At 69.0% G+C, this 57274-nt stretch carries 54 protein-coding genes and 1 tRNA gene (1 of these 55 cut by a window edge); 21 read left to right on the forward strand and 34 right to left on the reverse strand.

Going from position 1 to position 57274, the window contains the following annotated elements; all coding sequences use genetic code 11:
• The 5 genes from BM085_RS15785 to BM085_RS15805 all read right to left on the reverse strand — a co-directional run.
• On the reverse strand, positions 1–120 hold the 5' portion of the coding sequence (locus BM085_RS15785; RefSeq protein ID WP_031158397.1) for an ATP-binding protein. 996 nt of this gene lie to the left of the window's left edge; 120 of the gene's 1116 nt are visible here — the first part of the coding sequence; the start codon lies at positions 118–120; its stop codon lies off the left edge, out of view.
• A gap of 12 nt (positions 121–132) precedes the next feature.
• The gene (locus BM085_RS15790) at positions 133–1578 is read right to left on the reverse strand and encodes a VWA domain-containing protein (RefSeq protein WP_093887736.1); all 1446 of its coding nucleotides are present in this window, start codon (positions 1576–1578) and stop codon (positions 133–135) included.
• Positions 1575–2975 carry a hypothetical protein gene (locus tag BM085_RS15795; RefSeq protein ID WP_093887737.1) on the reverse strand — a complete coding sequence of 467 codons (1401 nt, stop codon included), beginning with the start codon at positions 2973–2975 and terminating at the stop codon, positions 1575–1577. The genes BM085_RS15790 and BM085_RS15795 overlap by 4 nt, the downstream gene beginning before the upstream one ends.
• Positions 2975–3466: a hypothetical protein gene (locus BM085_RS15800; protein WP_218158725.1), complete on the reverse strand. Its 492-nt coding sequence runs from the start codon at positions 3464–3466 to the stop codon at positions 2975–2977. The genes BM085_RS15795 and BM085_RS15800 overlap by 1 nt, the downstream gene beginning before the upstream one ends.
• Positions 3467–3719: 253 nt before the next feature.
• Complete coding sequence (locus BM085_RS15805; protein WP_143120941.1) at positions 3720–4139, reverse strand: hypothetical protein; 420 nt, start codon at positions 4137–4139, stop codon at positions 3720–3722.
• Between the two features lie 145 nt (positions 4140–4284).
• Here BM085_RS15805 and BM085_RS15810 point away from each other — a divergent pair, with 145 nt between their 5' ends.
• Both BM085_RS15810 and BM085_RS15815 read left to right on the forward strand, forming a co-directional pair.
• Positions 4285–4611 (forward strand): PadR family transcriptional regulator, encoded by a 327-nt coding sequence (locus tag BM085_RS15810; RefSeq protein WP_093887739.1) that lies wholly within the window; start codon positions 4285–4287, stop codon positions 4609–4611.
• The gene (locus BM085_RS15815) at positions 4611–5192 is read left to right on the forward strand and encodes a hypothetical protein (protein ID WP_143120942.1); all 582 of its coding nucleotides are present in this window, start codon (positions 4611–4613) and stop codon (positions 5190–5192) included. Before BM085_RS15810 ends, BM085_RS15815 begins: the two co-directional genes overlap by 1 nt.
• A 44-nt stretch (positions 5193–5236) precedes the next feature.
• Here the strand turns inward: BM085_RS15815 and BM085_RS15820 are convergent, their stop codons facing one another.
• Positions 5237–5881: a hypothetical protein gene (locus BM085_RS15820; RefSeq protein WP_093887741.1), complete on the reverse strand. Its 645-nt coding sequence runs from the start codon at positions 5879–5881 to the stop codon at positions 5237–5239.
• A 182-nt stretch (positions 5882–6063) separates the two neighbouring features.
• On the reverse strand, positions 6064–6360 hold the full coding sequence (locus BM085_RS43065) for a hypothetical protein (RefSeq protein ID WP_143120944.1): 297 nt from the start codon (positions 6358–6360) through the stop codon (positions 6064–6066).
• Positions 6361–7200: 840 nt separating this feature from the next.
• Here BM085_RS43065 and BM085_RS15825 point away from each other — a divergent pair.
• On the forward strand, positions 7201–7977 hold the full coding sequence (locus tag BM085_RS15825; RefSeq protein WP_177245120.1) for a helix-turn-helix domain-containing protein: 777 nt from the start codon (positions 7201–7203) through the stop codon (positions 7975–7977).
• A 216-nt stretch (positions 7978–8193) separates the two neighbouring features.
• On the opposite strand, the gene BM085_RS15830 is transcribed toward BM085_RS15825, so the two are convergent.
• The 11 genes from BM085_RS15830 to dnaA form a co-directional block, all read right to left on the reverse strand.
• Entirely contained in the window at positions 8194–8442 is a 249-nt protein-coding gene (locus BM085_RS15830; protein WP_093887743.1) for a hypothetical protein, read from the reverse strand.
• Between the two features lie 442 nt (positions 8443–8884).
• A tRNA-Ile gene (locus BM085_RS15835) sits at positions 8885–8958 on the reverse strand.
• 138 nt (positions 8959–9096) lie between these two features.
• Positions 9097–9744 carry a DUF3566 domain-containing protein gene (locus BM085_RS15840; RefSeq protein WP_093887744.1) on the reverse strand — a complete coding sequence of 216 codons (648 nt, stop codon included), beginning with the start codon at positions 9742–9744 and terminating at the stop codon, positions 9097–9099.
• 72 nt (positions 9745–9816) lie between these two features.
• A complete protein-coding gene (gyrA, locus tag BM085_RS15845; protein WP_093887745.1) occupies positions 9817–12327 on the reverse strand; it encodes a DNA gyrase subunit A in 2511 nt (836 codons plus the stop codon).
• Positions 12328–12369: 42 nt separating this feature from the next.
• Positions 12370–14313, reverse strand: coding sequence for a DNA topoisomerase (ATP-hydrolyzing) subunit B (gene gyrB, locus BM085_RS15850; protein WP_093887746.1), 1944 nt, complete (start codon positions 14311–14313; stop codon positions 12370–12372).
• A 296-nt stretch (positions 14314–14609) separates the two neighbouring features.
• A complete protein-coding gene (locus tag BM085_RS15855) occupies positions 14610–15233 on the reverse strand; it encodes a DciA family protein (RefSeq protein ID WP_093887747.1) in 624 nt (207 codons plus the stop codon).
• On the reverse strand, positions 15223–16395 hold the full coding sequence (recF, locus tag BM085_RS15860) for a DNA replication/repair protein RecF (RefSeq protein WP_093887748.1): 1173 nt from the start codon (positions 16393–16395) through the stop codon (positions 15223–15225). The genes BM085_RS15855 and recF overlap by 11 nt, the downstream gene beginning before the upstream one ends.
• A 328-nt stretch (positions 16396–16723) precedes the next feature.
• The gene (gene gnd, locus BM085_RS15865; RefSeq protein ID WP_093887749.1) at positions 16724–17665 is read right to left on the reverse strand and encodes a phosphogluconate dehydrogenase (NAD(+)-dependent, decarboxylating); all 942 of its coding nucleotides are present in this window, start codon (positions 17663–17665) and stop codon (positions 16724–16726) included.
• Positions 17666–17697: 32 nt separating this feature from the next.
• Positions 17698–18435 carry a 3-keto-5-aminohexanoate cleavage protein gene (locus BM085_RS15870; RefSeq protein WP_093887750.1) on the reverse strand — a complete coding sequence of 246 codons (738 nt, stop codon included), beginning with the start codon at positions 18433–18435 and terminating at the stop codon, positions 17698–17700.
• Between the two features lie 65 nt (positions 18436–18500).
• Positions 18501–19640, reverse strand: a complete 1140-nt coding sequence (dnaN, locus tag BM085_RS15875; protein WP_093887751.1) for a DNA polymerase III subunit beta — start codon at positions 19638–19640, stop codon at positions 18501–18503.
• Positions 19641–20213: 573 nt separating this feature from the next.
• Positions 20214–21962 (reverse strand): chromosomal replication initiator protein DnaA, encoded by a 1749-nt coding sequence (gene dnaA / locus BM085_RS15880; protein ID WP_093887752.1) that lies wholly within the window; start codon positions 21960–21962, stop codon positions 20214–20216.
• A 519-nt stretch (positions 21963–22481) separates the two neighbouring features.
• On the opposite strand from dnaA, the gene rpmH reads away from it, so the two are divergent.
• From rpmH to BM085_RS15925, 9 genes are all read left to right on the forward strand, one after another.
• Positions 22482–22619 (forward strand): 50S ribosomal protein L34, encoded by a 138-nt coding sequence (rpmH, locus tag BM085_RS15885; RefSeq protein WP_010849920.1) that lies wholly within the window; start codon positions 22482–22484, stop codon positions 22617–22619.
• 109 nt (positions 22620–22728) lie between these two features.
• Positions 22729–23103 carry a ribonuclease P protein component gene (rnpA, locus tag BM085_RS15890; protein WP_093887753.1) on the forward strand — a complete coding sequence of 125 codons (375 nt, stop codon included), beginning with the start codon at positions 22729–22731 and terminating at the stop codon, positions 23101–23103.
• Positions 23100–23381, forward strand: a complete 282-nt coding sequence (yidD, locus tag BM085_RS15895; protein ID WP_231509219.1) for a membrane protein insertion efficiency factor YidD — start codon at positions 23100–23102, stop codon at positions 23379–23381. Before rnpA ends, yidD begins: the two co-directional genes overlap by 4 nt.
• 4 nt (positions 23382–23385) lie before the next feature.
• On the forward strand, positions 23386–24336 hold the full coding sequence (gene yidC / locus BM085_RS15900) for a membrane protein insertase YidC (protein ID WP_093887754.1): 951 nt from the start codon (positions 23386–23388) through the stop codon (positions 24334–24336).
• A gap of 33 nt (positions 24337–24369) precedes the next feature.
• Positions 24370–24873: a Jag family protein gene (locus tag BM085_RS15905; RefSeq protein WP_086567205.1), complete on the forward strand. Its 504-nt coding sequence runs from the start codon at positions 24370–24372 to the stop codon at positions 24871–24873.
• A gap of 147 nt (positions 24874–25020) precedes the next feature.
• Positions 25021–25731, forward strand: coding sequence for a 16S rRNA (guanine(527)-N(7))-methyltransferase RsmG (gene rsmG / locus BM085_RS15910; protein WP_093887755.1), 711 nt, complete (start codon positions 25021–25023; stop codon positions 25729–25731).
• A gap of 341 nt (positions 25732–26072) precedes the next feature.
• Complete coding sequence (locus tag BM085_RS15915) at positions 26073–26840, forward strand: ParA family protein (RefSeq protein ID WP_143120959.1); 768 nt, start codon at positions 26073–26075, stop codon at positions 26838–26840.
• Between the two features lie 72 nt (positions 26841–26912).
• The gene (locus tag BM085_RS15920; RefSeq protein WP_093887756.1) at positions 26913–27890 is read left to right on the forward strand and encodes a ParB/RepB/Spo0J family partition protein; all 978 of its coding nucleotides are present in this window, start codon (positions 26913–26915) and stop codon (positions 27888–27890) included.
• Between the two features lie 335 nt (positions 27891–28225).
• On the forward strand, positions 28226–29005 hold the full coding sequence (locus BM085_RS15925) for an alpha/beta fold hydrolase (protein ID WP_093887757.1): 780 nt from the start codon (positions 28226–28228) through the stop codon (positions 29003–29005).
• 419 nt (positions 29006–29424) lie between these two features.
• Here the strand turns inward: BM085_RS15925 and BM085_RS15930 are convergent, their stop codons facing one another.
• The 3 genes from BM085_RS15930 to BM085_RS15940 all read right to left on the reverse strand — a co-directional run bounded on the left by BM085_RS15930 (position 29425) and on the right by BM085_RS15940 (position 33054).
• Complete coding sequence (locus BM085_RS15930) at positions 29425–30483, reverse strand: threonine aldolase family protein (protein ID WP_093887758.1); 1059 nt, start codon at positions 30481–30483, stop codon at positions 29425–29427.
• A gap of 203 nt (positions 30484–30686) precedes the next feature.
• Positions 30687–31643: a D-alanine--D-alanine ligase family protein gene (locus BM085_RS15935; protein WP_093887759.1), complete on the reverse strand. Its 957-nt coding sequence runs from the start codon at positions 31641–31643 to the stop codon at positions 30687–30689.
• Between the two features lie 178 nt (positions 31644–31821).
• A complete protein-coding gene (locus BM085_RS15940; RefSeq protein ID WP_037932659.1) occupies positions 31822–33054 on the reverse strand; it encodes an aminotransferase-like domain-containing protein in 1233 nt (410 codons plus the stop codon).
• 295 nt (positions 33055–33349) lie between these two features.
• Here BM085_RS15940 and BM085_RS15945 point away from each other — a divergent pair, with 295 nt between their 5' ends.
• Entirely contained in the window at positions 33350–33970 is a 621-nt protein-coding gene (locus tag BM085_RS15945; protein ID WP_012895722.1) for a hypothetical protein, read from the forward strand.
• A gap of 190 nt (positions 33971–34160) precedes the next feature.
• Here BM085_RS15945 and trxA read toward each other — a convergent pair whose 3' ends face one another.
• The 8 genes from trxA to BM085_RS15985 all read right to left on the reverse strand — a co-directional run bounded on the left by trxA (position 34161) and on the right by BM085_RS15985 (position 43262).
• Positions 34161–34484: a thioredoxin gene (gene trxA / locus BM085_RS15950; RefSeq protein ID WP_031158358.1), complete on the reverse strand. Its 324-nt coding sequence runs from the start codon at positions 34482–34484 to the stop codon at positions 34161–34163.
• A 36-nt stretch (positions 34485–34520) separates the two neighbouring features.
• Positions 34521–35456, reverse strand: a complete 936-nt coding sequence (gene trxB, locus BM085_RS15955; RefSeq protein ID WP_093887760.1) for a thioredoxin-disulfide reductase — start codon at positions 35454–35456, stop codon at positions 34521–34523.
• A gap of 133 nt (positions 35457–35589) precedes the next feature.
• Positions 35590–36465 carry an anti-sigma factor family protein gene (locus BM085_RS15960; RefSeq protein ID WP_093887761.1) on the reverse strand — a complete coding sequence of 292 codons (876 nt, stop codon included), beginning with the start codon at positions 36463–36465 and terminating at the stop codon, positions 35590–35592.
• On the reverse strand, positions 36455–37060 hold the full coding sequence (gene sigM, locus BM085_RS15965; protein ID WP_012895718.1) for an RNA polymerase sigma factor SigM: 606 nt from the start codon (positions 37058–37060) through the stop codon (positions 36455–36457). The genes BM085_RS15960 and sigM overlap by 11 nt, the downstream gene beginning before the upstream one ends.
• Positions 37061–37214: 154 nt before the next feature.
• The gene (locus BM085_RS15970; RefSeq protein ID WP_093887762.1) at positions 37215–38723 is read right to left on the reverse strand and encodes a protein kinase family protein; all 1509 of its coding nucleotides are present in this window, start codon (positions 38721–38723) and stop codon (positions 37215–37217) included.
• Positions 38724–38918: 195 nt separating this feature from the next.
• Positions 38919–40523 (reverse strand): murein biosynthesis integral membrane protein MurJ, encoded by a 1605-nt coding sequence (murJ, locus tag BM085_RS15975; RefSeq protein ID WP_093887763.1) that lies wholly within the window; start codon positions 40521–40523, stop codon positions 38919–38921.
• A gap of 29 nt (positions 40524–40552) precedes the next feature.
• Positions 40553–42694 (reverse strand): DUF6049 family protein, encoded by a 2142-nt coding sequence (locus BM085_RS15980; RefSeq protein WP_093887764.1) that lies wholly within the window; start codon positions 42692–42694, stop codon positions 40553–40555.
• 46 nt (positions 42695–42740) lie between these two features.
• Positions 42741–43262 carry an aminoacyl-tRNA deacylase gene (locus tag BM085_RS15985; RefSeq protein ID WP_093887765.1) on the reverse strand — a complete coding sequence of 174 codons (522 nt, stop codon included), beginning with the start codon at positions 43260–43262 and terminating at the stop codon, positions 42741–42743.
• A 160-nt stretch (positions 43263–43422) separates the two neighbouring features.
• On the opposite strand from BM085_RS15985, the gene BM085_RS15990 reads away from it, so the two are divergent.
• Positions 43423–44823, forward strand: coding sequence for a CCA tRNA nucleotidyltransferase (locus tag BM085_RS15990; protein WP_177245121.1), 1401 nt, complete (start codon positions 43423–43425; stop codon positions 44821–44823).
• A 31-nt stretch (positions 44824–44854) separates the two neighbouring features.
• On the opposite strand, the gene BM085_RS15995 is transcribed toward BM085_RS15990, so the two are convergent.
• Entirely contained in the window at positions 44855–46153 is a 1299-nt protein-coding gene (locus BM085_RS15995) for an MFS transporter (RefSeq protein WP_093887767.1), read from the reverse strand.
• A 138-nt stretch (positions 46154–46291) separates the two neighbouring features.
• On the opposite strand from BM085_RS15995, the gene idi reads away from it, so the two are divergent.
• Positions 46292–46873 (forward strand): isopentenyl-diphosphate Delta-isomerase, encoded by a 582-nt coding sequence (gene idi / locus BM085_RS16000; RefSeq protein WP_093887768.1) that lies wholly within the window; start codon positions 46292–46294, stop codon positions 46871–46873.
• Between the two features lie 139 nt (positions 46874–47012).
• Here idi and BM085_RS16005 read toward each other — a convergent pair whose 3' ends face one another.
• Together BM085_RS16005 and BM085_RS16010 are read right to left on the reverse strand one after the other, a co-directional pair.
• Positions 47013–48092, reverse strand: coding sequence for an inositol-3-phosphate synthase (locus BM085_RS16005; protein WP_093887769.1), 1080 nt, complete (start codon positions 48090–48092; stop codon positions 47013–47015).
• Positions 48093–48119: 27 nt separating this feature from the next.
• Complete coding sequence (locus BM085_RS16010) at positions 48120–48794, reverse strand: PadR family transcriptional regulator (RefSeq protein ID WP_093887770.1); 675 nt, start codon at positions 48792–48794, stop codon at positions 48120–48122.
• Positions 48795–49556: 762 nt separating this feature from the next.
• On the opposite strand from BM085_RS16010, the gene BM085_RS16015 reads away from it, so the two are divergent.
• From BM085_RS16015 to BM085_RS16025, 3 genes are all read left to right on the forward strand, one after another.
• Positions 49557–51926, forward strand: coding sequence for a transglycosylase domain-containing protein (locus BM085_RS16015; RefSeq protein ID WP_177245122.1), 2370 nt, complete (start codon positions 49557–49559; stop codon positions 51924–51926).
• Positions 51926–53233 carry a glycosyltransferase family 87 protein gene (locus BM085_RS16020; RefSeq protein WP_093887772.1) on the forward strand — a complete coding sequence of 436 codons (1308 nt, stop codon included), beginning with the start codon at positions 51926–51928 and terminating at the stop codon, positions 53231–53233. Before BM085_RS16015 ends, BM085_RS16020 begins: the two co-directional genes overlap by 1 nt.
• Before the next feature lie 202 nt (positions 53234–53435).
• Positions 53436–54557, forward strand: a complete 1122-nt coding sequence (locus BM085_RS16025; protein ID WP_093887773.1) for a glycosyltransferase family protein — start codon at positions 53436–53438, stop codon at positions 54555–54557.
• 75 nt (positions 54558–54632) lie between these two features.
• Here BM085_RS16025 and BM085_RS16030 read toward each other — a convergent pair whose 3' ends face one another.
• Positions 54633–55391 (reverse strand): deoxyribonuclease IV, encoded by a 759-nt coding sequence (locus BM085_RS16030; protein WP_093887774.1) that lies wholly within the window; start codon positions 55389–55391, stop codon positions 54633–54635.
• A gap of 97 nt (positions 55392–55488) precedes the next feature.
• Between BM085_RS16030 and BM085_RS16035 the strand changes: the two genes are divergently transcribed.
• Positions 55489–55671, forward strand: a complete 183-nt coding sequence (locus BM085_RS16035; protein WP_031158341.1) for a hypothetical protein — start codon at positions 55489–55491, stop codon at positions 55669–55671.
• 31 nt (positions 55672–55702) lie between these two features.
• On the opposite strand, the gene BM085_RS16040 is transcribed toward BM085_RS16035, so the two are convergent.
• On the reverse strand, positions 55703–56014 hold the full coding sequence (locus BM085_RS16040) for a hypothetical protein (protein ID WP_012895702.1): 312 nt from the start codon (positions 56012–56014) through the stop codon (positions 55703–55705).
• Between the two features lie 222 nt (positions 56015–56236).
• Between BM085_RS16040 and rpsF the strand changes: the two genes are divergently transcribed.
• Complete coding sequence (gene rpsF, locus BM085_RS16045) at positions 56237–56527, forward strand: 30S ribosomal protein S6 (RefSeq protein WP_012895701.1); 291 nt, start codon at positions 56237–56239, stop codon at positions 56525–56527.
• A 77-nt stretch (positions 56528–56604) separates the two neighbouring features.
• On the forward strand, positions 56605–57180 hold the full coding sequence (locus BM085_RS16050) for a single-stranded DNA-binding protein (protein ID WP_012895700.1): 576 nt from the start codon (positions 56605–56607) through the stop codon (positions 57178–57180).
• Positions 57181–57274: the final 94 nt, after the last annotated feature.

A 57274-nucleotide genomic window follows, 5' to 3' on the forward strand; every position in this document is an offset into this window, starting at 1 on the left:
CACCATCCGGGGGCTGAGCCGCCACGAGAACGGTTTGGGGCCGTCGTCGACCGACTCCAGCCAGTCGAGCTCCTCGGCGTACTTCACCTCGGCGGGGGCACGCAGCATCTCGTCGGTCATTCGCGGGGTCTCCTAGGCGAGGAAGTTCTTGAGCTCGAACACGAGTTTGCGGATGTGACCCGAGATCACGGGGGTGCCCAGGTCCTTGAGCTTCTGGCGGAACCACGGGTCCACGCTCTGGTGTCCCGAGCTGTTCACCGAGCCGACCGGGATGAACTTCACGCCCGAACGGTGCAGCGCCTCGAAGTCGGTGATCAGCGCCCGGTTGTCGTAGAAATCGGAGATCCACACCATCACGGTGTTACGCGGGTCGGCGATCTTCGGCCGGGCGAGGGCCATCGCGACGGTCCCGTTGGTGCCGCCCCCGAGAGTGGTCCGCAGCAGCACCTCGAACGGGTCGTGCACCCACGGGGTCAGGTCGAGCGCCCGGGTGTCGTAGGCGACCAGATGCACGTCCACCTTGGGCAGGCCCGCGAAGATCGAGGCGAGGATCGTGCAGTTCACCATCGCGTCGACCATCGAGCCCGACTGGTCGACGACCACGATCAGCCGTGCCGGCGTGGTCCGCCGGGCGGTCTGCCGGTAGTACAGCCGGTCCACGTACAGCCGCTGGTCCTCCGGGCTCCAGTTGGTGAGGTTCTTCCAGATCGTGCGTTCGACGTCGAGGTTGCGGAACACCCGCTTCGGCGGCACCGACCTGTCGATGACGCCCACGCTGGTCTTCTCGACCTGCGTGCGCAGCACCTCGGCGACCTCCTCGACGAACCTGCGGATCAACGCCTTGGCGTTGGCCAGCGCGACTCCCGACAGGTTGGCCTTGTCCCGCAGCAGCTGCTCGATGAGCGACATACTCGGCGTCAGCCGGGCGGCCAGAGCCGAGTCGGCCAGCACCTCGCGCAGGCGCATGCGGCGGACCAGGTCGCCTTCCAGGCCGGCCAGCACGCCGGCCAGTTCGCCCCCTCCGGGGTGGGAGCGCAGCTGTCCCGGCTCGGCCCCGAGCGCCTGCTCGAACCAGCCGGCGTTCTGCTGCCAGCGGGCCAGATCGGTGGCGCTGACATCCCCCGTCCCCGTCGAGAACACATTGAGCAGGAGCTTCGACACCAGGGCCGCCCGGCGCACCTCGGCCTCACCGGCCCGCCCCGGCGGGCGCCCGTCAGCGGAAGCGGCATCGTCCTCAGCCTCACCCGACGGGCGCCCGTCGACGGGAGCGGGCGCGCCGCCGTCCTCAGCCTCGCCCGGCAGCTCCGGCGAGTGCCCGTCGACGGGAGCGGGCGCGACGCCGTCCTGCTGCGCCAGCAGGCCCCGCAGCTCGACGCCCAGGTCGGGGAAGCGCTGCACGATGTTGTCCACCGACACCGCCGGGTCGAGCAGCGCCGGCGGCAGCCCGAGGTCGCCGACGATGGCCATGCTGGCCGCCTCCAGCGACGGCTGTTCGTCGTTGTCGAACAGCCGGGCCAGGAGCCGCCAGTAGAGCACCTGGCGCCGGTTCTCGTCCGCGCTGATCCGGGAGTCGCTCATCGCCTCAGCAACCGCCCGGCCCGCTCGCGCAGTACGGCCACCGCGTCACCGGCCCTGGCCTCGGCCTTCACGACCTTGGGGTCCGTGGGGCCCAGCGCCCAGTCTCCGGTGTGCACCTCGACCGTCTGGCGCTTGACCGTCGTCTGGACCGCGAGGGGCTGCAGCAGCCAGCGGCCGCCGTCCCAGCGGACCAGGCCGATGCACGCCGAGGAGGAGGCCACCAGCTTGGGAGTGAGCGGCCCGCAGGCCGGCAGGCGGTCGACGTCGACGGTGAGGGTGCCGCCCCCCAGGTCCAGCGTGCCGTCGGCGGTCGCGCGGTAGCCCTCCACCAGCACGGGCTCGGCGATGCGCACGGGATGACGGTCCAGGGGCGGCACCGCCGCGGCGAGCGCGCCGGCGAGCTGGAGCCTGGCGGTGGCGAACGGGTCGACGGGCTCGCCCACGCGGGCCCGGTCATCGTGCCACACCAGGTCACCGCTGCCCAGCAGGGGCAGGTCCGTGACGTCCAGGCCGCGGTGTCCGGCCAGCGCGCCCAGCAGCGCGGGGTAGCCGTCCAGCAGCCGCCACAGGGCCGGGCCGACGATCGTGTCCACCTTCGCGGCGGCGACGCTCGTGCGCACCAGCCGGGACGGCGTGCCGTCGGCGGGTTCCAGGATGCCGTGCACCTGCATCTGTACGGCGGTGCCGTGCTCGTGCACGTCGACGCCGAGGATCAGCAGCCGTCCCGACACCACGCCCGCGGACTCGGAGGCACCGGGCAGGCCACCGGCCTGCGACAGCAGCAGAGCGCGCGTCCACAGGTCGGCCCACCGCCGGGCGGGCAGGCGCTCCACCGTCGCGACGGGGCACGACGCCCGCAGCTCGGCCGCCAGGCCGTCGAGCAGCACCGCGAGCCGGCGCAGGCCGGGTTCGGGCAGCAGGGCCTCGATCGTCTGGCTTGAGGCGGAGACGAGGTCGTGGTCGACGCCCCGCCATCCGGTGATGGCCAGCTCACCGAGCCAGGATCGGCACCCGCTGAGCAGATTGTCCGCCGCGGGCGCCGGCGTGGCCGGCGGTTCCTCCCACGACACCCGGACCCTTCCCAGCACGGCGTCCAGGCGGGCGAGCAGGGCGTCGTGCACCGCGCCGAACAGTGCGGCGCGCCCGCCGGCCAGGGCCGTCAGATGCTCCTCCGCGACCGAACCGGCGGCGAGCTTTCCGGCCGCCTCGCCCACCCGCCCGCCGAGCGGCGTGGCCGAGAGAGCACCGGCCAGGGAGGTCAGCGCCGTCGCGCGCTCCTCGCTCAGCCGGGCGAATCCGTGCACGAGCGCGTCGTCGAAGCCCGTGACCAGATCGAGGGCCTCCCCGACTCCCGGCGGAACGCCGTCGAGTAGTTCGGCGAGCTGTACGCCAAGCATCAGCGGATCGCCCCCGTGGCCGGGAACCAGTGCATCTCAGCGATGGGCCCGGTGGTGCCCGGCAGCTCCAGGTAGGACAGATGGCGCAGGAAGCGGCTGAACACCATGGCGCCCGGTGTGGGCTCGTGCCGGCCGTTCAGGCAGCTCATCAGGTCCGCGCCGTCACCTACCTCGACGTGCAGGTAGCGGGCGACCTGGTCGAGGCCGTACTGGAGCACGGCCTCCCCGGCGAGGGCCTGCAGGTGCTTGCACGGCGAACCGTACAGCCCACCGCACGGCCGGTTGTTGTTGGTGCTGCAGTTGAAAGCGTGAGTTCCAGCGGTGATCGACGAGACGTACACCCGAGCGATGTCCGAACCACTCGACACGACTCCCTGCAGGCGGCCGTCCGCCAGCTCGACGAAGGGGACCTTCGCCAGTTTGCGGGGCTGAACGGGGGACACCACCCGTGCCACGCTGCGCTGTTCCCACGCGGCTCCGTCCGCGTTCACGATCCCCGACCTCCAGCCCAAACGGCTCGCGGATGCCTGCCGACACGGCGGCATCTACGCGAACGGCCGATCATGAACCGGCAATTTACCGCATCACGGACTCGGCCGCGCCAAGCGCGGGCAGGGGCTACGCGAGGGTCTGACAGCGGTCGGCGCCAAGCGCGGGCACGGGACGGGTACGGGATACGTGAGGGTCTGACAGTGGCCGGCGCCAAGCGCGGGCAGGGAATACGCGAGGGGCGGGTCGGGCGGTTCAGGCCTGGCTCCGGCTCGGGCCGGCGATCAGGACGAGCACGGCGACAGCACCGTAGAGCGGGAGCACGAGCCAGGGCCCCTGCGAACCCTCGGGGCAGTAGGGGGAGAAGAACGCGATGACCGACAGCGCGTAGTAAGCGGCTGTGGCGAGCGCTCCGCCTGCTCCCACCTGGGCCAGGAGACGGCGCCTGCGGGGCGGCGCTCGCCAGGCGGCCACGGCCAGAGCCACCAAGACGAGCGGAAGAAGGGCGGCCAGCGCGCCGAAGCCCAGGCCGAGCACGTCGAGACCGGTGTATCCGCCTTCGGTGTTCAGCCGGGCGCAGATGTCGATCCCCACATCCACCTGTAACGACGCCAGGTGCGGGAGGGCGGCCAGGAAGACGGCGCTCATCCAGCACAACGGGGCACGGTACGTCATCGCCTTCCCTCCCTGGGCTCCGCCTGGAGCGCCTTCCCGCGCCGGACTTGCCCCCATGGCTGAAGCCGGAGGTCCGCGCCCGGCATCTCCGATCGGCGGATGGTTGATCTTGAATTAATAGTACGGATAGCGATATATATCGAACATGGCGCTACGCGAGCAGAGCTACCTGATACTGCTGGGCCTCTCCCAAGGCCCACTCCACGGATACGGAGTGATCAAAGCAGTGCGGGAGCTGTCCGAAGAGCGCGTACGACTCGGCGCCGGCACCCTCTACGGCGCTCTGGACCGGCTGACGGGCGACGGACTGGTGATCGTGGTCAAGGAGGAGGTCGTCTCCGGCCGTTACCGCCGTTACTACGACCTCACCGGCCATGGACGTCAGGTGCTGGCCGAAGAGACCGCCCGCCTGGCCCGTCTGGCCGCCACCGCTCAGCACCGCTTGCGTCTCCAGCCCGGAATGGGAATGTGATGGCCTCCAACGCCGCCTCCGCCTACGAGCGCCGCTGCCGGTTACTGATGCGCCTGGCTTATCCGCCCCGCTTCCGGGAGTTCCGCGGCACCGAGCTTCTGGGTACCCTGATGGATCTGGCCGAGCCGGGACAGAGCGCTCCGAACGTGCGCGACTGCCTGGACATCCTTCGCGGTGGGCTCATGCTGCGCCTGCGCGAACACCCGCCGCTGCGGCACTGGCTGCTCTACCGGCTGGTAGCGGTCCGGTTACCCTGGCAGTATCGCTGGTGGGCCAGAGACGACATCCAAGGCCGGTTCTCCCTTGAGCGACAGCTCAGCCTTGGCCTCCTCCTCTACGGCCCACCGATCCTGGCGATCAGCCAGTCGCCTCCGTCATACGGGCACATGGCGGGAGTGCTGATCACCTACCTGCTCCTCCTGACATCCAGGCGCTCGATGAGACGCCAGATGCTCGCCAAACACGAGTTCCATCCTGACGGCACCTCCTACGTTCCGCGTCCACCCGAGTTCCGCCCTGACGGCGGGGTCTACGAGCTCCAGCCGGACCACGTCCGGGGGATGCAACGGCCAGGCCGGTAACACGCTCAACACCGCCTTCCACGACCACACCCGATGTCACGCGATCACGACCTGCCGCGCCGCCGAAAAAGCCACCGGCCCGCGGAGGCGAGACCGAGCGCCCCCACGGCCGCGCCCGCATAGATCCAGAGCGAGACCGCCCCGTCCTGCGACGCGTGGGGTGGAGAAGGAACAGCGGTCGCCGCCGGACGAGTGGCTGTGCCCAGGGCGGCGAGCAGTCCGGAGGTGAGGGTGGACACGTCGGGGATCGCGTCCTGCGGCCGCAGCGGCTCCTTACCCGGGCGGACCGTCCGGTTTCCACTGCAGAGCGTGGTGTGCAGGGGCACACCCGGATCGGTGTCGAACATGCCGGTCTGCCCGGTGGAGGCGAACACCAGATAGCGAGCCCCGATGTCGAAGCTGTACCCGCAGGAGGCGCCGTCGGAGTTGGTGGCCACCTGGAAGGCGGCGTCCGCCCTCCCCTTGTAGACCTGGTCGGCGTGGAAGGTGTAGACGATCGGCGGCCGGGGGCCGAGAGGGTCGCCCTCGACCTGACGGACGGCCGTCACCGTCCCGGTGAAGACGGCGGCCGACTGTTCCATCTGGGCCTTCGGCTCGAACGGGACGCAGGAGCAGGCGCACGCCGTACCCGGAGCGATCGCGAGGGTGGCGGCGACGAGCAGGAGAACGGCCAGAACCCGGTGTCTCATGCCTCCATCACGTATCGCTTCGGACAACGGTTCGATGGCGGACGACGGAGAGCGGGGTCGCGGCATGAACGCCAAGACGGCAGTCCCGCTCTTCGGCGTGGGCGGACTGAGCATGGCGCGGAAACAGGCTGATCCGGGAACGGCTCGCCCCGAGAGCTTCGGGGCGAGCCGTTCCCGTTCACCTACGCTGATTCTTGGAGGGGGTCGCCATCGGCCTCCGGAGGAACCGGTTGATCCGCCGTCTCCCGGAGGTGGAGCAGTCGTCTCCACTCCAGGGAGTTTCGGGTTGTGCCGGCTCCTTCTACCGGAGGCTCGACGAGCAGCGAGAAGTCACCGGACTCGACGAGCGGCGGAGAGTCACCGGATGTGCAGAACACCGCTTCCTCGTCGTCGTACTCGTCATACGAGAGACCACATCTGAGGCAGGCCGCCGCCTCAAGCTCGGGCGGCCAGTCATGCTGTGCCAAGGTCATGATCATCCTGGGGGAGATGGTCCCCGCGCCAACGGAGTCGGCGCAGAACCGAGTGCCCTGCTGATGACCGAGCCGAGGAACCGTACGGGCCTTCGGCTCGGTGAGGGATCATGAGCCGGTCACGGGCATGCCAGATGCCGACGTGACCTCGTGAGCTCACGACATATGGTGGTTCTGACCAGGAACACGGTCGGCGAGACGTCGATGCGATGCGCTCACTCGCGCCATCCGGTGGGGCTCCGGCAAGGAAGAAGGCCCACAACGGATCGATATCGACGCACACTTTGTCGTCGATCCGACGGACGGGCCGCTAAGGGCCACAGATATAGTTCACGACAGTCCCCTCTCGTCAGATGTGGAAGTCGGCCCGCGATTGCGGGCAGGGCGGGGCGTCGGCCTGGCAGGGTCCGAGAGCTGCAATCTCTCGGGTGTCCCCCGCTGGGCCGTCCCCGTATTAGAACAGAACCCGTCCGGCCGTAGGGCTCTCAGGCCCGTGCTCGGCTGGGATATCGACAAGGGTACACCCACCAGGATGGGCGTGTTCGCCCCAATACGTTCCGCCCACGCAACGGAGATCTTGAAGACCAATGCGTGGATGAAGCACGTCCCTCCCAACGCCGAAAACCAGCGCCACGCCCTACATCCATGCACGCCGGACGGTATCCCGACCCGAATGTCACTCTAGGCACCCCTGGGAAGATCGAGCGCTCGAAGTCATGGATGATGGAGAGAGGTGTGGCTACTCGCCCGAAAAGTGGCATTGATCGGCATGATCCCTCATTGCGCATGTGCAACGCGATGGCTATGGTGCGATTGCGCGTTTGGAAAGGGTGCAGGAGTATACAAGTGAGGTCCGACAACGAAGCTGGCGACACCTCTTTCTCGGTCTGGCTGACGCAGATGGCCAAGGCCCGGGGCTACCCCACCGACGCATCACTTGCGGATGCGCTGAACATCAGCCCATCCACGATCTTAAGGTGGCGACGTGGCAGCAAACCCTCTGTCACGCACCTGCTGAGTCTGAGCAGCACACTCGGTGTCCACTTGGAAGGACTGCTGGTTTTAGCCGGCCATGCCGACGCGAAGGCCCTCAGCTCGCAGGCCGACCTGCCATCACCACCGTCGGCGATCACCGAGACCGTCCGACGCATCATGGACTCCTCGCTCAGCGAGCACTCCAAAGAGGCACTGGACCGATACTGGCAGGCTCGACTCAACGAGGAACGCGTCCGGCTGTACGAGCTCATCCGCATGTTGGAGGACGCCGAGCAGGGCAAGATCGATGTTGTCGACGACCTTTCCAAGGTTCTAGCCCTTGCCTCTCAACCAGGGCTGCCCAGACATTTGGTGGATCTGGTCAGGGAGGTTACCGACATCCTGGAAGCCAACAGACCCAGAAGACGACGGCGCCGATCGTCGCCCGGAGAGCTTCACTTCGCCCTGAGAGCCACACAGTCTGGCCGAGTCCTTCTTGAACTGCTGACTCCCGATGGAGCCGTGACAAGCACCGCAGGTGAGTATGAGAGTCCCGACGAGGCTCTACAGCAGCTTGAGCGCAAAATCACCGCCGGACCAGACACCATCGGCCTGGTGGATGAGCGTCAAGCCCCCGACGAGCCCTGAGTCACTGTTGTCCTTCGGCCCCGGATGCGCGAAGCGCTCCAGGGCCGGCGCATGTTCGGCGCGCCTTGGAGAAGAACGCGGCCGGACATCGTCTGCTATGGGCTATCCCCGCTCCCACCTGCGCACACGGTCCACGGCGATCCACCGTCGTCCGGCCCCGTCCAGGACGGTTGGCACTCAGTCCGTCACCCGGCGATCCCTACCCGATGGGCTTGATCAAAAGCCTGTCTCCGACCGTTCGGGGTAGTCCATTTCGAACAGGGTCTTCTCGATGTGGTATATGGTCGAGCCCTGTCCCGACGGCACCACCCCCTGCTCGACGTAGCTGTCGTCTTTCCACTTATCCAGTTGAAACAGTTCCGACAGCGCTCCCGCAGGAGAGTCCGCGTGCTCTTCCGCCTCCTGCTCGTCGTAGCCGTTCTCGACCAGGCGTCTCCGGCCTCGGCGTGGGCCCTGGCCAGACATGAGCCGTACCAGGCGCGATCGCGCTTGTAGCTCTCCGGCAGGCCGGACAGCCCTTCCATCAGCAGGTCGACCGCCTTGGGCCAGTTGGCGAGGTGCGGCTCGGTCATGCCGCGCTGGAGGCGGAACCACGTCTCGTCGTAGAAGTACATCCACACCGGCTCGTCGTCGGCATGCTCGGCGGCCTGGCGGATCAGCGCCTCGGCCTCGTCCAGCAGCGGGCGGCCCGTACGTCGCCGGCGAGCGCGTGCCTTCGGGCGGCCGTCTGCGCGCGCCTGGCGTGATCTGGCCGTCGTGGAAGGCCTACCGGAAGCAGCCCACCCGGTGCTGCTCAAAGGGACCGAAGCAATGGATCCGAACTTTCCCGGCGAGGCCAAAAAGGCTCAGCCACCCGGAAGATCAAAAAAGGCCACTTCCCGGTTCGGGAAATGGCCTCTGAACTGTGTGGGGCTACCAGGACTTGAACCTGGGACCTCTTCCTTATCAGGGAAGCGCTCTAACCGTCTGAGCTATAGCCCCTCGTTACGAGAGAGAACGGTATCGCATCCGCCTGCTGGAGGCGAATCCGTCCGCTCGAACAGGGAAAAGCTTACCCTGTTTCGGCACCCGCTTGCGCCATGTCCCCGGCCCTCGGACCGGGGACACAACGGCGGTTGCCTACTCGGCCTCGCTGAAGGTGACTTCCACGCCGCCGACCAGGTCAGAGGCGATGTTGTAGATCACCGAGCCGAGGGTGGACAGGGCGGTGATCAGCACCACGTTCACCGCGCCGATCAGCGCGGTGTAGCCCAGGATGCGGACCGGCTCGAACCAGGAGGCGACGTCCACCCCGCTGGTGGACTTGCCGTCGGCCGTCGTGAGCTGGTTCACCGTCTGGATGATGTTGTCGAACACCCCCAGGCCGGACAGCACCATGTAGAGCACCGCGACCGCGACGAACAGCACGACGAAGCAGACCAGGGAGACCACGAAGCTGAACTTCATGGCCGACCACGGCTCGATCCGGCGCAGCACCAGGTGGGCCTTGCGCGGCGCCCGGGGAGAGGGGTCGGCCGCCTTCCTGCCCGGCGCCTCAGGCGCGGGGGACGACAGGCCCCCCGGAGCCCAGGAGGAGCTGTCGGTCTCCGTGGACCGCGGGCGGATGCGCACCGTGGAGTCGCTTGGCTTGCCGTCCTCGATCGCTGTCACGTTCTGCCTGCCCTTGAAGTCGTCGGTTACCGATTTATCGGTCTCCGGCGTGGGCTTGCTACCGTCGGCCGGGGACTCGGCCACATCGACGGCGTCCGCTTCAGTGGCCTTGTCCATCTTCTCCGTCACCTGGTCGCGTGTCGATGAGGAGGCCGGACGTGGACCTGGTCTGGCCTGAGCGCACACAGGCTACTCCCCTTCCCCGTTTTGCTCGGTCTCCAACGCATCGTTGTGCTCGGTCTCCAACGCCTCGGCATTACGGGCGAGAGCCACGACGCTGTCCCCCTCCGCGAGATTCATCAGACGTACCCCCATGGTCTGGCGACCGGACTGCTTGATCTCCCCTGCGCTGGTCCGAATAACCCCGCCGGCGGACGTGATCGCGAAAACCTCGTCCTCCGGCCTGACCATGGCAGCACCAACCAGCTTGCCACGAGCGCTGACGATCTTGGCAGTCAGGACGCCCTTGCCACCTCGACCCTGAACAGGGTACTGATCGGCCGGGGTGCGCTTGGCATACCCGCCCTCGGTCGCGATCAACACGTCGTCGCCGTCACCGATGCGGTTCATCGCCAGCAGCTCGTCCCCGCCGAGGAAACGCATGCCGATCACACCGCTGGTCGCCCGGCCCATCGGGCGCAGGGCCTCGTCGGAGGCCGTGAAGCGGATGGACTGGGCGCCGCGGGAGACCAGCAGGAGGTCGTCCTCCTCCGACACCAGCCTGGCAGCGATCACCTCGTCATCTTCTCGCAGGTTGATGGCGATCAGGCCACCCGAGCGCGGCGAGTCGTATTCGGACAGTCGCGTCTTCTTCACCAGGCCGCTGCGGGTGGCCAGCACGAGGTACGGCGCGACCTCGTAGTCACGCAGGTCCAGCACCTCCATGACGACCTCGTCGGGCTGCATGGCCAGCAGGTTCGCCAGGTGCTGGCCACGCGCGTCCCGGCCGGAGTCGGGCAGCTCGTAGGCCTTGACCCGGTAGACCCTGCCCTTGTTGGTGAAGAACAGCAGCCAGTGGTGGGTCGTCGTGACGAAGAAGTGGTCGACGATGTCGTCCTGCCGGAGCTGCGCGCCGCGCACCCCCTTGCCGCCGCGCTTCTGCGCCCGGTAGAGGTCGGTGTTGGTGCGCTTGGCGTAGCCGCCGCGGGTGATCGTGACGACCATGTCCTCCTCGGCGAGGAGGTCCTCGATCGACATGTCGCCCTCGTAGGCGATGATCTCCGTCTTCCGCTCGTCCCCGTACTTCGAGACGATCTCCGAGAGCTCGTCGAAGACGATCGTGCGCTGGCGCTCCGGCGAGGCCAGGATCGCCTGGTAGTCGGTGATGTGCGCCATCAGCGTGTCGTACTCGTCGGTGATCTGCTGGCGCTCCAGGGCGGCCAGCTTGCGCAGCTGCATGTCGAGGATGGCCTGCGCCTGGATCTCGTCGATCTCCAGCAGCGCCATCAGGCCGCCCTGCGCGGCCGACGCCGACGGCGAGCGCCGGATGAGGGCGATGACCTCGTCCATCCGCTCAAGCGCCTTGAGCAGCGCGCGCAGGATGTGGGCGCGCTCCTCGGCCTTGCGCAGCAGGTAGCGCGTCCGGCGGACCACGACCTCGATCTGGTGTGCCACGTAGTGGCGGACGAACTGGTCCAGCCGCAGGGTCCGGGGCACGCCGTCGACCAGGGCCAGCATGTTGGCGCCGAAGGTGGTCTGGAGCTGGGTGTGCTTGTAGAGGTTGTTCAGGACGACCTTGGCGACGGCGTCGCGCTTGAGCACGATCACCAGGCGCTGGCCGACGCGGGAGGAGCTCTCGTCGCGGACGTCGGCGATGCCGGTGATCCGGCCCTCCTTCACCGACTCGGCGATCGACAGCGCCAGGTTGTCCGGGTTGACCTGGTAGGGAAGCTCGGTGACGACCAGGCACTGGCGCCCCTTGGCGTCCTCCTCGACCTCCACGATCGCCCGCATCGTGATCGAGCCGCGGCCGGTCCGGTAGGCGTCGTCGATGCCGCGGCGGCCGACGATCAGCGCGCCGGTCGGGAAGTCGGGGCCCTTGACCCGGGCGATCAGCGCTTCGAGCAGCTCGTCGTCGCTCGCCTCGGGGTTCTGCAGGGCCCACCTGACGCCGTCGGCCACCTCGCGCAGGTTGTGCGGCGGGATGTTCGTGGCCATGCCGACCGCGATCCCGGCCGACCCGTTGACCAGCAGGTTCGGGAACCTCGACGGGAGGACCAGCGGCTCCTGGGAACGCCCGTCGTAGTTGGGCTGGAAGTCGACGGTGTCCTTGTCGATGTCACGGATCATCTCCATGGCGATCGGCGCGAGCTTGCACTCGGTGTATCGCATGGCGGCCGGCATGTCGTTGCCCGGCGATCCGAAGTTGCCCTGGCCGTCGATCAGCGTGTAGCGCAACGCCCAGGGCTGTGCCAGCCGTACGACGGTGCCGTAGATCGACGAGTCGCCGTGCGGGTGGTAGGAGCCCATGACGTCACCGACGACGCGTGAGCACTTGAAATACCCCCGGTCGGGGCGGTAGCCGCCGTCGTACATGGCGTAGAGCACGCGGCGGTGCACCGGCTTGAGTCCGTCGCGGACGTCGGGCAGCGCACGGGACACGATGACGGACATCGCGTAGTCCATGTAGCTGCGCTGCATCTCCGACTGGATGTCGACCGGCTCGATGCGCTCTACGAGCGGAGTGTTCACATCCGTCACGGGTGGTGGATCCCTTTCAGAGAAGAGTCTGTACGGCTACCGCTACACATCGAGGAATCGGACGTCTCGCGCGTTCCTGATGATGAAGGAGCGGCGGGCCTCGACGTCCTCACCCATGAGAACGCTGAACAGCTCGTCGGCCTGGGCGGCGTCGTCGAGGGTGACCAGGCGCAGGACGCGGGTCTCGGGGTTCATCGTGGTCTCCCAGAGCTGGGAGGCGTTCATCTCGCCCAGACCCTTGAACCGCTGGATGCCGTCGTGCATGCGCGGGTCGCGCTTGCCGCGGGCGATGCCGTCCGTGATGATCGCGTCGCGCTCCGGGTCGGAGTAGGCGTAGGAGGCGTCCTCGCCCCGGCGGTCCCACTTGATCTTGTAGAGGGGGGGCTGGGAGAGGTAGACGTGCCCGGCCTCGATCAGCGGCCGCATGAAGCGGAACAGCAGCGTCAGCAGCAGCGTGTTGATGTGCTGGCCGTCGACGTCGGCGTCGGCCATCAGGATGAGCTTGTGGTAGCGGAGCTTGGTGATGTCGAACTCGTCGTGGACGCCGGTGCCCATCGCGGTGATCAGCGCCTGGACCTCGGTGTTCCGCAGCACCTTGTCGATGCGCGCCTTCTCCACGTTCAGGATCTTGCCTCGGATGGGCAGGATCGCCTGGAACTTGGAGTCGCGGCCGCCCTTGGCCGAGCCGCCCGCCGAGTCACCCTCGACGATGAACAGCTCGCACTTCTCGGGGTCGCTCCACTGGCAGTCGGCCAGCTTTCCGGGCAGGCCGGAACCGGACTCCAGCAGCGACTTGCGCCGGGTCAGGTCGCGGGCCTGGCGGGCGGCCAGCCGGGCGCGGGAGGCCTGCAGGGACTTGTTGATGATGTCCTTGGCCTCGCCGGGGTTGCGCTCGAACCAGTCGCGCAGGTGGTCGTTGCAGGCCTTCTGGACGAACGACTTGGCCTCGGTGTTGCCCAGCTTGGTCTTGGTCTGGCCCTCGAACTGCGGGTCGGCCAGCTTCACCGAGATGATCGCGGTGAGGCCCTCACGGATGTCCTCACCGGCCAGGTTGTCGTCCTTGCCCTCCTTGAGGAACTTCTGCTCGCGCGCGTAGCGGTTGACGATCGACGTCAGCGCCGCGCGGAAGCCCTCCTCGTGGGTGCCGCCCTCGGCCGTGTTGATCGTGTTGGCGAAGGTGTAGACCGACTCGCTGTAGGAGTTGTTCCACTGCATGGCGATCTCGACCGAGATCCCCTCGCCGCTCTCCTCGAAGTCGATCACGGAGACGTGAGCGGACTCCTTCTTGGAGTTGAGGTGCTTGACGAAGTCGGACAGGCCGCCCTCGTAGTGGTAGATCGCCTCTTTGGGCTCGCCGTTGATGTGGTCGGGCCGCTCGTCGCGCAGGGAGATCGTCAGGCCCTTGTTGAGGAAGGCCATCTCCTGGAAGCGGCGCGAGAGCGTCTCGAAGTTCCACGTGGTGGTCTCGAAGATCGTCGAGTCGGCCCAGAAGGTGATCGAGGTCCCGGTCTCCTCGGTCGGCTCCCCCTTGACCAGGGGGTGGACCGGCCGGGTCTCGGCATAGCTCTGCTGCCAGTGGTGCCCGTCGGTGCGAATCTCCACCTCCAGCTTGCTGGAGAGGGCGTTCACCACCGAGACGCCCACGCCGTGCAGGCCGCCGGAGACCGCGTAGGACTTGCTGTCGAACTTGCCGCCCGCGTGCAGCACGGTGAGGACGACCTCGACGGCCGGGCGGCCCTCCGCCTCGACGATGCCGACCGGGATGCCCCGGCCGTTGTCCACGACCCGCACGCCGTTGTCGGCGAGCAGGGTGACCTCGATCCGGTCTGCGTGACCGGCCAGCGCCTCGTCGACGGAGTTGTCCACGACCTCGTAGACGAGGTGGTGGAGACCGCGCTCGCCGGTCGAGCCGATGTACATACCTGGGCGCTTACGGACCGCCTCGAGACCTTCGAGAACAGTGATTGAGCTAGCGTCGTAGGACAAGTGCGGAATCCTCCTGCCGCGGACATGCGGCGGGAGCGAACTTCAGCCCCGCCGTGCCCGTCACCGTCGTGAATGCCCCGATGCGCTCACCCAGGGGAGTCGGCTTACGTGCCGGGGGTGACACGCAAACGGACGTGTCCGGAATTCAGTTTCATTCTAGCGGCTCAGAGCGCATGATGTGGCATTGACGGGCTCCAGAACGCTCTGTCGCGCGTCGACCCTCCGCTCAAGCATCCCCCTACACGGAGGGGGGTCGTCGCGCCAGAAGGGCCGCTGATCCGTTTCTGGCCAGTCGATCAGCCGTAGGTGTCGCCCGGGCCGCGGCTGCCGGTGACCCGCAGACCGCCGCTGGGACGCGGGCCGTTCTGCGGGCCGCGCACCTTCACCCGCTGCACCGTTCCGTCCCCGAGCTCCTCGTTCAGGCGTCTGACCAGGGTTCTTGCCAGCAGCCGCACCTGGGTCGCCCAGGCGGTGGAGTCGGCGACCACCAGGACCTCGCCGTCGGCGAAGGTCTCCGGCTTGGTGTGCGCGGCCAGATCGGGACCGACGATCTCGTGCCATCTGCCGAAAACCCCGCCCACGGCCACCGGCTGTTCCCAGCCGCGGTCGGCCAGCAGATCGGTGATGGCCCGGCCGAAAAGCTGGGGATCGCCGAAATCCCTGCGCGGCCCGGTCGCCCTGCGCCGGGGCTCCCGGCGGGGAAGCTGCCCTCTTCTGGCGGCGTCGGCCTTGGCCTGGGCCAGCTTCTCCCTTGCCAGCGCGGCGCCCTTGGCCGCCGAGTTCTTCGCCGATCCGGGCTCCGGCGGCGTGCCGCCGGAGGCGGGGCGGGCGTCCCCGGCGGATCCCGGCGTGCCGCCCGGGGCGGGGCGGGCGTCTCCGGAGGGCGCCGGGCCGGATTCCGGCCGCCTCTCATCGGACACGCTGCACGCTCCCCTCGGCGACGTCGAACCGGGCCCCGACCAGCTCCGCGGGGACGTCGGCGGCGACCGCGGCGGTGATCAGCACCTGCTCGGCCGGGGCGACGATCTCGGCCAGCCGGCCGCGGCGCTGGTTGTCCAGCTCGGCGAAGACGTCGTCGAGGATCAGCACCGGATCGCCGCCGTCGGCCCTGAGCAGGTCGTAGGCGGCCAGCCGGAGGGCCAGCGCGAACGACCACGACTCGCCGTGGCTGGCGTAACCGCGGGCGGGCAGCTCCCCCAGGCCGAGGAACAGGTCGTCGCGGTGCGGGCCGACGAGGGTGACCCCGCGTTCGATCTCGGAGGTGCGGACCTCCAGCAGGCCGGCGCGGAGCCGCTCCTCCAGGGTCGCGCGGTCGGTCTCCGCCTCGATGGACAGCGAGCCGCGGTATTCCAGGGCGGCGGGGGCGGAGTTGGGCGCCAGGGCCGCGTAGGAGGCGGCGACCAGCGGCCGCAGCGCCTCGACGAGCTCCAGCCGGGCCGCCAGCAGCTCGGCGCCGTGCCTGGCCAGGTGGGCGTCCCAGACCTCCAGGGTGCTCAGGGGGTCTCCCGCGCCGGCCGCGGCGAACGCCGCGTCGTTGTCGGCCCGCCGTCCGCTCCGGCCGCCCCGCCGCGCCTGAGCCGCCGTGCGCAGCAGCGCGCCGCGCTGCTTGAGCACCCGGTCGTAGTCGGCGCGGACCCCGGCGAAACGGGGCGTCCTGGCCACCAGCAGGTCGTCGAGGTAGCGGCGCCGCTCCGAGGGGTCGCCCTTGACCATGGCCAGGTCCTCGGGGGCGAACAGGACCGTGCGCAGCAGCCCGACGACGTCGCGCGGGCGAGACACCGGTGAGCGGTTCAGCCTGGCCCGGTTGGCCTTGCCCGGGTTGATCTCCAGCTCGATCAGCGCCCGCCGGTCCTCCCGCACGACCACGGCGCGAACGATCGCCCGCGCCGCCCCCTGCCGCACCAGCGGCCCGTCGTTGGCGACCCGGTGGCTCGACTGCGTCGCCACGTAACCCAGCGCCTCGACCAGATTGGTCTTGCCCTGCCCGTTGGGGCCCACGAAGGCCGTGACACCGGGCTCCAGGCCGAGGTCGACGGTGTCGTAGGACCGGAAGTCGGTCAGGGAGAGGTTGGCGACATGCACCCCAGGAAGATTAGTCGGCCACGCCCGCATCTGGGGCCTCGCCGCGTCCGCCCGGCTCGCGCCGGTGGACGAGCCCGCCCCGTGCGGGAGCGGGCGGGCGTACGGCTCGCGCTCGCGGGAGCACGCGTCGGCGTCGGGCTGGCGGCGCAGGCGCGTACGGCTCGCGCCCGCGTAAGCATGCCGGTCCCGACTCCGAAGTGTCCGTCGCCGTACGGCTCGCGCCCCGTGGGAGGGGCCCCTGGCCGACGGGCGGAACCGGCCCGCGCCGGCTACGGCCCGCGCTCGCGGGAAGGGTGCGGGCCGTACGGGGAGACGGTCCGGCCGTCGCCTACTTGTCGGCCTCCACCGGCGGGACGACGTCGGCGCCGGGGGCGTCCGCGCCCTTGGCGAACTCGCCCTCCTTGGCGGTGACGGCGTGCCCGCCGAACTGGTTGCGCAGGGCCGCGACGACCTTCATGGCCGGGGAGTCCTCCTGCCGGGAGGCGAACCTGGCGTACAGCGCGGCGGTGATGACCGGCAGCGGCACCGCGTGGTCCACGGCCGCCTGCACCGTCCACCGGCCCTCGCCGGAGTCCTGCGCGTAGCCCTTCAGCTCGGCCAGGGCCGGGTCCTCGTCGAGCGCGCGGACCATCAGGTCCAGCAGCCACGAACGGATGACCGTGCCGTGCCGCCAGCTCTTGAAGGCGCCGGGCACGTCGGTCACGACGTCGGAGGCCTCAAGCAGCTCCCAGCCCTCGGCGAAGGCCTGCATCATGCCGTACTCGATGCCGTTGTGGACCATCTTGGCGAAGTGGCCGGCGCCCACCTCGCCCGCGTGGACGAAGCCGCCTTCCTCGGGCTTGAGGGTCTCGAAGATCGGCATCAGCCGCTCGACGCCGGGCTCGGAGCCGCCGACCATCAGCGCGTAGCCGTTCTCCAGGCCCCAGATCCCGCCGCTGACGCCGCAGTCGACAAAGCCGATCTCCTTGGCTCCCAGCTCGGCGGCGTGCTTCTGGTCGTCCAGATAGTGCGAGTTGCCGCCGTCGATCACGATGTCGCCGGCCGACAGCAGGTTGCCGAGCTCCTCGACCGTCGCCTGGGTCGGCGCTCCCGCGGGCACCATGACCCACACCGCGCGCGGCGCCTGGAGCCGATCCACCAGGTCCTTCAGGCTCGAGACGTCACTGACCGCCGGATCGCGGTCGTAGCCGACGACGTCGTGACCGCCGCGGCGCAGCCGCTCGGCCATGTTGCCGCCCATCTTGCCCAGTCCGACCATGCCGATCTGCATACGAGCACCCCCTTCAGGGTTCCATCATCCACCTACACCCGGCGTGCCAGCGCAAGCCGTACCAGATCGGCGTTTCCGTCAACAGGATCACCCACAGGGCTGTGGAGGACGTCCTCCAGACCGATGCGCGTGGCCAGGCCCAACTGCCCCGCCTCGTCCACAAGTATCCAAGCCGGTCCTTCCTCCCCGTGGAGGAGCCGCGGGCCGGGGACGGAGAGCTCGTCCAGACGGCCGAGCACGGCGTGCGCGCGCGACACGGCGGTGTCGGCGGAGCCTCCGATGATCTCGACGAGAACCCGCACGCACTCCAGCCCCGTCGAGGCGAGCGCGTCGGCGTCGTCCACGGACCAGACCCCGGCCTCGACCCCCACGCCGAGCCGTCGGAGATCATGCCACAGGTCGGAGAAGCCGGGTTCGGAGAGGTTCACCGAAGCGAAGTCCGGCCGGTCCTCCGCGGGAAGCGCGGCCCAGCCGCGCACGGCCTCGCGCCTCGCCTCCACGTCCCCGCCCGATATCCACAGCCCTGTGCTCACCCCGACGGGGAGCCCGGGGCAGACTCGCCGTACCGCGCGGACGGCCGCACCGACGTGGACGGCGCTGAGCGACTCGCTGCCCGCCTCGTCACGCGGATGCATGTGCACGGCCGCCGCACCCGCCTCACGGGCCTCACGGGCCGCCTCAGCGAGCTCCAGGGGGGTCAGGGGAAGGGCCGGGTGGTCCCCGGCCCTCCTGCTCCCGTTGAGACACGCCTTGATCATGGTCACACCCATCCACGGCTCCCGGTGACGTCCGGCGTCCGCGGCCGGGGCTCTCCCGGCCGCTCCGGGACAGGGTGTCAGCTCGACAGGCGGATGGGCATGATCAGGTAGCGGTAGTCGGGGACGCCCTCGCCGTCCACGTGCTTGCCGCCGGTGAGGATCGCGGGCTTGGTGGAGGTGGTCATCTGCAGGCGGGCCACGTCGGAGTCGATCGCGCCGAGCCCCTCAAGCAGGAACTGGTGGTTGAAGGCGATGTTGATGTCGTCGCCCTCGAAGTCGACCGGGAGCACCTCGACCGCCTGGGCCTCGTCGCCGCTGCCCGCCTCCAGGACGACCTCGTCGCCGCGGAAGGCCAGCCGGACCGGGGTGTTGCGCTCGGCGACCAGGGCCACGCGCTTGACGGCCTCGACGAACGCGCTTGTGGACAGCTCGGCCCGGGCGGAGAACTCGGTCGGCAGCAGCGAGCGGTACTTGGGGAACTCCGGGTCGAGCAGGCGGGTGGTGGTGCGGCGACCGGCGCTGGAGAAGCCGATCATGCCCTCCCCGGTGCCGCCGACGGAGCTCATCGCGATCTCGACCTCGGCGCCGGTGCTCCCGAGGGCCTTGGCCGCGTCGGCGAGGGTCTTGCCGGGGATCATGGCGATCGCCGAGAAGTCGGGCTGGCCCGGCTGCCACTTCAGCTCCCGTACGGCGAGGCGGTAGCGGTCGGTGGCGGCGAGGGTGACGGTGTCGCCCTCGATCTCCACGCGTACGCCGGTCAGCATCGGCAGGGTGTCGTCCTTGCCCGCGGCCACGGCGACCTGTCCGACGGCCGAGGCGAACACGTCGCTGCCCACCCGCCCGGCGGCCGGGGGCATCGTCGGCAGGGAGGGGTAGTCCTCCACAGGCATGGTGAGAAGTGTGAACCGGGCGCTGCCACAGGTGACGACCGCCTTCGCGCCCTCCACGACGAAGTCCACCGGCTGTGCGGGGAGCGCCCTGGTGATCTCGGCGAGGAGCCGGCCCGAGACGAGCACCACGCCCGCCTCGCCGCTCTGCGGTTCGAGGGTCACCTCGGCGGAGACCTCGTAGTCGAAGCCGGAGAGCTTGAGCTGCCCCTTCTCCGTGACCTCGAGGCGCATGCCGGCCAGCACCGGCACGGAGGGACGCGCCGGAAGACTGCGTGCCGTCCATGCGACCGCCTCAGCGAGCACGTCTCGCTCGATCCGGAACATCACGTGGATCTGCCTCCTGTGTGTTGAGCGCTCTTCGCTCGGTGCCTTGGGTTCGGGTGTTCACTGTCCCGCACATGCGCTCCCCGGAACCCCTCTATGGCTCTTGGGTTTTCTAGTTAGAGATACAAGGGGTCATCGCATTAGGGGCTGTGGAAACTGTGGAAGATCGTTGTTTTCGCAGGTCAAGTATAGTTTTTCCATCCACCGGGCCTGTGGGTGGAAGGTGTGGAGAACTCAAGGGCCTGGGGAGAACCGAGCTCTGCACACAGGCCATCCCCAGATCTTGGTGCCTTCATCCACCGGTTATCCACGAGGTTTCCCCAGGTTCTCCACGGGGTAGAGAGTCGTTTTGTCCCTGTGGAAAACTCTCTTCACAGGGCGTCCACAAGTTGTCCACGAGTTCTCCCCAGGTTGTCCCCAGGTTGTCCCCAGATTCATCCCCAGGCCGTGGAGACGCCCGGAACCCCCCGGACCAGCGTTGATCATGGTCGGACGCGCCGATCGCCTCCGGATGACACGTCCGTATCACTGATCCACAAGGTTTTCCACAGCCTGTGCATCACGGTGGAGGGAATCTCATCCATTGCGCGACTGCTGCTTGATCCTCGTGGTGAGTTCGTTGACCTGGTTGTAGATCGAACGACGCTCCGCCATGAGCGAGCGGATCTTCCGGTCGGCGTGCATGACCGTGGTGTGGTCGCGCCCGCCGAACTGCTGGCCGATCTTCGGCAGCGACATGTCGGTGAGCTCCCTGCACAGATACATGGCGATCTGCCGGGCGGTGACCAGGACGCGCGAGCGCGACCCGCCGCACAGGTCGTCGATCGACAGGCCGAAGTAGGCGGCGGTGGAGGCCATGATCGTGGCGACCGTTATCTCGGAGCCGGCGTCCTCGGTGATCAGGTCCTTGAGCACGACCTCGGTGAGCTGCAGATCGACCGACTGCCTGTTGAGGCTGGCGAACGCGGTGACCCTGATCAGGGCCCCCTCCAGCTCTCGGATGTTGGTGGAGATGCGGCTGGCGATGTACTCCAGCACCTCGGGCGGCGCGGCCAGGCCCTCCTGGATCGCCTTCTTGCGCAGGATCGCGATGCGGGTCTCCAGCTCGGGCGGCTGGACGTCGGTGATCAGGCCCCACTCGAACCGGTTGCGGAGCCGGTCCTCCAGGGTGACCAGCTGCTTGGGCGCCCGGTCACTGGAGATGACGATCTGCTTGTTGGCGTTGTGCAGGGTGTTGAAGGTGTGGAAGAACTCCTCCTGCGTCTGCTCCTTGCCCTCCAGGAACTGGATGTCGTCCACGAGCAGGATGTCGACCGCGCGGTAGCGGCTGCGGAAGCCGTCGGCCTTGTGGTCGCGGATGGAGTTGATGAAGTCGTTGGTGAACTCCTCCGAGCTGACGTATCTCACCCGCGCGCCGTCGTAGAGGCTCTGCGCGTAGTGGCCGATCGCGTGCAGCAGGTGGGTCTTGCCCAGGCCCGAGTCGCCGTAGATGAACAGCGGGTTGTACGCCTTGGCCGGCGCCTCGGCCACCGCGACGGCGGCCGCGTGGGCGAAGCGGTTGCTGGAGCCGATGACGAAGGTCTCGAAGGTGTACTTGGGGTTCAGCCGGGCGGGTTCCCCCTGGGTACGGCTGCCGCGGCTGTCCCACCGGTTGTGCACACCGCCGGTGCCCGGGGCCTGCGCGGGCCGCTCGAAGGTGTCCGGTTCCGAGCGCGAGGGAGGAGAGGGCCGCGGGGTGTATCCGCCCCGGCCGTACCCGCCGCCGCCCTGCTCCGCCGGGGGCGGGGCCGGAGAGGGCTCCGCCGGGAGGTACGGCTGCCCCTGCTCCTCCCTGTGTTGATAGGGGTAGGAGAACGGCTGGGCCTGTGGCTGATGCTGTGGATATTCGGTGGACGGCGGCGCCGCGGTCCCGGCGGCCGGATAGGGGTGCTGGGACCCGGAAGCGCTGTGGTGCTGGGAGGTTACCGGCTGTGCATAATTCTGCTGCGGCCCGCCACTCTGTGGATAACCCGTCGGCGGCGCCTGTGGATAGGACTCCGGGCGGGAGGCGCCGGAGTCGGAGCCCGTGGCGCTGGGGTCCACCATGACCGCGACCCGCATCGGGCGGCCGAACTCCTGGGAGAGCGCGTGGCTGATCAGGGGACGGAGCTTGTCCTCCAGGACATCCCTGGCGAAATCATTGGGGGCCGCGAGCACCACGGTGTCGTTCATGAGGCCGAAGGGCCGGGTCATGCTGAGCCAGACACGCTGCTGAGACGGGACGCTCTCGTTGAGGGAGTTCTCCAACGCCCGTGCCCATACCGCGCTGAGATCCATTCCATCCATGCCCGGCTCACCTCCTCCGACGCGGCCCCCGTGAGCTCACCGCGATCTGTTTATCCACACCGATGATCGCCGGGCGCATCGGATTTCCCCGTTGTCCACATGCCGGCCTGCCCGTGGCTCCGCGGAGGCACTGCCTGGAATCCACATCGAATCCACACGGTGTGCACAGCCCCGCACTTGCCGCCTGGCGCGTTCCGGCAGCGGAGAGAAGGTCTGGGAGGGCCGACAGTAGCCCTGTCCACAGCTGTGTACAAGACGTTGTCCACAGCCTAGTGGCAGTGCGGGGGAGGCTGAGTGCACATCCTGTGGACGGCGGGGCGGCGGTGGATAAAGGGGCTGTGGATTCGTGGATAACCTATATCCGCGTGTCTCCGGTTTGACCTGGGACACGCGTTCCCCGTAACGTACGACGGTCGGCTTGCCACGCGACGGCTATTTCGCATGCCCCGCTTCCGGCAAGCCAGCCATCGTCGAGCGTCCCCATGTGCTGGGGATGCGCCTCAAGCCTGGAGCCCACTCGTGAGCAAGCGTACTTTCCAGCCGAACAACCGCCGTCGCGCCAAGACCCACGGCTTCCGGCTGCGCATGCGCACCCGCGCCGGCCGCGCCATCCTGGCTGCCCGCCGCCGCAAGGGCCGCGCCGAGCTCTCCGCCTGACGCATCCGTTGCGCCCGGTCCGCCGGGCCAAGGCAGCGTTCCGTCGCCCGTCGGCCGTGATGTCGGCGGGCGATAGCCGTACCTGCCCAGGGTCAGACAAGGTCCTCTCGTGTTGCCGTCCGGGTCCCGCATGCGCCGGGGCGAGGAGTTCGCCAACGCGGTCAGAAAGGGAAGCCGTGCAGGCCGCCCCACCCTGGTCGCGCATTTAAGCGTGCGCGCGGATAGGGACGAGCCGCCCTTGGTGGGATTCGTGGTGAGCCGCGCCGTGGGAGGCGCGGTTATCCGAAATAGAGTCAAACGTCAGCTGAGACACCTCATCCGGGACCGTCTGCATCGTCTTCCGAGAGGTAGCCTGCTGGTTGTACGCGCCAATCCACCGGCCGCGTCCGCGCGAAGCGAGCGCCTTGCCGCCGAACTCGACGTCGCGCTGGATCGTTTACTCAGGCGGCGAGAGCCTTCCAAGGCTCACATGGATGGGCGATGATGACGGCGCAGCAGATCGCCGGAGTTTCTCCGGCTGCCAGGATCCTGATGGCTCCTATCCGGTTCTACCGGGCCTTTGTGAGCCCTCTGCTGGGTCCTCGTTGCCGTTTCCATCCTTCGTGCAGTGCCTACGGCCTTGAGGCGATGGCCGTCCACGGTGCGCTGCGCGGCACATGGTTGACGATCCGGAGAATCGGGCGTTGCCACCCATTCCATCCCGGAGGTTTTGACCCGGTGCCCCCACGCCCGGGCCGGTCCGACGAAACGCAAGGGAGCTAGCTCGGTGGAGCTGTCCTGGCTGAACTGGCTTTACACAGCCGTCGCCCAAGTCATCACCTGGATTCACCAGGGTTATAGCAGCTTCCTCGCCCCTGACAGCGGGCTGACCTGGGCGCTGACCATCATCACCCTGACGGTGCTGATGCGGCTGCTGATCTTCCCTCTCTTCCTCAAGCAGATGCGCTCGTCGAAGAAGATGCAGGAGCTGGCCCCCAAGGTCCAGGAAATACGTAAGCGTTACAAGAACGACAAGCAGCGCATGAACCAGGAGGTCATGGCGCTGTACCAGGGACAGGGGGCCAACCCGCTCGGCGGCTGTCTGCCGATCGTGGCCCAGTTCCCGATCTTCATCTCGATGTTCACCGTGCTGAACGCGATGGCCCACGGCCAGCTCAAGTTCGGCATGACGCAGCATCTCGTCGACAGCGCCCGCGCGGCGCACATCTTCGGCGCACCCCTGCCGGCGACGTTCTGGACCGACTCGGCCGACATCATCAAGCTGGGCGCCGACCCGGTCGTCACCAAGGTCGTTCTCGCGGTCTTCGTCGCGATCAGCTCGCTGACGACCTTCCTCACCGTCCGGCAGAGCGTGACCCGCTCGATGGCCCAGATGCCGGACAACCCGATGGCCCAGCAGCAGAAGATCCTGATGTACATCTCGCCGCTGTTCGCCGTCTTCTCGCTGAACTTCCCCCTCGGCCTGATCCTCTACTGGGTCACCACCAACCTCTGGACCCTCGGGCAGCAGCACTGGTTCTACAGCCGCAACCCCTCTCCGGTGGCCGACGCCAAGGGCAACATGGTCATGCCCGAGCCCAAGCCGAGCCTGCTGAGCAAGGTCAGGAAGACCGCTCCCGAGCCCGAGGCGCCCCCCGCGGCACCCGAGCCCAAACCGATCCGCCAGCAGCCGACCCGCCAGCCCCGCAGCAAGCGGACGGGCAGCAAGAAGTCCTGACGACATCCCGACAGTACGAAGGAGTGGCCGGACGTGACCGAGGCCGAGGCCGAAAAGGAGACCGTGAAAGCGGCTCCTGATCTCGCTGCGCTGGAGCAGGAAGGCGAGATCGCGGCGGACTACGTCGAGGGTCTGCTCGACATCGCCGACATCGACGGTGACATCGACATGGACGTCGAAGGCGATCGCGCCGTGGTGTCGGTCGTGGACATCAAGGGCGGCGACCTCGTGGGCCCCAACGGCGAGGTGCTGGAGGCGATCCAGGAGCTGACCCGGCTCGCCGTCCACCGCCAGACCGGAGAGCGCTCGCGGCTGATGCTGGACATCGGCGGTTACCGCGACCGCCGCCGGACGGAGCTGCGCGAGCTCGGCACCAAGATCGCCGCGGACGTCAAGCGCGACGGCGAGCCCAAGTCGTTGCAGCCGATGACCCCGTTCGAGCGCAAGATCGTGCACGACGCGGTCGCGGCGGCGGGCCTGCGGAGCGAGTCCGAGGGCGAGGAGCCCCGCCGCTTCGTGGTGGTCCTGCCCGTATAGCGGCATAAAGGACGGAGACTGGCCGTCGTCCCCGGTTTCTCGGGGGCGGCGGCCTTTTCGCGGCCCGCCCTTGTGCGCCACCACGGAACGGGCCGTTAGCCTTAGAAAATCCTGATCCAGACAGTTCCGAGGAAGAGTGAGCGTCGAGTGAGCGAGCAGATCCCCGAGCCGCCCGAGGTTGCGCGCGAGGTGTTCACCGGCGACGCCTGGTCCAGAGCGGAGACGTTCGCGGAGTTGCTGGCCGGGCCGGGCGTGGTGCGCGGACTGCTCGGCCCCCGTGAGGTGCCCCGCATCTGGGACCGTCACCTGCTCAACTGCGCCGTGGTCGCCGAGGCCGTCCCCGCCGGCGTGCGGCTGGTGGACATCGGCTCGGGAGCCGGCCTGCCCGGCCTGGTGCTGGCGATCGTACGGCCGGACATCACGGTCACCCTTCTGGAGCCGCTCCTGCGCCGGACGGTGTTCCTGGAGGAGTGCGTGGAGGCCCTGAAGCTCGGCAACGTCGAGGTGCTGCGCGGCCGGGCTGAGGAGTTCGCGGGCAGGCGCGAGTTCGACGTGGCCTCCGCACGCGCGGTGGCGCCGCTCGAACGGTTGCTGAAGTGGTCGCTGCCGCTGCTGCGTGAGGGGGGCGAGCTCCTGGCGATGAAGGGAGAGCGGGCAGCGGAGGAGCTGGCGGACGCCGAGGGGCAATTGCGGTCCAGTGGGGTGCTGACCGCCGAGCTTGTATCGGTCGGGCACGGTAAGGTCGAGCCGCCTGCAACTCTCATCCGAGTGGTCGCCGGTCGGGCCTCCGAAGGAGCGCGGCAGGACTCTCGCCGGAAGGATCGTGAATCGCGATCGAAGCGACCACGACGCCAGTAGACAGACCGAGCAAAGCGAGTACGAGGCCAGTGAATGACCGTGGAAGTGCGATCGTCGGCGCAGCGGGCGGTCTCGGCTGGCCGGAGAATCCCGTCGCCTCGCCCCATGGACGCTCCTCTGGCCTGGGCTGGCCGGCATCGGCTCCCGCCCCCGTAGTCAGGCCGGCTGAAAGGACGACGACCGTGACCCAGACCCCCCTTAATCCCGGCGACTCGCCGCTGGTACGAGAGGCACTCAGCTCAGTGGTTTCACGTGAAACATCGGCCCAGACGACTACGGCCTCCCCTGGAGGCTCCACGGGGACTCGGGATGGGGACTGGCCCCGCCCTCCCAAGACACGCATCTTCACCGTCGCCAACCAGAAGGGCGGTGTGGGCAAGACCACCACCTCGGTGAACCTGGCGGCGGCCCTGTCGATGCACGGCCAGCGGGTGCTCGTGGTCGATCTCGACCCGCAGGGCAACGCCTCGACGGCGCTGTCCATCGAGCACCGCGGCGACGTGCCCGACATGTACAAGGTCCTGGTGGAGGACATGCCGCTGGGGGAGGTCGTCAAGGAGGTCCCGGACATGCCCGGCCTCTACTGCGCTCCCGCCACGATCGACCTGGCCGGCGCCGAGATCGAGCTGGTCTCCATGGTCGCGCGTGAGGCCCGCCTGCAGCGCGCGCTGGGCGCGTACAAGGCGATCGAGTTCGACTACGTCTTCATCGACTGCCCTCCCTCACTCGGCCTGCTGACCGTCAACGCGCTGATGGCCGCGACCGAGCTGCTGGTCCCCATCCAGTGCGAGTACTACGCGCTGGAAGGCCTCGGACAGTTGCTCAGGAACGTGGATCTCGTCCGCGCCCATCTGAATCCGACGCTCGACATGTCCACCATCCTGCTGACGATGTACGACGGGCGGACCCGGCTGGCCTCCCAGGTCGCCGAGGAGGTCCGGTCCCACTTCGGCGACACGGTGCTGACCACCCTGATCCCCCGTAGCGTGCGCGTCTCCGAGGCGCCGAGCTACGGCCAGTCGGTCATGACCTACGACCCGGGCTCCAGCGGTGCGATGGCCTACATGGACGCCGCCCGTGAGATGGCCTACCGAGGCGCGGCCGTGTGAGCGTTGAAAGATTCGCGGCCGTCACCGCCGCGGAGATCACTGAGGGTGGAACCTTGAGCCGCGGGAGGGGCAGTGAGTAAGCAGCCGAGAGGGATGGGCGGCAGAGGGCTGGCGGCGCTCATCCCGGGCCCGCCCGTGGTGCAGAGCGCGGCACCGTCGGCGACCGTGACGATGGTCGCGCCGGAGCCCGCGGCGCAGCAGCACCAGCCGTCCCCGCAGCCGGTGGCGGGTGCGTATTTCCTTGAGATCCCGATCGAGAGGATCGAGCGCAATCCGCGCCAGCCCAGAACCGTCTTCGACGGTGACGCCCTGAAGGAACTCGCCGATTCGATCACCGAGGTCGGCCTGCTCCAGCCCGTCGTCGTCCGTGCCATGGGCAAGGACAGCTACGAGCTCATCATGGGAGAGCGCCGCTGGCGTGCCTCCAAACTCGCGGGACTCAAGGAGATCCCCGCGATCGTCCGGAGCACCCAGGAGGACAAGCTCCTCCTGGACGCGCTCATCGAGAACCTCCAGCGCGAGCAGCTCAACCCGCTGGAGGAGGCGGCGGCCTACCGGCAGCTGCTCGACGACTTCGGCGCCACCCATGAGCAGCTCGCCGTCCGCGTCGGCCGCTCTCGCACCCACGTGACCAACACCCTGCGCCTGCTCAAACTGCCGCCCCGAGTCCAGCTCCGCGTCTCGGCCGGCACGATCACCGCCGGGCACGCACGGGCTCTGCTGGCCCTGGACGACCCAGCGGCGCAGGAACGCCTCGCCGATCGGATCGTGGCCGAGCTGCTGTCGGTCCGCGCGGTCGAGGAGATCGTGGCGGTGGGCGACGTGAAGGCGGCACCGGCGCCTGCCCCGAAGGCTCCCCGGGCGAAGCCGGACGAGGAGCCCGCTCTCCGCCATCTGGCCGATCGTCTCTCCGACCGTTTCGAAACCCGGGTGAAGGTGGACTTCGGACGTCGTAAGGGCCGCATCGTGGTGGAGTTCGCGACCATTGACGACCTGGAGCGCATCATCGGGACCATGGCCCCGGGATCCATGCAGTCGGCGGAGGAGTAGTCGCCTCGCATATGCGGCACACCCACGGGCGGTCTCCTTGTTTCACGTGAAACAAGGAGACCGCTTCCGTTTTACGCCGGGGTTGAACCGGAAGCCGAGTTGAACCGGAAACGGGGGCGGACCGGAAGCCAGGGGCGGACCGGAAGCGGTGCGGAGCCATACCGCTCACGTACGCGGGGAGGCGCCTGCCTGTCCGTCGCCGGCCGGGTGGGTGTCTCTTCGGGCAGGCAGCTCACCGGCCACCGTGTCGGTTGCGGGTGATAGTACGGGGGTGATCGATAGTTTGACGGGTCGCTCCAGTTCAGCTCCGTGATGATCGTGAGAAAGGTGATGCGATGAGCTACGCAGAGATCAACGGGCTGTCCCTGTACTTCGAGGAGCACGGCTCCGGCGAGCCCCTGGTGCTGCTGCACGGCGGATTCGGTTCGGGAGAGATGTTCGCGCCCATCCTGCCGGCGCTGGCCGAGGGGCGGAGGGTCATCCTGGTCGATCTGCAGGGCCACGGGCGCACGGCGGATGTCGACCGTCCGCTGCGCCCGGAGCTGATGGCGGACGACATCGCCGCTCTGCTCAAGCACCTCGGCCTGGCGCGGGCCGACATGATGGGCTACTCCCTGGGAGCGGATGTCGCCCTGCGCGTCACGGTCCAGCACCCCCAAGCCGTTCGTCGGCTTGTGCTCGTCTCCACCCCGTTCAGGCGGGACGGGTGGCACCCGGAGGTCGTGGCGGCGATGGACCGGATGAGCACCGAGGCCGCCGAGACGATGAAGCAGTCCCCGATCTACGAGCCCTACGCCCGGCTTGCGCCGAGGCCGCAGGACTGGCCGGTGCTGATCGGCAAGATGGCCGAGATGAAGCGGCAGCACTACGACTGGACCACCGAGATACCGCCCATCACCGCCCCCACCCTGCTGGTCTTCGGAGACGCTGACGCGGTACGCCCCGCGCACATGGTGGAGTTCTACGGCCTGCTGGGCGGAGGTCTGCGGGACGCGGGATGGGACGGGGCAGGCCGTTCGATCGCGCGGCTGGCGATCCTGCCCGGCGCCACGCACTACGACATCCCGACGGCACCCGGGCTGGCCGCCACAGTCCTGCCGTTCTTGGATTCATGACCGAGCCGGTGGGGGAGCGTCGCGGCGGCGCCGAGGCGGACACGCCCACGTCTGCCGGAAGGGCCCGACGGAAACTGGGCCGCCTGTCCTCATAGAGCGCGGACTGCCCGGAAGTCGAGCCTGCTGATTGAGGAGCGCGGCCCGCCTGGGAGCTGAGCCTCTGTATGGAACGTGGACCGGCTGGCAGCCGGGCACTCTCGTTCACGTGGAGAGTAGACCGCCCGGCAGCTGTAGCTCCCATGCACGCGGGGAGCGGGCCGCCTGGAAGGTTGGAACTTCCGCTCGCGTGGAGCGCGGGCCGTCCGCAAGCTTGGCTCTCTGTTTCACGTGAAACATGGATTCGCTGTGCGGTGATCGCTGTCCCGCCCGCTCCGGCGCCGGCGACCTTCCTGCCGGTGTTCTTTCCCGGGGAGCTCCGGCTAGCCGTCGACCGCCGCGCGGACGGTGCGGCGGATGTCGGAGACGAACGTGTCGATGTGCTCCGGCGTGGTGTCGAAGGACGTCACCCACCGCACCACGTTCTCGTTCGCGTCCCAGACGTGGAAGAGGTAACGCTGCTGGAGCTCCGTGATCGCTTTCTCGGGGAGGGCCGGGAAGACGGCGTTGGACTGGACGGGATAGCGGAGCGAGAGGCCGGGGAGGTCGGCGACACCGTCGGCCAGTCGGTGGGCCATCGCGTTGGCATGGGCGGCGTTCTCACGCCAGAGATCGCCGGTGAGGAGCGCGGTCAGCTGGGCGGAGACGAAGCGCATCTTGGAGGCGAGCTGCATGCCCTGCTTGCGTAGGAACAGTGCGGGAGCGTCCAGTTCGGGGTTGAGGATGACGAGTGCCTCCGCACCCATGGCGCCGTTCTTGGTACCGCCGAAGCTGAACAGGTCCACCCCCACGTCGGTGGTGAGCGCACGCATCGAGCAGTTGAGCTCCGCCGCCGCGTTGGCCAGGCGGGCACCGTCCATGTGGAGGAAGAGACCACGTGCGTGAGTGAACTCCGCCAGCTCGGCGATCTCGTCGGCGGTGTAGCAGGTGCCGCACTCGGTCACCTGGGAGATGGAGACGACGCGAGGCTGGGAACGCTGCGTGTTGCCCAGCGCGGAGAGCTGGCCGTGGATGTCGTCCACAGTGATCTTGCCGTTGTCCGTGGGAAGAGGGATCAGCTTGGTGCCGAGCAGGCGTTCCGCGGCGCCGCATTCGTTGCTGTTGATGTGGGCGGTGTCAGGGCAGAGCACCGCGTCGTAGGGGCGGAGCACGAGACCCAGCCCCACCACGTTGGCGCCGGTGCCGTTGAACATGGGGTAGACGGTCGCCTGGGCGCCGAACTCGGCGCGGAAGGCATCCTCTGCCGCTCGGGTCCAGACGTCATCACCGTAGGCAGGGGCGTCTCCGGTATTGGCTTCGACGACGGCGGCGAGCACCGCGGGGTGCACGCCCGCGTGGTTGTCGCTGGCGAAGCTCTTGGGGAAGGGTGTGGGAGTCAGCACAGGACCAGCCTAGGCGAGCGGCTCTCGCGGCTGATCTACGCGCTGGGTGCACCTGTCGCAGCCGCCGGGTGTGTCCGCCGTACGTGCAGTCCGTCATGTGTGCCGTCCGCCGTACCGACGGGTGCGGCCGCCGTACGGATTCGGCGTGCCCCTCGGGGCGACGCGGCGCCTCCGCCGATCACGGGCGGTCCGGGGATGTGGGGTCAGGCGGCGCCGCGGGCGGCGGCCTGTTCCAGCAGGACACGGCAGAGGGTGCCGAGGTCGTCGCCGGCGGCCTCGACGGCCATCGGGAAGAGGGAGGTCTCGGTCATGCCGGGGGCGACGTTGACCTCAAGGAAGTGGGGGAGGCCGTCCCCGTCGACGATGAGGTCGGTGCGGGAGATGTCACGGAGACCGAGGGCGGTGTGCGCGGTCACGGCCATCTCGGCGCAGGCGGCGGCGGCCTCGGGGGACAGGCGGGCGGGGGCGAAGAACTCGGTGTGGCCGGCGGTGTAGCGGGCCGCGTAGTCGTAGACGCCCTTGTCGGGAACGATCTCCACGGCGGGCAGAGCCGTCGGACCCCCGCCGAGGTCGACCACGGAGACGGCCACCTCGACGCCCTCGACGCAGCGCTCGATCAGCGCGGTGTCGCCGTAGGCGAAGCAGCCGACCATGGCGGCCGGAAGGTCCTCGGCGGCGCGCACGATCGACGCGCCGAGCGCGGAGCCGCCGCGGGAGGGCTTGACGAACAGGGGGAGACCGAGGCGTTCCACGATGCGGGTCAGCACCGTGGCGGCGCCGAGGTCGTGGAAGGTCTCCTTGGGAAGGGTCACCGAGTCGGGGGTGCGCAGGCCGACGGAGCGGACGACCGTCTTGGCGGTGGGCTTGTCGAAGGCCACCCGGCATGCGTCGGGGCCGGCGCCGACGTAGGGGACGGAGAGGAGTTCGAGCACCGAGCGGATGGCGCCGTCCTCACCGGCTCCGCCGTGGAGGGTGACGAAGACCGCGTCCGGCGGGTCGGCGAGTATGGAGGGCACCAGCGAGGCGTCGGTGTCACGGGTCTCCACGACGATCCCCGCCCCGCGCAGCACCTCGCTCACCCGGCGGCCGGAGCGGAGCGACACCTCCCGCTCATAGGACAGTCCGCCTGCCAGGACGAGCACGTAGCCCAGATCACTCACCCGAAATACCTCTCTTCGCTGCCCGCGCCGAGCCGATGAGGGGCTCTCACCACGACCGGGGTGTTCGCCGCACAACGACGCCGGAAATCACCGTACGGCAACTCGCCGCATCGGTGTGCACCCGAGGGATCCCATGTCGGCAGGCGCCTCCGCCGGGAGGCGCCTGCCGAGGAAGGTGTCAGGCGAGATCAGGCCCCGGGGTGTCCACTCCGATGTGGTCGGGAGAGGAGCCGGTGCCGAACGTGTCGCGCAGCCGCAGCTCCTGCTCGATCACTCCGGCCAGGCGGCGGACGCCTTCACGGATGCGGTCGGGCTCCGGATAGCAGTAGGACAGCCGCATGTGCCGCGCACCGCCGCCGTCGGCGTAGAAGCCGGTGCCCGGGACGAAGGCCACCCGTTCGGAGACCGCGCGTGGCAGGAGCGCCTTGGAATCGAGCCCCTCGGGCAGGGTGGCCCAGACGAAGAAGCCGCCGCTGGGACGGGTCCAGGTGAAGCCGGCGGGCATGAGGGCCTCGAGCGAGCTGAGCATGGCGTCGCGGCGCTCGCGGTAGAGCTCCCGGAAGGTCTTGATCTGCTCACGCCACGGCTGGGTGGCGAGGTACTGCCCGACGGCGAGCTGGGTGAAGGAGGAGTGGGACAGGACCGCCGACTCCATCGCCAGCACCAGCTTGTCGCGGATGGCGTGCGGGGCCAGCGCCCAGCCGACCCGGAAACCGGGGGCCAGGGTCTTGGAGAACGAGCCGAGGTAGACCACGCCGTCGGCGTTGTCGGCGCGCAGCGCCCGCATGGGCTCGCCGTCGAAGCCGAGCAGGCCGTACGGATTGTCCTCGACGATCAGCACGTCGGCTCGCTGGCAGATGTCCAGCACCTGCTGCCTGCGCGCCGCGTTGAGCGTCACTCCGGCGGGGTTCTGGAAGGTGGGGATGGTGTAAAAGAACTTGATCGGGCTGCCCGCGGTCTTGAGGGCGTAGATGGTCTGGGCGAGCGACTCGGGGATGACCCCCTCGTCGTCCATGGCGATGTGGACGACCTTGGCCTGGTAGGCGGAGAAGGTGCCCAGCGCGCCCACGTAGGAGGGCCCCTCGGCGAGGATGACGTCGCCGGGGTCGATGAAGATGCGGGTGATCAGGTCGAGGGCCTGCTGCGAGCCGACGGTCACCACGACGTCGTCGGAGTTGGCCTCGATCCCCTCCATGCGCATGACGTCGCAGATCTGCTCGCGCAGGTGCGGGTCGCCCTGGCCGGATCCGTACTGCAGGGCGACCGGGCCCCGGCGGGCCACCAGGTCGGCGACGAGCTCTCCCACGGTGTCGAGGGGGAGCGCTGTGACGTACGGCATGCCACCGGCGAGCGAGACCACCTCGGGCCTCGACGCGACGGCGAAAAGAGCTCGAACCTCGGAGGCGACCATCCCGGTAGCTCGTGCGGCGTACCGGTCGACGTAGGCGTCGATGCGGGAGCCTTGGGCCGCGACGGTCTGACCGTGATCTGACTCTTGGGGCACGGTCCACCTCCTAGGTTATGTGGAGCACAGGGTGCTCATGCTAGAGAAACCAGGGTACGTCAGTGGTTGTTGTCGTCTGCGTGGGGGGACGGGACACCCTGAAACCGGGACCCTCACTGAGCTACGATGCCAGCTGGGGACGCCGTTTTCGCGCGTTTTTCGCCATGGCTTGCACTCGTCTCGCCAGGATTGGGGCCAACAGGTGTCGCGTCGGCTGGCAAACGTCACACTCGACAATCTCGACGACCTGCCGCGCCGTTGCCGCCGGTGCGTCTTCTGGGAGCTGGATCCCGTCAACGGGAACCGGGCTGTCGAGGTGGGTGATCCGGGGCTGGAGAAAGAGGCCTGGATCTCGTCCACCCTGCTGGAATGGGGGAGCTGCGGCAAGATCGTCTATGTGGACGGCGTGGCGGCCGGCTTCGTGCTCTACGCGCCGCCGCACTACGTGCCGCGCTCGGTGGCCTTCCCGACCTCGCCGGTCAGCGCCGACGCCGTGCTGCTGATGACCGCGCACATCGTCCCCGAGTTCTCCGGCGGCGGCCTGGGCCGGATGCTGGTCCAGGGCGTGGCCAAGGACCTGACCCGGCGCGGGGTGCGGGCGATCGAGGCGTTCGGCGACCTGAAGTGGGAGCAGCCGGGGGCGTGCCTGATGCCCGCCGACTACCTGCTCTCCGTGGGGTTCAAGACGGTCCGGCCGCATCTGCGCTTCCCCCGGCTCCGCCTTGAGCTCAAGACCGCCGTGTCGTGGCGGGAGGACGTCGAGGTGGCGCTGGAGCGGCTGCTGGGCTCCATGAGCCCTGAGAGGGCGCTACGGCCCGTCTGACGGTCCTCGGGCTTGGCGCCCGCACCTCTGCCCCGGAGCGGCGCTATGGCCCATCTGGGCCGGGTATGGACCCTCTGGAGGACGCGCGAAAGCCCCCTGCCATCGGGCGAGGGGGCTTTCACTGGGTGGGTGTGCCGCTCGGAAGCGGGTGGTACGGCGTGCGCCGTGGGGTGCGCGGGCCGCAGGGGGCCTAGATGATGCCCTCGAGCTCGCGGAGCAGCATGGCCTTCGGCTTGGCGCCGATGATCTGCTTCACGACCTCTCCGTTCTTATAGACGTTCAGGGTCGGAATCTGGAGTACGCCGTAATTGCCGGCAGTCGCCGGATTCTCGTCGACGTTCAGCTTGACGACGGTCAGCTTCTCGGCCTGCTCGTTCGCGATCTCCTCCAGGATCGGCGCGACCTGGCGGCAGGGGCCGCACCACTCGGCCCAGAAGTCGACGATGACGGGCTTGTCGCTCTTGAGGACGTCGGCGTCGAAGCTGGCGTCGGTCACGTTCTTGATGGCGCCCAAGGTTCCTGCTCTCCCTATCCGGTGGTGCTGTCGGTGTCAGTTGTCGTCGTGGTCGCTCAGCCAGCGCTCGGCGTCGAGCGAGGCGGCGGTGCCGGTGCCGGCGGCGGTGATCGCCTGGCGGTAGATGTGGTCGACGACGTCGCCGGCGGCGAAGACACCGTCAAGGTTGGTCCGCGTGAAGGGGGAGTCGACCTTGATGTAGCCCTCGTCGTCGAGCTCCACCTGGCCCTTGACGAGCTCGGAGCGGGGGTCGTGGCCGATCGCGATGAACAGGCCGGTGGCCGGGAGCTCGCTCTCCTCGCCGGTCTTGAGGTTGCGCAGGCGGACACCGGAGACCTTGGACTCGCCCAGGACGTCGACGACCTCGCTGTCCCAGACGAAACGGATCTTCTCGTTCGCGAACGCGCGGTCCTGCATGATCTTGCTGGCGCGCAGCTCGTCGCGGCGGTGCACGACGGTCACCGACGCGGCGAACCGGGTGAGGAAGATGGCCTCCTCCATGGCGGTGTCGCCGCCGCCGACGACCACGATGTCCTGGCCGCGGAAGAAGAAGCCGTCACAGGTGGCACACCAGGAGACGCCGTGGCCGGACAGGCGCTTCTCGTTGGGCACGCCCAGCTCGCGGTAGCCGGAGCCCATGGCCAGGATGACGGCCTTGGCGTGGTAGGTGTCGGTGGCGGTCCTGACGACCTTGGGGGTGACGGTCAGGTCGACCTCGACCACGTCGTCGGCGAGCAGCTCGGCGCCGAACCGCTCGGCCTGCTTGCGCAGGTTGTCCATGAGGTCGGGGCCCATGATCCCGTCGGGGAAGCCGGGAAAGTTCTCCACCTCGGTGGTGTTCATCAGCGCGCCGCCGGCGGTGACCGAACCCTCGAAGATCAGGGGCTTGAGGTCGGCACGCGCAGAGTACACAGCCGACGTGTAACCGGCGGGACCCGATCCGATGATGATCACATTCCGGACGTCCATCACTGCTGCGCCTCTCCTTTTGTCATTGCCAGTGGCGTCAACAGATCCTAGGCGGCGGTGATTCCCGGGTGAGACGAGAAGGCCCGGCATGGACGAATCCATGCCGGGCCTCTTCTTGGATGGGGGCTCTTGGTGATCAGTTCCAGCTTGCGAGAGCGGGCTTGCGCAGGTTCTCGCACTGCAGGCCCACGACGTGGACGCGCACCGAGTTCTTCTTCTGGTTCTGCCAGAAGACCATGATGTTGGCGTCCTGACCGTTGTAGAGGCCCTGGTCCACCGCGAACGGCGACTTCCCGACCTTGGCGGAGACCTGCTGGACACACTGTTCGAGCTTGGCGCCCGCGCTCATGTCCTTGGCGTCCACGATCTGCGCCGGGCCGATGTAGTCGAGCAGCGAGCCGCTGAGCTCCTGCTCGGTGTAGTTCCAGTTGCTGTCGGTCAGCTTGTAGCCCTGACCGGTGGCGGTCGCGGGCTGGGCGATCGTCGCCGGGCGCTCCGCACCCGGTGCGGAGAGCACGTTGCTCGTCACCACGGTCCCGCCGACCACGGCGGCCAGCACTCCCGCCGCCGCGACGGGCATGGCCCACCGGGGCCGTCGCGTGGCCTTGCGCCGCTTGGCCGGAATGACCGGAGTGACGGTGCCGTCGTCGCCGACGACTCCGAGCCGTGTCACCGGCTCCGGCTCCGGCTCGGGAAGAGAGGTCCTCTCCCACGGCGCGTCGCGCATTATGTCGTCCCAGGCCGGTGCTTCCACCAGGCCTACTCCACCTCCACGGAAGCTTTCGGCCTCTGCGGCCAGCGCGCGGTCGATCCTGAGTGCGACTCCCATCGGCATGGCCGGGGTAGGCGTCGCTGACAGCACCTCACGGACCGCTGCGAGGTCGGCAAGGCTCTCGCCACAGGGATCGCAGATCGCGAGATGCTCGCGTACCTGCAGGGCCGTGGCGGCGTCAAGAAGACCTTCGGCCAGCTCGGCCAAGATCTCCAGGTCGTAGTGCGTATCACCCGTCACGAAGTTCTGCTCCCTTCGCGGATGAGACGCGAGACAGGTCTGATCGGTTCCGTAAGTGCGAAAGAATTGGCGCGAGTTTCGCGCGTCCACGCGCGCATCGGCTCTTCACGGTGCCGCTCGGCACCTCCAGGACCTGGGCGGCGTCCTCGACGGAGTAGCCCATCATGTCCACGAGCACCAGCGCGGCCCGCTGGTCGGCGGGGAGCAGCTTGAGCGCGGCCGAGACCTCCATGGAGACCTCGCGCTCGGCTGTCTGGTCGAGCACCGGGGTGTCGCGTTCGGCGGCCTCGACGAGCTCGTCGTCGGCGACCGGGCGTACGGACTTCCTGCGCATGCGGTCCAGGCAGGCGTTGACCACGATGCGGTGCAGCCACGTGGTGACGGCCGCCTCGCCGCGGAAGCTGTCGGCCTTGCGATAGGCCGAGACGAAGGCGTCCTGTACGGCGTCGGCCGCCTCGTCGGGGTCGCCCAGCGTGCGCAGGGCGACCGCCCACATGCGGTCGCGATGTCGCTTGACTATTTCACTGAAAGCGTGCGGATCCCCGGCGATATGCCGGGTCAGCAGATCGGCGTCGGACACTGCTGCCCGCGCCATCTGCTGTTCCGCCGCTGGCGGGGTCTCGGGTGGGGAATTCACAAGGAGAGTCCTGCTGCCGGTCCGGGGAGAACACCACTACGTGATAGATGGTGCCACGAAATCTCCCATGATCGTCAAGGAGACGGATAAAACCGAGCAAATCGCACCGACGTCACTTCGTGGCGAGGATCTTGACGTCGATCACGGTGCCACGGTATTTGCCCTGGAAGGTGGGCATCTTGGTGAACCAGATCAGGACGTGTCTGCCCTTCTTCGGGGACTCGGCGGTGAAGACCTTCTTGCCGGAGGCCTCGGCGGACTTGCCGATCACGGTCATGTTCTTCAGGTCCTGGGAGTCGCCGACCCTGACCTCCGCGGAGCCGCCGGAACCGCTGCCGAAGTCGACCGACACCTGCTTCACCGGCATGCTCTGGTCCAGGGTGAGCATCAGGCCGACGCCGTCCTTCAACCGGCCGAAGTCCTCGGAGTTGTAGGACTCGGAGTGCCAGTCGGTGGAGGGCTTGCCGTCCACCGCGTAGAGGGCGAGCTCGCCCCGCTCGTCGCCGCCGCCCAGCGGGTCGAAGCCGGTGGCGGAGGCGGGCTTCACCTCGCGGGTGGCGGTGGCCGCGGTCGGCGTGGGCGTGGCGGTCCCCTCCGCGACCGGGGTCCCGGCGTTGCCGATGCTGCGGCCGAGCGTCCAGGCGCCCAGGCCGACGGCCACCATCACCAGCAGCACGACCATGGTCATGGCCACCTTGTTGAGCATCCCGCCACCGCCCGCCGGCCGGGGCTGCGGCTGGTAGTGGTGCTGTGGCGGGGTGGGGGCGCTGGGGCGCTGGGGCGCCGCGGTGTCGAGGCCCTCCGAGCGGGAGGACGCCACCGGGAGCGGGGGCGGGGGCGCGACGTGCATGGGGGTGGGCCGGGGCACCGAGGCGAGGGCTTCGGCGATCTCCTCGGGCGTCGTCAGCGGTTCGAGCCCGCGCCGGCTCTCCGGCAGCAGCACCCGGCAGGCGATGGTGTCGAGGTAGCCGGGGACGCCCGCGGTGACCTGGCGCGGTGAGCAGAAGCGGCCGTCGTCCATGGGGGCGGCGGGCAGCTCGCTCTCCTGCTCGTCGCCCGGCCAGTGGCCCGTCAGCCCGGCGTACAGTAGGCGGCCGAGGCCCTCGGCGTCGGTCCGGGCCGGGTCGTCGCTCGTCACGTCGGCCAGGACGGCGTCGACCCCCACGCCGAGCAGCTTGACCGTGCTGCCCGCGGTCCACACCAGGTGGTCGGGGGTCAGGCACAGGTGGGCCTGGTCCGCCTCGTGCGCGTGGGCCAGCGCCTCGGCGGCCTCCGCGACCAGCGCGGCGGCCCGCTCGGGGTCCAGCGGCCCAGAGGTGATCATGTCGGTGAGGGTCTCACCGCTCACCCACTCGCTGACGACGTAGGAGTGGCCGTCGTCCTCGGTGGCGTCGAAGACCTGGGTCAGCCGCGGGTCGGTCAGCCGGCTGGCCGCCCGGGCGGCCGTGACGACCTCGTTGAGGCGGGGGAAGTCGGGGTCGAAGGTGTGCACGGCGACGGGCCGGGCGAGCACCTCGTCGATGGCCTTCCAGAGCGTGGCGCCGCCGGACTCGTGGACGCGGTCCTCAAGCCGGAAACGCTCGGCAAGCTTGGTGCCGGGCTCGACGGCGGAGGAACTCATGAGCTCTCCGTAACTGAGAACACGCCAGCGTCTTGCCGGGTTGACACTTCAGGACACATCACGCGATGCCGGGTGGATCCGCCCACGCCCTCCTGCTTCCATTAGCCGCATGTCGTCACACGCGTCGCACCATGGTAGTCCCGCGCCGGTTCCGCCCGTGTTCTGCTTGTCAGACGCTTGGGACAAGTCTTGGGGTTACCGGCCTACCCGGCCTGCAACCATTCCAACGACCGAACTGACTTCCGGGATACGCATCCGATGCGCGATGACCAGGTAGAGCACCATACCGAGACCGCCGCCCGCGGCCAGCATGATGGCCGCGCTGAGCGCGTTCAGGTCGGTCAGCTCCTGGGTGAGCCACAACACACCCAGCGCGGCCGCCGCGGCCGGAAGCGCGGCCATGTACATCCGTGACAGCCCGGCGGCCACCACGCGCCCCTGCAGGCCGTGCACGCGCCGGCTGGCGAGCGCCCAGGCCACCCCGGTGCCCGCGATATAGGAGACGGTGAGCGCGAAGGCCAGGCCCATGACGACGTACCGGGCGGGCAGGACGGCCGAGGCGAGGAAGCTGAGCGCGATGCTCACCGCCGTGTTGCCCGCCCCGATGAAGACGGGGGTCCGGGTGTCGCCGAAGGCGTAGAAGACACGCAGCAGGAGCTGGAAGATCGAGAACGGCACCAGCGCCAGGCCGAAGACCTGGAGCACGTTGCCTATGTAGACGGCGTCGTCGGGGTTGTTGTTGCCCCAGGAGTAGATCATCACGGTCACGGCCGGACCCAGCACCATCAACAGCAGCCCGGCGGGCACGAGCAGCGACGCCACCAGACGCACGCCTGAGGAGAACTCCTCGCGGATGGAGTCCAGATCGCCCTCGGCGGCCGACCGGCTCATCCGGGGCAGCATCGCGGTGATCACCGAGACCGCGATGATCCCGTAGGGGAGTTGGAACAGCTGGAAGGCCTGCGCGTACGCCGTGTTGCCGGCCCCCGGGGCCTTGGCGCCCGCCCCGGAGGCGATGTTGGTGGTGACCAGGAAGCCGAGCTGGGTGACGCTCACGTAGACGAGGGTCCAGGAGCCGGTGCGGACCATCTCGCCCAGTCCGGCCTCACGCAGGTCGAACCGGGGCCGGAAACGGAAGCCCACCTTGTGCAGCGAGACCATCAGCACCAGGCACTGAGCCACGATCCCGGCGGTGGTGCCGAGCCCCAGGAGGGCGAGGTCGGCTTCGCTCACCGTGCCGACGTCCGCGCCCGCGCTGCCCGCCTTCAGGTAGTAAAGGACCAGGACGGCGATCATCACGACGTTGTTCAGCACCGGTGCCCACATCGGAGCGGCGAACCGGTCGCGGGTGTTGAGGATCGCCCCGGCAAGCGCCCCGATGCCGAAGAAGGCGATCTGGGGAAGGACGAACTGGGCCAGGGTGACCGCGACCTCGATCCGCCCGGCGCTCCAGTCCGAGGTGTAGAGGCCGATCAGCGGCCGGGCGAGCAGCACCGCGACCACGGTCAGCAGCGTCAGTGTGATCGTGCCCACGGTCATCAGCCGCTGCTCGTAGGCCCGCCCGCCGTCGAGGTCGCTCTTCTGCCGCCGCACGATCATCGGCACGACGACGCTGCTCAGGATCCCGCCGATGAGGAAGTCGAACAGGATGAACGGGATCGCGTTGGCGACGGTGTAGGCGTCGCCCATCTGCGCGCTGCCGAGCGCGGCCACGAGCACCGCCGAGCGGATGAAACCCGTGACGCGGGAGACCATCGTCCCCGCCGCCATGATCGCGCTCGCACGCAGGACCCTGCTCATGCGTATTCCTCCGCTAGGTCGCTAGGTGCTCAGGACTCGGTGCCGGCCGGCGCGCTCGCGCGTCTCGGCGGTACGGTCGCCGCCGCGGCGCGGCGGGTCCCCCGGCGGCGCAGGACGCGCATGATCACGGCCGCCAGCATCACCAGCAGCGCCGCTCCGACGATCACCAGCGCGATCCCGGTGTAGCCGGTGGTCCGCACGGTCAGCTCGACGGGCTTGCCGTAGTCGCGGCCGTCGGCCGTGGTGAGCTGGACCGTCACGGTGGTCTGCCCGCTGGCCGTCGACGTGGCGGTCATCGGGACCCGGATGGTCCGGTTCTGACCGCCGCGGAGCACGATCGGGTCGTCCTTGGCCTCGTACGGCTCGATCTTCAGCAGCCTGGGCTGGTCGGAGGTCACCTTGAGCCGGACCGTGACCTGGTTGGCGTCGACGTCCTGGCCCAGCCCGTTGTGGACCGTGATCGGCACGTCCCCGTTCTTGCCGGCCAGCGTGCGGATCTGGGTCTGCTCGGTGCCGGTGATGGAGATCTTCCCGATCCGGGCGTCGACCGCGGTCCCGACCTGCTTGACGTACGGCGTCGCGGTCTCGGCCCTGTCCCGCCAGGCGGAGGAGGCGAGCCGGAGCACCGCCAGGTCGAACACGTCGAGGTCCTGCTCCGTGGTCACCGCGGCCGTCAGGTCGGCGCGCGCGGCGACGCGCTTGACGCTGCCCACATATGGCTTGGCGAGCTCCTTGCGCCGGTCCTGGTCGGTGTAGGTCAGGCCGGTGCGCGGCGTGGGGACGCCCTTGCCCCGTTTGATCGCGTCGAGCGTGGCCGGGGCGAGCCACGGCAGGGTGGCGGCCGTCTTCGCCAGGCCGGTCACGTAGGCCGGGTCCGGGTCCCAGCGCCGGGGCGGGACGCCGATCACGGTCCTGGCGGTGGTGACGGGCTCGGAGCTGATCATCGCGGTCTCCGCGATGAACCGCTGGCGGTTCATCAGGGCCGCGCCGGGTGCCGAGGTATCGGCCCCGATGATCTCGCCCAGCGCCGTGTCGGTGACCAGCGCGGTGATCGGGCCGTTCACGCTCTCCACGGTCGCCGAGGCGTCCGGGGTGGTGGCCGGCGGGATCGCCGGCGGCAGGTTCAGCGGGTTCAGCAGGACGGTGGCGACGTCGCCGGTGGACAGCAGGTCCAGGCCGTCGTAGTCGATCAGGCCGTTCACCGGCCAGTTCACGTCGGTCAGGACGTCACGGCCGAGGGTGTCCCTGGCGACGATCCTGGCCGCGTCGATCCCGGTCCCGGTGACGTCGTCGACGCCGTTGTGGGCCAGGGCGGCCACGTCGGGGTCGCCGTAGGGGGTCGCCACGACCGGAGGCTTGGCGAGAGCCGTACGGAGGTCGCCGAGCCACTTGGCGGCCGCGGCGTTCGCCGGGCGGTTCTCGCTCTTGTCCTTGGTCCTGAGGGTGTAGGCCTTGCCCAGCGCCCGCACGTCGTCGAGGAGGGCGGGGTCGACCACCCAGGTGAGCCCCTTGGCCGAGGAGGTGTCCCGGGCGATCTCCAGCAGGTTGCCGAGGCGCTTGCCGTCGGCGAGGGAGGCGGGCAGGCCGTCGCTGACGAAGGTGCGGTCGTCGGCCCGGCGGGGCTGGTCGATGAGCGGCAGGACCATGGCGAGCCTGGTGCGCGGCACTCTGACGTCCTTGGGCATGTAGGCCACGAAGGTGCGCTGGACGGCGAGCTGCTGGCCGATGGGGTCGAGCACCTCGACCATGACCGGGTAGACGCCGAACCGGGTCAGGCCCAGCCGCTGCGGCGTGGAGACGAACTCCCACGGCGCCTTGGCGGAGGGGGCGACCTGCGGGACGTTGAGCTGGTTCCAGGTGGTCGGCTGGAGCCCCTGGCCGCTCTGGTAGGCCGCCATGTCGGCGCGCCGGGCGAACGGCTGGGAGGAGTAGCGCATCCGGATCCGCAGGTTGGCGAGCGCCTCGGTGCCGGTGTTGGTGAAGGACCCGGAGATCTTGATCTCGGTGGTCGGCTCACGGGGCACGTCGGGGCTGATCGCCTCCACCACGAGCTGGGGGCTCTGGCGGCTCGCCGTGGTCGTCTGGGCGTTCGCCGTAGCCGCAGGCACCACGGCCGCGGGAAGAAGCAGCGTGGTGGCGAGCACGGCGAGCAGCGCGGCCTTGTTGATCACATGCCGGCCATGGGTCGAGTACGGCGCACGCCCGTAATGCTATGGCCTATCCAGCGAGGGGAAAGGTCGCAGGCTCCCTCCGTGACCGGGAATGGACTAGGTCAATGGTCTTCCCTGAGACAAGTGTGAGCAGGTGGTCGGCGCGTATCCGCAGTGCCGTATGGCGCTCTCCGGTCGGTGTGTGGACAACCTGCCCGGTTCCGGCGAGCCGCTCGTCGACCAGCACGGGCAGCCCGTCGGGGAGCAGCAGCGGGCAGATCAGCCCGGCGGCGTAGTCGGTGACGGAGTTCACCGTGAAGGCCGAGGCGGGACGGACCCGGCGGGCGCCCAGGGTGCCGCCGATCACGCCCGGCCGGGGAGGGGAGGCGACGGAGGTGACGACCGCCACGGGCTCGCGGCCGATCCGGGTCGTGACCTCGAAGACTGTGACCTGCACGCAGGACGCCGGGCTCGCGGACAGCAGCTCCGGCAGTTCGTCGACGCATGTCATCGCGCGCGGAAGGCGTACGATCTCATGGTGGACCTGGTGTGCGAGGAGCCAGCGGTGGATCGCGAGGGCGTCCTTCATGTATGTGCTCCTTGCCTCGACGCACGGCCCCCGACGGTCTCCTGACTGACCGTAACCTGGTGATCGCGTCAGGTGTATCCCCAGAGGGGAACATGTTCCGTAACCGAAGGACCTACCCGGCTTGTCCCTTTCAAATCTGTCTGAGAGCCAGCGGCACGGCATGAGCGAGCTGTTCCGGAAGATCGCCCCCGTGGCCGACGAACTCGGCGAACTGTTCTCCGCCCGGGGATACCAGATCGCCCTGGTGGGCGGCTCCGTCCGCGACGTCCTCCTTGGCAGGATCGGCAACGACCTCGACCTGACGACCGACGCGCGCCCGGAGACGGTCCTGGAGCTGATCCGCGACTGGGCCGACTCCGTCTGGACGATCGGCATCGACTTCGGCACGGTCGGCGTGCGCAAGGGCAACTGGCTGCTGGAGATCACCACCTACCGCAGCGAGTCCTACGATCCCAAGTCGCGCAAGCCCGAAGTGGTCTACGGCGACACGCTGGAGGGCGACCTCGCCCGGCGTGACTTCGTGGTCAACGCGATGGCGCTGCGCCTGCCGTCCCGCGAGTTCGTGGACCCGCACGGCGGCCTCGACGACCTGCGCGCCAAGGTGCTGCGCACCCCCGCCCTCCCCGAACGGTCCTTCGACGACGACCCGCTGCGGATGCTCCGCGCCGCCCGGTTCGCCAGCCAGTTCGGTTTCACCGTGGACTCGGCCGCGTTCGCCGCGATGACCGCGATGGCCGAGCGGATCGAGATCGTCTCCGCCGAGCGGATCCGCGACGAGCTGAACAAGCTGATCTGCGGCGATCACCCCCGCGAGGGGCTCAAGATCCTCGTCGACTCCGGACTCGCCGCCCACGTCCTGCCCGAACTGCCCAAGCTCCGCCTGGAGATCGACGAGCACCACCGGCACAAGGACGTCTACGATCACACGCTGATCGTGCTGGAGCAGGCGATCGACCTGGAGGAGAACGGCCCCGACCGCATCCTGCGCTGGGCCGCGCTCCTGCACGACGTGGGCAAGCCCAAGACCCGCCGCCACGAGCCCGGCGGCCGGGTCTCCTTCCACCACCACGAGGTGGTCGGCGCGCAGCTCGCCAAGAAGCGGATGTCGGAGCTGAAGTTCCCCAAGGACGTGGTGGCCGACGTGTCCCGCCTGGTGGAGCTGCATCTGCGCTTCCACGGGTACGGCACCGGAGAGTGGACCGACTCGGCCGTCCGCCGCTACGTCCGCGACGGCGGGCCCCTGCTCGAACGCCTGCACAAGCTGACCCGCGCCGACTGCACCACGCGCAACAAGCGCAAGGCCCAGGCGCTGTCGCGGACCTACGACCAGCTTGAGGAGCGCATCGCCCGGCTGGCCGACGAGGAGGAGCTGGGGAAGATCCGTCCCGAGCTCGACGGCAACGAGATCCAGGCGCTCCTCGGCGTCCCCCCGGGCCCGGTCATCGGCCGCGCCTACAAGTTCCTTCTGGACATGCGCCTGGACAAGGGCGTCATCGGCAAGGAGGCGGCGGCCGACGCCCTGCGCCAGTGGGCCCACGAGAACGGCCTCTCCGCCGAGTGACGTCGCGGACGCGGCGACGACCTGGAGAGGGTCACGACGGCGATGACGACAGCGGCTCGGGCGCTCTGACCGGGGTGACCACCCGGTAGAGCGCCGCGCCGCCCAGGTATCCGGCGGTGATGATCCCCAGCACCGGCAGTGACCGGCCGTCGGCCGGCAGCAGGGCCGCGGCCAGGGCCGCGGCCAGCACGTAGGTGCCGTTGAAGAGCATGTCGTAGATCGAGAAGGCCCGGCCGAGGTAGGCGTCCTCGACGTCCCGCTGGACGCTGGTGTCCGCGCAGATCTTGATGCTCTGCCCGGCGATGCCGAGCACGAAGCCGCCGGCCGCGAAGCCCCACTGCTGGAACGGCGCGCAGAGCGCGAACGTCAGCACCCCGGCGCCGGCGAGCATGGCCTGCACCCACCGCTCGATGCCGAAGCGCTCGGTGGCCCACGGCGTGACCAGGATGGCCAGGGCGTAGCCGACCCCCGAGGTGGCGACCACGATGGAGACCGCGTTCAGCGCGTCCTCGGCGTTCTCGGCGAAGTAGTAGCGCGACAGCAGCACCAGCATCGCCGTGCACATGCCGTACACGAACCGGTGGGTGGCCATCGCCCCCATCGCGGCGGCGGCGGCCCGGTGGCGGGCGAGGTGCCGCGCGCCGTCGGTCAGGCCGCTCAGCACGTGGCGTACGGCGGCGCGGGCCTGCGGCCGGTCCGGGTCGTAGGCCGGGCCGAGCAGCTCCCTGCCCATGGTCCTGGCGATCAGCGCGCTGAGCCCGAAGACGAGGCCGGAGGCGACCAGCAGCACCGCCGTGCCCCGGTGGTCCGAGCCGAAGATCATCCGCAGCAGGTAGCCCGCGCCCACGCCCACGAAGGTCAGCACGGTGCCGGAGGTGGGGGTGACCGCGTTGGCCACCATCAGCCGGTCGGCCGGGACGACGTGCGGGAGCGAGGCGCCCAGCGCGGCGAGGAAGAAGCGGTTGACCCCGAGGACGGCGAGCGCGGCGGTGTAGAAGAGCGCGTCGGGAGCGCCGGCGGCGACGAGGGCGGCGGCCAGCAGCAGCAGCGCCCCGCGGACCAGCGGCGCGATCACCAGGATCTGCCGCCGGGACCAGCGGTCGATGAACACCCCCACGAAGGGGCCCAGGATCGAGTACGGCAGCAGCAGCACCGCCAGTCCGGCGGCGATCCCGACGGCGCTGGTGCTCTTCTCCGGGCTGAAGAAGGCGAATCCGGCCACGGCGAACTGGAAGATCCCGTCGGAGAACTGTGAGACCAGGCGGGTGCCGAACAGCCGCCGGAAGTCCCGACCTTCCAGGACCACGCGTAGATCGGATACGAATGACACGGGGTCAGCCTACGCTCGGCGGCCCCCGTGGAGACATCGGGAACATCCCTGAGATACGCGGGTGGACACTTCCACACCTTTCATGATCTAACGCTGATCAGACATGACGGGCCGACATGGTCACGTACCCTCGGTCGGGTGACGCCTCAAGAACACGTCGTGCTCGTCGACGCCGAGGGAAACGCGATCGGCACGGCCCCCAAGGCCGTGGTGCACGGTCCGGACACCCCCCTCCATCTCGCCTTCTCCAGCTACGTGTTCGACGGACAGGGCCGGGTGCTCCTCACCCGCAGGGCGTCGCACAAGCTCACCTGGCCCGGCGTGTGGACCAACAGCTGCTGCGGCCACCCGCTGCCCGGTGAGCCGATGGTGGAGGCGGTGACCCGCCGGCTCTCCCACGAGCTGGGGCTGAGCGCCGGCGGCGTCGACCTGCTGCTGCCGCGCTTCTCCTACCGGGCGGTCATGGACAGCGGGATCGTCGAGCACGAGCTCTGCCCGGTCTACCGGGTGGTCGCCGGGTCCGACGCCGCGCCCAACCCCGACGAGGTCGACGACGTGCGCTGGATGCCGTGGAAGGAGTTCGTCGACGGGGTGCTCGCCCACCGCCTGGCCGTCTCCCCGTGGTGCCGCGAGCAGCTCCCGCAACTGGTCGAGCTCGGCGCCGACCCCCTCGGCTGGCCGGTCGCCGACCCCGCCGGGCTCCCCGCCGCCGCCCGCTGACCACGGACCGGCCGACCACGGACCGGCCGGCCACGGATCATCCGAGAACAGGCCGTCGGACGCGGGCCTTCGACCACCGGCCCTCGAACGCGGAGAGCCCCCCGCCGATGGGCGGGGGGCTCTTCTCACGGTCGGGCGCTCAGCGCTCGACCTCGCCGCGGATGTACTTCTCCACGTATTCGCGAGCCTCGTCGTCGGAGTACTGCTCCGGCGGGGACTTCATGAAGTAGGAGGAGGCCGACAGGATCGGCCCGGCGATGCCCCGGTCGAGGGCGATCTTCGCGGCCCGGACCGCGTCGATGATGATGCCGGCGGAGTTGGGGGAGTCCCAGACCTCCAGCTTGTACTCCAGGTTCAGCGGGGTGTCGCCGAAGGACCTGCCCTCCAGGCGGACGTAGGCCCACTTGCGGTCGTCGAGCCACGGCACGTGGTCCGACGGGCCGATGTGCACGTCGGCCTTGCCCATCTCGTGCGGGATCTGGGAGGTGACGGACTGGGTCTTGGAGATCTTCTTGGACTGCAGGCGCTTGCGCTCCAGCATGTTCATGAAGTCCATGTTGCCGCCGAAGTTCAGCTGGTAGGTGCGGAGCAGCTCGACCCCGCGGTCCTCGAACAGCTTGGCCATCACACGGTGCGTGATCGTCGCGCCGACCTGGGACTTGATGTCGTCGCCGATGATCGGGACGCCGGCGTCGGTGAACTTCTGGGCCCACACCGGGTCGGAGGCGATGAACACCGGCAGCGCGTTGACGAACGCGACCTTGGCGTCGAGGGCGCACTGGGCGTAGAAGCGGTCGGCCTCCTCCGACCCGACGGGCAGGTAGGAGACCAGGACGTCGACCTTGTTGTCCTTGAGGACCTGCACGACGTCGGCCGGGGCCTCGTCCGACTCCTCGATCATGTCCCGGTAGAACTCGCCGAGGCCGTCGAAGGTGTGGCCGCGCTGCACGGTCACACCCAGCGGCGGCACGTCGCAGATCTTGATGGTGTTGTTCTCCGAGGCCACGATCGCCTCGGACAGGTCACGCCCGACCTTCTTGGCGTCGACGTCGAAAGCCGCGACGAACTCGACGTCACCGACGTGGTAGTCGCCGAACTTGACGTGCATCAGGCCCGGCACCCGGGTGCCGGGGTCGGCGTCCCGGTAGTAGTGCACGCCCTGCACGAGCGACGTGGCACAGTTGCCTACACCGACAATGGCTACGCGCACCGAACCCATGGCACTCGCTCCCCTTGTTCTGAGTGGTCATTTGTCTTCCGGGACGGCATGCCGTCCCGTGTTATCTGCTCCGGGCGCGGTCGCCCGGGATGTTCCTTCTTGCGTGGACTGCCGCTCTTCGTCGGCTGAGGAGCTCCGTCGCTCGGTGGCGATCAGCTCATTCAACCAGCGCACTTCGCGTTCGACCGACTCCAGACCGTGACGCTGCAGTTCGAGGGTGTAGCTGTCGAGCCGTTCCCGCGTGCGGGCGAGAGCCGTCCGGACGCCGTCGAGGCGTTCTTCCAGCCGGCTGCGGCGTCCTTCGAGGATGCGCAGGCGCACCTCGGCCTCGGTATGCCTGAAGAAGGCGAAATGGACGCCGAAGCTCTCGTCCTCCCAGGCGGACGGACCTGCCTGGGTGAGCAACTCCTGGAGCCGCTCCTTACCCTCCGCGGTCAGCTTGTAGACGATCTTCGACCGGCGGCCGGTGAGCGTTATGGGGCTCTCGGCCGGGGCAGAGGCCGTGTCGGACGCGCTGTCCTCCACGATGAGCCCGTCGGTCAGCAGCTGGCGGAGGCAGGGGTAGAGCGAACCGTAGGAGAACGCCCGGAACATGCCGAGCAGAGCGTTGAGCCGTTTGCGCAGCTCATAGCCGTGTAGCGGGGTCTCGTGCAGCGACCCGAGCACGGCGAGCTCCAGCACGCCACCGCGTCCACTGGCCACTGGAAACCACCACCTCTCGCGTCGATGTATCGAGCCGATACATCTTGAGGATACGTCGAACCAACATATCTCTGCAATTAACGACTTTCCCAAGAGGTTGGGCGCAAACAGTAAAAAGCCGTAGTGTGACGCCTATGTGGTCGCAGCGGGCGGTAGTGGGCGGTGGCCCCCGCATGCTCGGGACCGCCTTCCAATACGGGGAATCCCGCGCTCGCGCGGGAGAGGTCTGCCAAGGTTGTTCTCGGAACCACCCGCCGGTCTCGTACGTCCTCGGGATTGGAGATCCACCCGAAGAAGTCGGCTACCAGTCAGCCAAGGCGACGAGATCTTCCGTGATCTGGAGGTAATCTCCCCGCCAGCACGCCGCCGTAGACCCCGATGACCGAACGAGGACGCGTGAGTAACAGCTACAGCCATGACCCGGAGCCGGACGGACGCCAGCAGCGCCCGGACGCATCGGCTCCCCAGGGACGGCGCCGTCGCTCAAGCCCAGGCGCCGCTCCCCGTGCAGTTCCCCCGTCCCAGCCCTCCCAAACCGGTGACGCGGCCTGGAGTACGCCCCAGGCACAGGGACGGTCGCAGGGCGTAGGACCCGATCCTCGGGACTTCGGACGGGCGCCGCAGGGCGCGGGGCGTGACCCCCGGGAGACCGGACGGGCGCCGCAGGGCGCCGGGTACGGTCCCGGGGAGAGCGGGACGCGCCAGCCCGCCCCCGCCGCCGCCGGCCGCCGTCCCGAGGCCGCCTTCGAGGACACCCAGGCCATGCTCGCCGCCCAGGCGAGGAGCGAGCGCTCCCCGGACTCCGGTCCCGGTGGGCGGAGCAGGCGTGGCCGGGCCGGGCGCGCCGTCGCGGCGGAGGACACCGTGATCTCCGGCGGACCCGGCGGTCCCGGAGGACGCGGCGGACGCGGACCGGGCGGACCCGGCGACGGGGACGGGGACGACGAGCCCGGCAGCCGGGGATGGAAGCGTTTCGTCCCGGGCTGGAAGATCGTGCTGGCGAGCTTCACGGTCATCACCGCGGGCGTCTTCGGCATGATCGCGGTCGGCTACGCCAACACGCCCGACCCCTCGGCCATGGACCGGCAGGCCAGCGTGGACGACCAGGGCAGCGTCATCTACTACAGCGACAAGACCCCGCTCGCCCGCCTCGGCGTCAAACGGACGATAGTGACGATCGACAAGATCCCGCGGCACGTCCAGGACGCGGTGATCGCCGCGGAGAACCGCAGCTTCCGCGAGGACAACGGCATCGACTTCAAGGGCATGGCCAGGTCGCTGTGGAGCACCGTGAGCGGCGAGCAGGTCCAGGGCGCCTCGACCATCACCCAGCAGATGGCCCGTAACTACTACGACGGCCTCAGCCAGGAGCGGTCGATCCAGCGGAAGGTCAAGGAGATCTTCGTCGCGATCAAGCTGGACAAGGAGCTCGGCAAAGAGGACATCCTGACCCAGTATCTCAACACCATCTACTTCGGACGGGGCGCCCACGGCATCCAGGCCGCGGCGCAGGCGTTCTTCAACAAGGACGTCGACGAGCTGACCCCGGAGATGGCCGCCTACCTCGCCGGCCGCATCCAGAACCCCGACGCGTTCGACCGCGCCGAGAACGCCAAGAATCTGGCCCCCACCCAGGGGCGCTACGACTACGTGATCAAGGGCATGGCCCTGATCGACCCGGCCAAGTACGGCTCGCTGCCCGCCAAGTCCCCCACGGCCCCCAAGCGGATCGCCGTCCGCAACAAGGACTACTACGCGGGCATCAAGGGATACATGATCACCGAGGTGCTCCGGGAGCTCAAGCGCAAGGGCATCAGCCAGGAGGACGTCGAGCGGGGCGGCTACAAGATCTACTCCACGTTCGACAAGCGCCTGATGCTCGCGGCCAAGAAGGCCGTCCAGGAGAACACCTCCGGCCTCTCCAAGGAGATCCACACCAGCCTCGCGGCCGTGGACCCCCGCAACGGGCGGGTCATCGCCTTCTACGGGGGGCCCAACTTCCTCAAGCGCGAGTGGAACGACGCGTTCATGTCCGAGAAGCAGGCGGCGTCGGCGTTCAAGCCCTACGTGCTGGCCGCCTGGCTGGAGGCCGGCAACAGCCTCAACAGCTACCTGCTGGGCAAGGGCCCGATCAAGGCGCCGGGCACCAACGACATCAAGAACTCCCACGACATCGCCGGCGGCTCGGTCAACACCATCAGGGCCACCGCCGAGTCCGTCAACACGGCGTTCGTGCAGATGGGCATGGAGGTCGGCCTGGAGGAGGTCGTCAAGATCGCGTCCGGGGCGGGCATCAACGAGAACAACCTCCAGAAGTCCGTGAAGGACCACGCCTTCGCCCTCACCATCGGCTCCGGCCCGGTCACCCCGGTCCAGCAGGCCGGCGGCTACTCGATCTTCGCCAACGAGGGCAAGCACTTCGAGAACCACGTCGTGATCAAGGTCGTCGACCGTGAAAAGACGGTGGTCCTCCCGGAGACCACCCAGCACACCCAGGTCATCAGCCCCGACAGCGCGGCCGACGCCATCGTCGCGCTGGAGCAGGTCGTCAAGGACCCCCGGGGCACCGGCAGGGCCGCGGCCCTGCCCGACCGGCCGGTGGCGGGCAAGACCGGCACCAACGACGAGAACAAGGAGGCGTGGTTCGTCGGGTTCACCCCGCAGCTGTCCACCGCCGTCGGCATGTACCGGCAGCAGGAGAAGACGAACCGCGAGATCTCGCTGGGCGACATCGAGGGCGCCACGTATCCCACCCGGGTGTGGCACGCCTTCATGGCGGAGGCGATGAAGGGCAAGGAGGTCATCCCCTTCCCGCCGCGCGCCAACGTCGGCACGGACAACAACATCGTCCCCAAGCCCACCCCGACGCCGACCCCGTCGCCCACGCCGGACCCGTTCGACACCGACGGGCCCGGTGACGACGGCCTGCCCGAAGACCTCGGGGACCAGCAGCCCCTGCCTGACGACCAGGGCTGCCTGCCCGGCGACATCACCTGTGACTCCACCGGGGACGACACCGGCTTCCCGGACGAGAACGGCGGCGGCGACGGCGGCGGTGACATCGGCAACGGCGGCGCCCCCGCCGCGGTCGCGCCCGATCCCAGGGCCAGACCGTCCGGGCAGCGCCCCTGATGAAGAGCCTCCAGTCGCCGCTGAACACGGTGTCCGGACTCGGGGCGCGCGCGGTCCCGTACATCCCCCTGGCCCTGTTCGCGGGGCTGGGGGCGCTGCTGTCCTACCTGTGGAAGTGGCCCTGCCGCTTCGGCGGGGCGTGGAACCACGGGACCCTGCAGTTCACGAACTTCTGTTACACCGACATCTATCCGCTGTGGTGGAACGAGAAGCTCAACGAGGGCAAGGTCCCCTACTTCGACTACCCGGTCGAATACCCCGTCGGCATCGGCGGGATCATGGAGTTCTTCCGCCGCATCGTCACGCCCATGAGCGACCCCGGGACGGCGTTCTACGACCTGACCGTGATCCTCATGGCCCTCTGCCTGGTCGTCGGCGTGCTGCTGATGGCCGCGCTGGCCGGACCGGTCCGGCGCTGGGACGCGCTCTGGTACGCCCTCGCCCCCGCGCTGATCCTCACCGCCTACATCAACTGGGATCTGGCCGCCAACGCCCTGTCGCTGGGCGCGCTGCTGGCCTGGGCCAAGCGGCGGCAGTGGCTGGCGGGCGTCCTGCTCGGCCTGGCGATCGCCACGAAGTTCTACCCGCTGATGTTCCTGGGCCCGCTGTTCCTGCTGACGCTGCGCACCGGCAAATGGGTGCCGTTCCTCAAGACGGTCGGCGGCGCGGCCGGGATCTGGATCGTCGTCAACGTGCCGATCATGCTGACCGCCTTCGACGGCTGGAAGCGGTTCTACGTCTTCAGCCAGGAGCGCCGGGCCGACTGGGGCTCGATCTGGTACTTCTTCAACCAGAAGCAGTGGCCGATCCTCGGCGACGCCGACCGGCTCGACACGCTCGGCGTCCTCTCGCTGGGCGTCTTCTGCCTGGCGATCGCGGTGCTCACGGTGACCGCCCGGACCCGGCCCCGGCTGATGCAGCTGTCCTTCCTCACCCTGGCCGCGTTCATGCTGACCAACAAGGTGTGGTCGCCGCAGTACGTGCTCTGGCTGATCCCCTTCGCGGTGCTGGCCCGGCCCAACTGGAAGGCGATCGCGCTCTGGCAGGTCGCCGAGTGCTGGTACTTCTTCGCGATCTGGCTCTACCTGGTCGGCCTCCAGCCCGGCAACGAGGCGCTGGGCATCTCCGGCGACACCTACTTCACCGCCGTGTGGGGCCGGGCGATCACCATTCTGATCATGATGGCCCTCGTCGTGCGCGACATCCTCAAGCCGGACAAGGACGTGATCCGGCAGACCGGGACCGACGACCAGGTCGGCGGCGTCTTCGACGAGGCCCCCGACCGGTTCCGCGTCGCGCTCTCCTGACCCCCGGCCGGTCTCCGGCCACGGCCCCCGGCCGGTCTCCCCGGCCCCACGGATCCGGTACGGCACGCCGTACCGGATCCGTGCTGTCCGGAGGGGGCGGTCGTCCGGCGGCGGTCTGCCGGAAGTGGTCTGCCGGAAGTGGTCAACGTCATGACCTCCCCGGCTGGCCGCAAGACATGATGATCCGCCACAATTCCACCGTATGACCACCCCCCTGGAACCTCCGCGCGACACCGCGATGGAGGCGTTGACGCTCTGGCTGAGTTCCCGGTTGGGAATCGTCGTCCTCGCGGTCGTGGGGGCCGGGGCCATGTCGGGGGGAGATACCGTTGCGCCGTTCCTGGAGCGCTGGAAGCACTGGGACACCCAGCTCCTCATCACCATCGCCGAGCACGGCTACGGCGGCGACCCCGCCGCCGCCGAACCGGACAAGGGGCTGCCCGCGTTCTTCCCCGGCATGCCGCTGACGCTCCGCGCGGTGCACACGTTCGTGGGCGACTGGACGCTCGCCGGGCTGCTCATCTCCTTCGTGGCGGGCGCCGTCGCGATGGTGGCGCTGGCCAGGCTCGCCGAGTTCGAGGGGCCGCCGGGAGCCGGGTGGCGCGCGGTGCTGGCGCTGCTGCTCTGGCCCATGTCGGTGTTCCTGTTCACCGGCTACAGCGAGGCGCTGTTCCTGGCCTTCGCGATCCCGGCCTGGCTGGCGGCACGCCGGGGCCACTGGCCACTGGCCGCCGGTCTCGCGGCGGGGGCCTCCTGCATGCGGATCACCGGTCTGTTCCTCGCCCTCGCCCTGATCGTGGAGTTCTTCACCCGGCGGCAGGCCGTACGGCAGGCGGCGTGGCTGGTGCTGCCGTTCGTGCCGCTGGTGCTCTACTCCGCCTACCACTACAGCCGCAGCGGTGACTGGCTGGCGTGGAAGCACGCCCAGGAGGCCGGGTGGGGACGGCACATGGTGTGGCCGTGGGAGTCGCTGATCACGACGTGGAACTCGGCCATGGGGGAGGGACGGTTCGCCTGGGCGTTCCGGCTGGAGATCGCCGGGGCGGTCGTCGGGGTCGGGCTCGTGCTGGTCCTGCTCTACCTGCGGCGGTGGAGCGAGTTCGTCTACGTGGGCCTTCAGGTGGGCGCCCTGGTCTGCTCCGCCTACTACCTGTCGATCCCACGCTCGGCGCTGCTGTGGTGGCCGCTGTTCCTGCTCATCGCGCGGGCGGGCACCCCGGGCGCGCGCTGGAGACAGTGGGTGATCCTCGTCTACGCGCTGGTGGTCGGCCCGTTGATGGTGCTCAACACGCTGACTTTCATGGATGGTGCCTGGGTGGGGTGACTCTCCTTACCCATTCTTGGCGCGGAGTAATCCAGAAAAGTTGTCCACAGGCTGGGGATCAAGCGTTCTTGCTGATCAGAGGCTCTTTCTGAGGAGAGAGATGTCCTCGGCCTGGCCCTCGAACGGTGTCTCCACCACGATCGGGGCCCCAGCGCTGCGGCAGATCGAGAGGATCAGCTCGGTGTCGATCTGACCCGCGCCGAGGTTGGCGTGCCGGTCGGCGCCGGATCCCGCGGCGTCGCGCGAGTCGTTGCAGTGGATCAGGTCGATCCGGCCGGTGATGGCCATGATCCGCTCGACCACGTCGGCCAGCTCCTCGCCGGCCGCGTGCGCGTGGCAGGTGTCCAGGCAGAAGCCCACGTCGAAGCCGTCGAGGGCGTCCCACAGCCGGGCGATGCGCTCCAGCCTGCGGGCCATCGCGTTGCCGCCGCCCGCGGTGTTCTCGATGAGCACCGGGACCTCGTGCTCCTCCAGCCGCTCGAACACCTTGCGCCAGTTGTCGAAGCCCTTCTGCGGGTCGTCGCCGGCGCCGACGTGGCCGCCGTGGACGATCAGGCCCTTGGCGCCCAGCTCGGCCGCCGCGGCGAGGTTCGAGCCCAGCAGCTTGCGGCTGGGGATGCGGATCCGGTTGTTGGCGGTGGCCACGTTGATCACGTAGGGCGCGTGGATGTAGACGTCCACGTCGGAGTCCCTGATCTCCCGGGTCTTGTCGCCGATGACCGGGCCCTTCCAGCCCTGGGGATCGCCGAGGAAGAACTGCGCGACCTCGGCGTCGCGCGCCCTGGCGTGGGCCAGCGGGTCGTCCTGGTCGACATGGGCTCCGATACGCGGCATGTGTTCGAGCCTAGCCGTTTCGGGCCGCCTTTCACGGGCAGTCGCACGGCGCGCCCCGATGCCCGCTCCCCCCGCGGGCCGAACGCAAGGAGTCGAAGTGGCTTACTACCGCAGAGGGATCAGCCTGATCGGCCTGATCTACATCCTGGTCGGCCTCTACGTGGCCTGGGTCTACGACTACATCACCCCCAAGCTCCTGAAGGACGTCGCCGAGGCACTGCTGGCGGTCTTCCTGTGGTTCCTCGTCCTGCTCGGCGTGGACCTGCGGCTGGGCGGTTAGCCGCCGGGCGCGGCCTTCGGCGGTCGGGGCTCTACGGGTAGAAACCGCCGTGGTAGATGCCGAAGGCCACGCCCACGAACGAGGCCACGATGCCCACGATGTTCAGCGAGCGCTCGGCCGTCGTCGCCGAGACGTACTGCGAGTAGAAACCCCCGACGAACCCCACCGTCCCCAGCCACGCCCCGATCGCGTGCGCGCCGGGGAAGAACGCGGACACGAAGGCGATCAGCCCGCAGGCGAGCGTGACGACACTCAGGACGTTTTCGACGGGGTGCCGTCGCCCGTCGCTGTTCAGTCGCAGCCGGGACGGCCGGCCCCCGGTGGAACGAAACACGTGCGGCATGGCTCACCACCCCCCGTCCTCCCATGGTAGGGAGGTGCCCGGCGAGGTGACGGCCCAACCCTTGACCGGCTGGTAGGCTGGCACGGCTACGTTTCATGGGCGTGTTATGACCCGCCCTCCGCCATGGCCGCCGAAATGGGCGACCGCGGTGCAGACGTCAGCGTCCTCCTGTCACGGCACGGTGTCGTGACCGCAAGAGTCCAGAGGAGGTTGGAAGCCAGCATGCGTCGTTACGAGATGATGGTCATTCTCGACCCTTCGCTCGATGAGCGTACGGTGGCCCCTTCCCTCGACCAGTTCCTCACTGTCGTCCGCAATGACGGCGGCAGCGTGGAGAAGGTCGACGTGTGGGGTCGTCGTCGGCTGTCCTACGACATCGACAAGAAGCCCGAGGGCATCTACGCCGTCATCGACCTGACCGCTGAGCCCGCCACGGTCAAGGAGCTCGACCGGCAGATGAACCTCAACGAGGGCATCCTGCGGACCAAGGTCCTCCGTCCGGACGTGCACTAACCCCCGGCATTTTGTCGGGCGGCAGCCGTACTCTGAGCCGATAACCAGCTAAGGCCGCAGGAAGGGCAGCGCTAGCCATGGCAGCAGGCGACACCACCATCACCATCGTCGGCAACCTCGTCGACGATCCGGAGTTGCGGTTCACCCCTACGGGGCAGGCTGTGGCCCGGTTCCGCATCGCATCCACTCCGCGGTTTCTGGACAAGACGACCAACGAGTGGAAAGACGGCGAAGGCCTCTTCCTGACCTGCAACGTCTGGCGGCAGGCGGCGGAGAACGTCGCCGAGAGCCTCCAGCGCGGCATGCGGGTCATCGTTCAGGGACGGCTCCGCCAGCGGTCTTACGAGACCAAGGAAGGCGAGAAGCGCACCGTCTACGAGGTCGAGGTCGACGAGGTCGGCCCCTCCCTGAAGAACGCGACCGCCAAGGTCAACAAGACGGCCCGTCAGGGCGGCGGTGGCGGCGGCTTCGGCGGCGGCCCGGCCAACGACCCGTGGGCCTCCGCGGCGCCCGCCGCCCCCCAGGGCGGCGGCTTCGGCGGCGGTAACAACTACGGCGGCGGTGGCGGTGGCGGCGGCAACTTCGGTGGCGGCCAGCAGCAGGGTGGCGGCAACTTCGGTGGCGGCGACTTCAGCGACGAACCGCCCTTCTAGGTCGATCCTTCCAGGTCGGTACGGCCGTCCTCCGGGACGGCCGGAGATCGCATCCTGAAATCCAGTCCATATCCGCAGCGACCATTCCCGCCTC

It is taken from the genome of Streptosporangium canum, assembly GCF_900113865.1.
GTDB classification, from domain to species: domain Bacteria; phylum Actinomycetota; class Actinomycetes; order Streptosporangiales; family Streptosporangiaceae; genus Streptosporangium; species Streptosporangium canum.

Bases quoted from the DNA above. Each gene is read 5' to 3' on its own strand.
- BM085_RS16020 (WP_093887772.1), top strand. From the start codon at position 51,926: ATGAAGAGCCTCCAGTCGCCGCTGAACACGGTGTCCGGACTCGGGGCG.
- BM085_RS16005 (WP_093887769.1), bottom strand. From the start codon at position 48,092: ATGGGTTCGGTGCGCGTAGCCATTGTCGGTGTAGGCAACTGTGCCACG.
- BM085_RS15840 (WP_093887744.1), bottom strand. From the start codon at position 9,744: ATGGACAAGGCCACTGAAGCGGACGCCGTCGATGTGGCCGAGTCCCCG.
- BM085_RS43065 (WP_143120944.1), bottom strand. From the start codon at position 6,360: ATGATCATGACCTTGGCACAGCATGACTGGCCGCCCGAGCTTGAGGCG.
- BM085_RS16040 (WP_012895702.1), bottom strand. From the start codon at position 56,014: ATGCCGCACGTGTTTCGTTCCACCGGGGGCCGGCCGTCCCGGCTGCGA.
- BM085_RS16030 (WP_093887774.1), bottom strand. From the start codon at position 55,391: ATGCCGCGTATCGGAGCCCATGTCGACCAGGACGACCCGCTGGCCCAC.
- BM085_RS15925 (WP_093887757.1), top strand. From the start codon at position 28,226: ATGAGCTACGCAGAGATCAACGGGCTGTCCCTGTACTTCGAGGAGCAC.
- rpsF (WP_012895701.1), top strand. From the start codon at position 56,237: ATGCGTCGTTACGAGATGATGGTCATTCTCGACCCTTCGCTCGATGAG.
- BM085_RS15810 (WP_093887739.1), top strand. From the start codon at position 4,285: ATGGCGCTACGCGAGCAGAGCTACCTGATACTGCTGGGCCTCTCCCAA.
- BM085_RS15790 (WP_093887736.1), bottom strand. From the start codon at position 1,578: ATGAGCGACTCCCGGATCAGCGCGGACGAGAACCGGCGCCAGGTGCTC.
- BM085_RS15805 (WP_143120941.1), bottom strand. From the start codon at position 4,139: ATGACGTACCGTGCCCCGTTGTGCTGGATGAGCGCCGTCTTCCTGGCC.
- BM085_RS15990 (WP_177245121.1), top strand. From the start codon at position 43,423: ATGAGCGAGCTGTTCCGGAAGATCGCCCCCGTGGCCGACGAACTCGGC.
- BM085_RS15795 (WP_093887737.1), bottom strand. From the start codon at position 2,975: ATGCTTGGCGTACAGCTCGCCGAACTACTCGACGGCGTTCCGCCGGGA.
- BM085_RS15815 (WP_143120942.1), top strand. From the start codon at position 4,611: ATGGCCTCCAACGCCGCCTCCGCCTACGAGCGCCGCTGCCGGTTACTG.
- BM085_RS15870 (WP_093887750.1), bottom strand. From the start codon at position 18,435: ATGGGTGTGACCATGATCAAGGCGTGTCTCAACGGGAGCAGGAGGGCC.
- gnd (WP_093887749.1), bottom strand. From the start codon at position 17,665: ATGCAGATCGGCATGGTCGGACTGGGCAAGATGGGCGGCAACATGGCC.
- BM085_RS15830 (WP_093887743.1), bottom strand. From the start codon at position 8,442: ATGTCTGGCCAGGGCCCACGCCGAGGCCGGAGACGCCTGGTCGAGAAC.
- sigM (WP_012895718.1), bottom strand. From the start codon at position 37,060: ATGGCGCGGGCAGCAGTGTCCGACGCCGATCTGCTGACCCGGCATATC.
- BM085_RS16050 (WP_012895700.1), top strand. From the start codon at position 56,605: ATGGCAGCAGGCGACACCACCATCACCATCGTCGGCAACCTCGTCGAC.
- BM085_RS15970 (WP_093887762.1), bottom strand. From the start codon at position 38,723: ATGAGTTCCTCCGCCGTCGAGCCCGGCACCAAGCTTGCCGAGCGTTTC.
- BM085_RS15985 (WP_093887765.1), bottom strand. From the start codon at position 43,262: ATGAAGGACGCCCTCGCGATCCACCGCTGGCTCCTCGCACACCAGGTC.
- dnaA (WP_093887752.1), bottom strand. From the start codon at position 21,962: ATGGATGGAATGGATCTCAGCGCGGTATGGGCACGGGCGTTGGAGAAC.
- yidD (WP_231509219.1), top strand. From the start codon at position 23,100: ATGATGACGGCGCAGCAGATCGCCGGAGTTTCTCCGGCTGCCAGGATC.
- murJ (WP_093887763.1), bottom strand. From the start codon at position 40,523: ATGAGCAGGGTCCTGCGTGCGAGCGCGATCATGGCGGCGGGGACGATG.
- BM085_RS15820 (WP_093887741.1), bottom strand. From the start codon at position 5,881: ATGAGACACCGGGTTCTGGCCGTTCTCCTGCTCGTCGCCGCCACCCTC.
- BM085_RS15940 (WP_037932659.1), bottom strand. From the start codon at position 33,054: ATGGTCGCCTCCGAGGTTCGAGCTCTTTTCGCCGTCGCGTCGAGGCCC.
- BM085_RS16025 (WP_093887773.1), top strand. From the start codon at position 53,436: ATGACCACCCCCCTGGAACCTCCGCGCGACACCGCGATGGAGGCGTTG.
- BM085_RS16015 (WP_177245122.1), top strand. From the start codon at position 49,557: ATGCTCGCCGCCCAGGCGAGGAGCGAGCGCTCCCCGGACTCCGGTCCC.